Source organism: Caulobacter sp. GW821-FHT10C03, assembly GCF_059415485.1.
On the sequence record NZ_JBWKNI010000004.1, the window covers coordinates 166414 to 220929 of the forward strand.

Here is a 54516-nt window from a genome sequence, read left to right on the forward strand (position 1 = left end):
TCGTCGCTCTCGATCAGCCGCAGCTCAGCCTGGCCGCCGCCGAACAGGGCCTGGAAGAGGGTCTGGAAGTGGCCGTTGATCACGTCGAAGGCCGCCAGGAGACGTTCTCTGCCCTCGGCGTTCAGCTCCTCGATGCCGTCACGCAGCTTGGCCACCGCGCCCGACAGGTCGGCCCGCTCGATACGCATGGTCTCCAGCCGGCCGGCATATTCCTGGGCCTCTTCCTCGGCCCGCAGGTTCACCGCGCCGATGGCGTCGCGCTCGCGCTCCAGGGCGAACAGGTGGGCCTCGACGCCGGCGGCGTCCTTCGGCACGGCCACGGCCTCGCCGGCCAGATGCCGGCCCAGGGCCTCGGGCTCCATGCGGGCGCTCTCGCGGATGTTCGAGGCGATCTCGGCGAAGCGTTCGCGGGCCCCGTCCAAGCGGGCGACCAGCGCGGCTCGGCGCTCGCGGGCCTCGCCGGCGGCCTGGTCGGCGGCGCGAGCGGCGCGGTCGGCGGCGATGCGGGCGGTTTCCGCGGCCTCCAGGGCGTCGCTGGCCTTGGCCCGGCGCTGCTCGGCGGCGTCGAACTGATCGACCAGCACCAGCAGCTTGGCCTCCAGCTCGGCCGGGGCGGCGCGGGCGGCCTCCAGGGCGGCGGCGGCCTTGGCGCGATCGACTTCCAGGCCCTCGGCGCGCTTGGCGGCGGCGTCGCGGCGGCGGGTCCAGTCGCCGAGGTCGCGCTCCAGGCTCTCGACGCGGCGCTGGCGGCCCGAGCGTTCGCGGTTCTCAAGATCGAGGGCCGAGCGGGCGGCGGCGGCGGCTTCACGGGCGGCGGTCGCGGCCTGGCGGGCGGCCAGCAGCTGCGGGGCCAGGTCGCCGACGCTTTCAGCGGCCGCGTGTTCGGCGCGGACGCCGGCAAGCGCCTCGTCGGCCTCGGCGCGCTCGGCCTCGAAGCGGGCGATGGTGTCGTCCAGCGACTGAGCGCGGGCCTCGCGCTGGGCGGCCTCGCGCTCGAAGCGGGCCACGGTCTCGCGGGCCTGGTTCAGCAGGCGCTCGGCGTCGGGCGGACCCCGGCGCTTGTCGCGCAGGGCGTCTTCGGCGGCGCGCAGGCGGTCGGCGGCGGTCTTCAGGGCGGCGGCCCCGGCCTCGGCGCGCGGGGCGACGAGATCGATCTCGGCCTCGACCTCGGCCAGGCGCGTGCGCTGCTCCAGCCGCACGGCGGCGGGCTTGGGCGCGTCGGCCTTGGCGACGAAGCCGTCCCAGCGCCACAGGTCGCCTTCCTTGGAGACGAGCCGCGCCCCGACCGGCAGACCCTTGGCCAGGCGCTCGCCGTCGGCGCGCTCGACCAGGCCGACCATGGCCAGGCGCGCGGCCAGCTCGGCCGGGGCCTTGACCAGCGGCGCCAGCGGCTGGACGCCGTCGGGCCAGGCGGTCGCCGGCGTCTCCGCCCCGGCCCAGTGCGAAGGCGCGCGAGCGTCGAGGGCGGCTTCCAGATCATCGCCCAGGGCGGCGGCCAGGGCCGCGCCATAGCCTTTGTCGGGCGTCACCGCGTCGAGGGCGGGCGAGAAGCCGCTCTTGGCGCGCGGCGCGGTCAGTTGGGCCAGGCCCCGCGCTTCGGTGCGCAGGCGGCCCAGCTGGTCCTCGGCCTTGCGGGCCAGATCGCGAGCCGCGCCCTCGGCCTGGGCGGCCGTCATGCGTTCGGCTTCGGCGGCCTCCAGGGCGGCGCGGGCGGCGGCGAGCGCGGCCTCGGCGTTGGCGAAACGCTGGCGGGCCTCGGCGGCGGCGGGATCGACGGCCGGACCGACCGCGGCGCGTTCGGCCTTGGCCTGATCCAGGGCGCGGACGGTGCGGGCCAGCCGGCTCTCGGCCTCGGCCAGGCGCTGGGCGACGGCGCGGGCGCGGGCCTCTTCCGCGGCGGTCTGGGCGGCCAGGCGCTCGACGGCGCCGTCGGCTTCGGCGCGGGCGGCCTCGGCGGCCTTGGCCGCGGCTTCCAGTTCGGGACCGCGTTCGGGCGCGGCGGAAATCAGGGCGCGCACCTCGGCCAGTTCCGGCTCGATGCGGGCGAGACTGCGACCGGCGTCCTCGGCGGCCTGCTCCTCGCGGGCGCGGTCCTCGTCGATGCGGGCCAGATCGGCCGACAGGCGCTGGAACTCGGCGGCGGCGGCGGCGGCGTCGCGCTCGGCCCGGTCCTTCTGGATCGCCAGCTGGCCCAGCACGGCCTGGGCGATCGTCGCCTCCTCGCGCAGGGGCGGCATGGCGGTTTCGGCCTCGACGATCGCGCCCTGGCCGGCGGCGGCGGCGCGGGCGGTGTCCTCGACGTCGCGGATCGCCTGGGTGGCCTCGGCCTGGGTGCGCTCCAGCGCATCGCGGGCCTCGGTCCAGCGGGCGAACAGCACCGCGCCCTGCACGGCGCGGATCTCGGTCGACAGGCGGCGGTACTTCTCGGCCTGGCGCGCCTCGCGCTTGAGGCGGTTCAGCGCCGTCTCCAGCTCGCGGGCCACGTCTTCCAGGCGGGTAAGATTGGTCTCGGCCGCCCGCAGGCGCAGCTCGGCCTCGTGGCGGCGAGTGTGGAGGCCCGAAACCCCGGCCGCCTCTTCCAGGATGCGGCGGCGGTTCTGCGGCTTGGCCCCGATCAGCTCGCTGATCTGGCCCTGGCGCACCAGGGCCGGCGAGTTGGCGCCGGTCGAGGCGTCGGCGAACAGCAGCTGGACGTCACGGGCCCGCACCTCGCGCCCGTTGATGCGGTAGGTCGAGCCGGCCCCGCGGTCGATGCGGCGCACGACCTCCAGCACCGGATCGTCGTTGAACGCGGCCGGGGCGGTGCGGTCGGCGTTGTCGATGGTCAGGGTGACGTCGGCGTGGTTGCGCGGCGGCCGATTGCCCGATCCGGCGAAGATCACGTCGTCCATGCCGCCGGCCCGCATGGCCTTGGCGGAGTTGGCGCCCATCACCCAGCGCAGGGCTTCCAGCAGGTTGGACTTGCCGCAGCCGTTGGGCCCGACGATGCCCGTCAGGCCAGGCTCGATCCTGAACTCCGTCGGCTCGACGAAGGACTTGAAGCCGGAAAGGCGCAGACGCTGGAACTGCACGGCCGCGCCCGCCCGCTAGCCCTTCAGGGCCTTGTCGACGGCCTTGGCCAGGTCTTCCACCGTCAGCTCGCCGACGAATTCCTCGCCGTTGATGTAGAAGGTGGGCGTGGAGTTGATCCCGCGCTTGGCGGCCGCCTCGACGCGGGCGTTCAGCGCGGCGAGCGCGGGCTTGTCGTTGAGGGTCGCCTCCAGCTGCGCCTCGGTCAGGCCGAACCGCTTGGCCACGCCCAGCAGCCCGCCCCAGTAGTCGCCGGTCTGGAACATGTCGTGCTGGGCCGCGAAGATCGCCTCGACCGCCTCGAAATAGCGGGCCGGCGGCACGCGGTTGGCCAGCAGGAAGCCCGCGCCGGCCAGGTCGGCGGGCGGGGTCAGGAATTCGCGGAACACCAGCCGGGCCTTGCCCGTGTCGATGTAGCGCTTCTTGATCGCCGGCATGATCTCGAGCGCGGTATGGGCGCAGTGGCTGCAGCTCATCGAGGCGTACTCGACGATCTGCACCTTGGCCTTGACCGAGCCCATGACGTGGTCGCCGGGCAGGGGCGGCATCTGGGCGGCGCGCGCCAGGCCGGGCATGGCCGCGACGGCCATGCCTGAAACGATCAGCGCGCGCCGGTCCAGGGTCATGCTTACTTGCTCGCCGCGGCGATGGCGGCGTCCAGCTGGGCCAGCGGGGCCTCGCCGCCTTCTTCGTTCAGCTTCTTGCCGTTGATGACGAAGGTCGGGGTGCCCTTGATGTCGGTTTCCTTGGAGTAGCGCTCGATGCGGTCGTTGAGCGCCTTCAGGGCCTTCTCGTCGCTGACGCAGGCGTCGAACTTGGCTTCGTCCAGGCCGGCCGACTGGGCGATGCGCAGCAGCACGTCGCGGTACTGGCCGGTGGTGAACATCTCTTCCTGCGAGCGGTAGACCGAATCCAGGACCGAGAAATACTTGTCCTTGCCGGCGCAGCGGGCCAGCAGGAACGAGGCGGCGGCCACCTGCGGCGGAGCGGTCAGGAACTCGCGGTAGACGTAGTTCACCTTGCCGGTGTCGATGTACTTCTGCTTGAAGGCCGGGAAGACCTCCTCGTTCCAGCGGGCGCAGTGCACGCAGGAGGCCGAGGCGTACTCGATGACGGTGACCTTGGCGTTCGGGTTGCCCAGGCTCATGTCGTCGGCCGTGACGGCGCCGCCCGACTTGTTGCAGGCGGAAAGGCCGGCGACGCCGGCGACGAGGGCTGCGGCCAGCAGGATCCGGCGAAGGGGCGAGCGCATGGTCGGGTCTTCCTCGAACGTGAATAGTAGAGTTAAGCGCGATTCTTTATCGGCATGAAAATGGCGCGCTTGAGGCTTGGAGCGCATCAGCGTGAACGCGCGCAGGTTGTCAACTTTCGTTGCGCAGCACGCCTCGACCAAGCTTCAGCAGCGCCTCTTTCAGCGGCCCCTCGGGCTGGTCGACCAGGCTGTTGGCCAGGTCGCGCTCCTGGGCGGCGTCGAGCGGCGGGCGGCGGCGCGGACGCGGCGGAGCGCTGGCGGCGGCCCCGGCGACGCGCACCGGTCCCTGCACGATCCGCAGACGGGTGACCGCGCCCTTGCCCAGCAGCAGGTCGAGACGCTGGGTGATCTGCGGGGCCTGGTGCTGGATCAGCGAGGCCACGGGGCCGTCGACCCGCAGCTCCAGCGTGCCGCCCTCGCCGGTGCGGCTCTTGATGATGCGGACCGGCTCGGTGCGGCGGGCCAGGGTGTCGCCGACGATTTCCTTCCAGCGGGCCTGCAGCGCGCCCGGGCCCTGGCCGTACTTCTTGTCCAGTTCGCGGATCAGCGGGGCCAGGCTCTTGCCGGCCGGCGGCGGCACGCGCATCGGCGGCCGGGTGCGGCGGCGCGACAGGATCTTCAGCGCTTCGTCGGCCGTGGGCAGCGTGCGGCGGTACATGCGCGAAAGCCTAGCACGCCCCCTCTCCCCTCGCGCGCGCGGATTTGCGATAGGAGGCGACAATGACCGACGTCGCCGCGATCCGCTCCGCACTTCTGGCCTGGTACGACCGCGAGGCCCGCGTCCTGCCCTGGCGAACCGGCCCCGTCGCCGGGCGCATGGGGCTGCGCAGCGATCCCTACCGCGTCTGGCTGTCGGAGGTGATGCTGCAGCAGACCACCGTGCCGCACGCCACGCCCTATTTCCTGGTCTTCACCCAGCGCTGGCCCACGGTCGAGGCCCTGGCGGCCGAGGAGGACGGCGCGCTGATGGGGGCCTGGGCGGGACTGGGCTACTACGCCCGCGCCCGCAACCTGCTGGCCTGCGCCCGCGCGGTCGCCAATGACCACGGCGGCGTCTTTCCCGACACCGAAGAAGGCCTGCTGGCCTTGCCGGGGGTGGGCGCCTACACCGCCGCGGCCGTGGCGGCGATCGCCTTCGACCGCAAGGCCAATGTGGTCGATGGCAATGTCGAACGGGTGATGGCGCGCCTCTTCGCGGTCGAGGCCCCCGTGCCCGACGCCAAGCCCGAACTGAAGCGCCTGGCCGGCGAACTGGTCACCGACGAGCGTCCCGGCGACTGGGCCCAGGCCCTGATGGATCTGGGCGCAACGATCTGCAAGCCCAAGGCCCCGCTGTGCGACCGCTGCCCGGTCGAGACCTTCTGCGCGGCCAAGGCCGGCGGCGCGCCCGAGACCTATCCGCGCAAGACCAAGAAGGCCGACCGGCCCCGCCGCCACGGCGTGGCCTATGTGGTCAGCCGCCGGGGCGAGACGGCCCTGGTGCGGCGTCCGGACAAGGGCCTGCTGGGCGGGATGCTGGGCCTGCCGACCTCCGACTGGCGAGATCGTCCGTGGTCGGATGATGAGGCGATCCGCGTCGCGCCGATCCTGGCGCCGTGGCGTGATCTGGGCGCGGTGGAGCACGTCTTCACCCACTTCTCCCTGACCCTGCGGGTGCTGGTCACCGAGGCCGACGTCGCCGGCGACTTCGTCTGGACCCCGCACGAGGGGCTGTCGGCGCTGCCGAGCGTGTTCCTGAAGGCCGCGCGGGCGGGACTGGAACGGCTCGTTTAGATCCCTCTCCCCTTGCGGGAGAGGGTGGCCCGCGCAGCGGGTCGGGTGAGGGGTCTCTCAGACCTCGACGCTGCAGGCTGGGCGAGGCGGTTTTCTTTTGAGAGACCCCTCATCCGTCGGCCTTCGGCCGCCACCTTCTCCCGCAAGGGGAGAAGGATCATTTCTCAAATATTGACTTCATGTCCCATCATGCGAGCAATGCCCCATCACGGGCGCGCTCGACGCCCGGCTCTGGGAGACGCGGCATGGGCATCCACCTTCCGACCCGACGGACGGCGCTGGCGGCCGGCCTGGTCGCGCCGCTGATCCCGGGCCTGGCTCTCGCCAAGCCCTTCCCCCGCAAGCTCGTCCGCCCGACCGCGCCGTTCGACATGCCCGGCATCGGCGTGCCCGACTTCTCCAGCGCCCGGCGCTTTGCCATCACCGACTTCGGCGCCGACCAGGGCGACCAGAGCAGGACGAGCGCCGCCATCGCCACGGCGATCACGGCCGCCAACGCCGCCGGCGCGGGCGTGGTGGTGATCCCCGAGGGAACCTGGCCGACCGGCAAGGTGCACCTGAAGAGCAACGTCGCCCTGCACCTGGCCAAGGGCGCGACCCTGCTGTTCTCGGAAAAGCCCGCCGACTACCTGCCCGCCGTCCAGACCACCTGGGAGGGGCTGGAGTGCTGGAACTATTCGCCGCTGGTCTACGCCTTCGACTGCGAGAACGTGGCGATCACCGGCCCCGGCAGGCTGAAGGCCAGGCTCGACGTCTGGAAGGTCTGGTACGCGCGGCCCAAGCCGCACATGGACGCCCTGGTCGCGCTCTATCACAAGGCCGCCAGGGGCGAGCCGGTGAACGAGCGCCAGATGGCGGCCGGCGAGGCCAATCTCCGCCCGCAGTTCGTGCAGTTCATCCGCTGCCGCCACGTGCTGGTCGAGGACGTCAGCATCGAGGACAGCCCGTTCTGGGAGATCCACCCCTTCCTCTGCACCGACGTCGTCATCCGCCGGGTGAAGATCCGCGCCCACGGCCACAACAACGACGGCGTCGATCCGGAGATGAGCCGGAACGTGCTGATCGAGGACTGCGTCTTCGACCAGGGCGACGACGCGGTGTCGGTGAAGTCGGGCCGCGACCAGGACGCCTGGCGCCTGGGCGCGCCCACCCGCAACGTCGTCATGCGCGACTGCCAGATCAAGAACGGCCACCAGTTGCTGGCTGTCGGCAGCGAGCTTTCGGCCGGGATCGAGAACGTCTTCGTCGACAACTGCCACTTCACCGGCGATGGAAAGGGCGAGGACGGCTGGGCCGTGCCGATCGCCAACCTGATGTTCGTCAAGACCAACGAGCGGCGCGGCGGCTTCGTCCGCAACATCCACATGACCAATGTCAGCGCCACGAAGATCGCCGGCAGCGTGCTCGCGGTCGACACCGACGTCCTCTACCAGTGGCGCACCCTGGTCCCGACCTACGAGCGGCGGCTGACGGCGATCGAGGGCCTGCGGGTCAGCGACGTCCGGGTCGAGGAGGCCGGATCCGTCTGCCGCATCAAGGGCGAGAAGGACCTGCCCGTACGCGACGTGCGGCTGCGCAGGGTGGCGGTGGGCAAGGTGCTGGAAGAGCGCGTGAAAACCGAAAACGTCGAGGGTTTTTCCACCACCTGATCCTTCTCCCCTTGCGGGAGAAGGTGGCGGCCGAAGGCCGACGGATGAGGGGTCTCTCAAAAGCAAAACGCCGCGACAGCCGATCAGCTGTCGCGGCGTTTCTGTACGTGCAACCCCTCACCCGACCTCCCTCCGGGAGGCCACCCTCTCCCGCAAGGGGAGAGGGGCGCGGTCATCACATCCGCTCGGGCGCATCCACGCCCAGCAGGTCGAGCGCCAGCTCGAGCTGCTTGAGCGCCGTCTGGGCCAGCGTCAGGCGCGAGGCCCGCACGGCCGGATCGTCGGCGCCCAGGATCGGGCAGGCGGCGTAGAACTTCGAGAAGCCCTGGGCCAGCTTGTAGGCGTGCTCGGCCACGAAGTTGGGGGCCTTCTTGTCGTAGGCCTCCGACAGCGCGCCCTCGAAGGCGTCCAGCAGCAGGGTCAGGTCGCGTTCGGCCGGTTCGGCCACGATCACCGGACCCGCCTTGGCGGCCTGTTCGGCGGCCTTGCGCAGGATGCTCTTGATACGGACGGTCTGGTACAGCAGGTACGGACCGGTCTTGCCCTCGAAGCTGGTGAAGCGGTCGAGGTCGAAGACGTAGGAGGTGCCGCGGAAGTTCTGCAGGTCGGCGAACTTCAGGGCGGCGACGCCCACCTTGTGCGCGGTCTCCTCGAAGGCTTCCGGCGACAGTTCCGAGCCGAGGCCGGCTTCGCGCAGGCGCTCGCGGGCCTTTTCGCGGGCCATCTCGATCAGGTCGTGCAGCTTCAGCACGCCGCCGGCGCGGGTCTTGAACGGCTTGCCGTCGGCGCCGTTCATGGTGCCGAAGCCGATGTGCTCCAGCCCGCCCGGCTGGGCGTAGCCGGCCAGGTAGGCGGCGCGGAACACCTGCTCGAAGTGGTCGGCCTGACGCTGGTCCACGCAATAGAGGATCAGGTGCGGGTCGAACGACTGGCGGCGGTCGAGGATGGTCGCCAGGTCGGTCGTGCCGTACATGGCCGAGCCTTCCGACGAGACCACCAGCAGCGGATCGGGGCTTTCGACCTCGATCACCGAGCCGTCGGGCAGCTTCTTCTTCTTGGTCTCGCCGGGACGGGCCACGCGGACGATGCGGGCGCCCTGGTCTTCGACCAGCAGGCCCTTGTCCTCCAGCTGGCGCACCATCGGCGCGATCAGCGGGTCGGCGTCGCTCTCGCCCTTCCACAGGTCGAAGTCGACGCCCAGGGCGTGGAACTCGCGCTCCAGGGCCACGCGGCTGACCTCGACGAAGTGCTTCCACAGCAGACGGTAGCCGAAGCGGCCGTTCTGCAGGTCGGCCGTCGCCTTGCGGGCGCGGTCGCGATAGTCGGCGTCTTCCTTGGCGCGCGCGGCGGCGGCCGGATACAGGCGATCGAGGTCGGCCAGGGTCACCCGGCCGGCGAACTCGGCGCGCACCTTGGCCTCGTCGGCGGCGGTGAAGTCGCGCGGAGCGTCCGGCAGTTTCTCCATCAGGGCGGCGATGAAGGCGTCCTCGTCCGCCACCGCGGTGATGAGCAGGCCCATCTGGAAGCCCCAGTCGCCGAAGTGAGCGTCGCCCACCACCTGGTCGCCGCGGAAGCGGTACAGGCGCTTGATCGACTCGCCGATGATCGAGGCGCGCAGGTGGCCCACGTGCATCGGCTTGGCCACGTTGGGGCCGGCGTAGTCGACCAGCACCCGGCGCGGATCGGCCAGCAGGCTGGCGCCGGCGCGCGGATCGGCGGCGATCTGGTCGGCCCGCTCGGCCAGGGCCGAGGGGCTGACGCGCATGTTGATGAAGCCGACGCCGGCGATCTCGACCGAGGCCAGGCGCGGATCGGCCTTCAGCTGGTCGACCACCTGGACGGCGATCTCGCGGGGGTTACGCTTGGCGCTCTTGGCCGCCGCGAGGGCGCCGTTGCACTGGAAGTCGGCAAGGTCGGGCCGGTCGGACGCCGTGACGCGCCCGAAGTCGGGAGACAGTCCGGCGGCCTGGAAAGCGGCCGCGGCCGCCTCGCTCAAGGACCGCTTCAAATCGTTCATTGCTTAGGAGGAGTCCCTGCTTGCTGGGCCTGGGCGGTCTGGCCGGCGTTGACCCGGAAGCGCTTGCCGTCGCGGTTGAAGGCGGCCATTTCCGGGGTGACGTCGAAGCCGATCAGGACCTCGAAATTGCTGCCGCTCGTCTTGATGTCGGCGCGCGGGATGGTGATGGTCTGCAGATTCTCGGTGGCGTAGACGCGGTCGCCGCCGGCCGGGAAGGTGACGGGCAGGTCGAAATATTCCTTGGCCAGCACGTCCTTGTTGCGCTCGGTCACGGCCACCCAATAGCGGTAGGTCTTGCGCGCCTCGGTCGCTTCGGGACCACGGCCCAGGGCGAACAGAACCTCGACCTGCATCTTGATCGGCTCGTCGTTCTTGTAGGCGCAGCCCGAGGACACGCCCTGGATCTCGCCGGTGTAGCCGGCGGCGGCGCTGCTTTCCTTGCCGCCCTTGAACTCGACATAGCGGCTGGCGTCGTACAGCACCTTCACGAAGGGGCACGGGCCGGCGTTGCGCAGCTGGGCCAGCGGAGCCTTGGGCTGGTTCCACTCCTCGTCGCGCTTCTTCTTCTTGCCGCCGTCGTCGTCGCCGCCCTGACCACCGCCACCGGGGCCGCCCTGGCCGCCCATGCCTCCGCCCATCTGGGCGTGAGCGCTCATGGCGGTCATGGCGAACGACAGGGCCATCGTGGCGCTGAGGGCGACGGAAAGCGTGCGGCGCATGAAACGTCCGGTTCGAGAAGGATTGCCAGTTCGGGAGGTGCCCCAGCCGGCGTCATGCAGCCTGATAAAGGCATATGCGTGACCTCGCAACGTGCTCGCGTTTCACGCCTGACGTCAAACGTCCGCGTCGAGCATGCTCGCGTCACGCATGTCTGGCGCCGAAGGCCTCGAACGCTTAGGTTCCGCGCCATGAGCACCGCCGCGCCGACCCGTCCCAAGCTTCGCCTTTTCCTGGCCAGCCCGCGCGGCTTCTGCGCGGGGGTGGATCGCGCCATCCAGATCGTCGAGCGGGCGATCGAGAAGTTCGGCGCGCCGGTCTATGTGCGCCACGAGATCGTCCACAACCGCCACGTCGTAGACCGGCTGAAGGCGCTGGGCGCGATCTTCATCGAGGAACTGGACGAGGCCCCCGACGACCGCCCGGTGGTGTTCTCGGCCCACGGCGTGCCGAAATCCGTGCCGGCCGAGGCCAAGTCGCGGCAGATGATCTATCTCGACGCCACCTGCCCGCTGGTCTCCAAGGTCCATGTTGAGGCCCAGAAGCACTTCGACAACGGTCGCGAGATCGTGCTGATCGGCCACGCCGGCCACCCCGAGGTGGTCGGCACCATGGGCCAGCTGCCCGAGGGCACGGTGACCCTGATCGAGGACATCGACGACGCCTGCACCTGGCAGCCGCAGGACGCCTCGAACGTGGCCTTCCTGACCCAGACCACCCTGTCGGTCGATGACACCGCCGACATCGTCGCCATGCTCAAGCAGCGCTTCCCGACCATCGCCGCCCCGCACAAGGAAGACATCTGCTACGCCACCACCAACCGCCAGGACGCGGTGAAGATGCTGGCCGAGGCGTCTGACCTGATCCTGGTGGTCGGCTCGCGCAACTCGTCCAACTCGGTGCGCCTCAAGGAAGTGGGCCTGAAGGCCGGCTCCAAGGCCGCCTACCTGATCGACGACGCCTCGGGCCTGGAGTGGAGCTGGTTCGAGGGCGTGCAGAGCGTGGGCCTGACGGCCGGCGCCTCGGCCCCTGAAGACCTGGTGCAGGGCGTCATCGACGCCATCAGCGGCCACTTCGACCTGGAGATCGAGGAACTGGTCGAGGCCCGCGAGACCGTGACCTTCAAGCTGCCGCGACTGCTGACGACGGCTTAACGGCTTAAACGTCAGGGCGCGTCGACGACGCGCGGACGGAGCCAGTCGGTCAGCTCGGCAATGCCGATATCGCCGGCGGCGACCGCGAACATGATCGTTGTCGCATCGTCGGGCTCGGCCGCGAGCCAGAGACCGTTGTCCTCCAGGAACATGCCGAGCGCCATGAAGGCGGCGCGCTTGTTGCCGTCGATGAAGGGATGGTTCGAAGCGATGGCCACCGCGTAGGTGGCGGCGAGTTCGATCAGATCCGACAGGCTCTCATAAGCGTGACGATTGACCGGGCGCGCCAAGGCCGAATTCAGCAAGCCCTGATCCCGCACGCCGCTCGCGCCTCCCGTTTCGGAAAGCACCAAGTCATGCCAGCGGATGAGCAGCGCTTCGTCGATCCAGACAGGCTCGCTCATGGGCGCGATTACTTCGCCAGGGCCTCGAAGGTCGAACGATAACGTTCGAGGAAAGCCCGGCCACGCTCGAAGCGCTCGTTCGTCGATCGCGCCGCCAATGTGAACGGGCCGCCGGCTTCACCATCGATAACCAGCGTATCGCCCGCCTTGGCGCCGAGCAGGGCAAGCAGTTCCTCGGTCAGTTCGACCTTAACCGCCTCGCCTTGTTGCTCGATCTTGAGTTCGATCATGGAGCGCTCCTTGCCGGCAAAACCATAGCACGGGCCACCACTCGCCGACAGGAGCCGCTTGACCGCCAGCGCGCGGCGCCGCATCCCGCCGCCATGGCCGTCTATACCGACATCACCGACCAAGAGCTCGAAGCCTTCCTGGCCGAGTACGACCTGGGCGCCCCGCTGGCGTTCAAGGGCATCGCCGAGGGCGTGGAGAACTCCAACTTCCTGCTGGAAACGGAGACCGGCCGCTACATCCTGACGGTCTACGAGCGCCGCGCGCGGCCCGAGGACCTGCCCTATTTCCTCGACCTCCTGGGCTGGCTGGCCGACCGCGGCTATCCCTCGGCGCGTCCGGTCGCCGACAAGGCGGGCCGCAATCTCAAGACCCTGCGCGGCAAGCCGGCCGCCATCGTCGACTTCCTGCCGGGCCTGTCTGTGCGTAAGCCGACGCCCGCCCACTGCCGCGAAGCCGGCGAGGGCCTGGCCTGGCTGCACCTGGCCGGCGAGGGCTATGCCGGCCGCCGCGCCAACGACCTGGGCCAGCCGCACTGGGCGCCGCTGTTCTCCAAGCACCGCCAGGCCGCCGAGGACCTGAAGCCGGGCCTCTCGGCCGTCATCGACAAGGATCTGGCCGAGCTGGCCCTGGCCTGGCCGCGCAACCTGCCGACCGGCACGATCCACGCCGACTATTTCCCCGACAACGTCTTCTTCAAGACCGACGGCAAGTTCGCGGCGACCATCGACTTCTACTTCGCCTGCGACGACGCCTACGCCTACGACGTGGCCGTGACCCTGAACGCCTGGTGCTTCGAGGCCGATGGCAGCTTCAACGTCACCGCCGCCCGCGCCCTGATCGCCGGCTACGAGCGCCGCCGCCCCTTGAGCCCGGCCGAGCGCGACGCCCTGCCGATCCTGGCGCGCGGCGCGGCCATCCGCTTCTTCCTGACGCGCCTGGCCGACTGGAACGCCACGCCCGCCGGCGCCCTGGTGCGTCCGAAGGATCCGCTGGAATACGAGCGCAAGCTGGCGGTGCACCGCGAGGGCCTGTCGCTGTTCGGATCCTCGCAGTGACCCCGAAACTGATCATCTATACCGACGGCGCCTGCCGCGGGAATCCGGGCCCCGGCGGCTGGGGCGCGGTGCTGATGTACGGCGACAAGCGCAAGGAAATCTGCGGCGGCGACCTGGCGACCACCAACAACCGCATGGAGCTGATGGGCGCGATCATGGCGCTCGAGGCCCTCAATCGCCCGACCAAGGCCGAGTTGCACACCGACAGCCAGTACGTGATGAAGGGCGTCACCCAGTGGATCCATGGCTGGAAGGCCAAGGGCTGGAAGACCGCCGACAAGAGCCCGGTCAAGAACGTCGATCTGTGGCAGCGCCTCGACGCCGCCCGCCTGCGCCACGAGATCGACTGGCGCTGGGTCAAGGGCCATGCCGGCCACGAACACAACGAACGCGCCGACGAACTGGCCCGCCGGGGCATGGAAGAGACCCTGAAGAAGCGCTGACCCAAGGTCAGGCTTCGCGGAACGGCGTTCCACCGATAGCCTCCCTGAAAGAAGAACGCCTGGGGAGGCAACGCCATGAATACGATGATCGCGCCAGTGCTGGCGCTGGTGAGTTGGTCGCTGCTGATGTGGCTGTGGATGTACGCCCAGCGCCTGCCGGCCATGACCAAGGCCGGGATCAAGCCGCAGGACGCGCGGTTTCCGGGCTCGCTGACCGGCCTGCCCGACGCCGCCCGGCAGGCGGCCGACAACTACAACCACCTGATGGAACAGCCGACGATCTTCTACGCGGCGGCCCTGGCGATCGCCGTGGCCGGTCATGGCGATCCGGTCGCGGTGGGCCTGGCCTGGGCCTATGCGGGCCTGCGGGTGGTCCACAGCCTGATCCAGGCCAGCGTCAACATCGTGCTGGCGCGGTTCGCGGTGTTTTCGCTGAGCACGATCGTGCTGGGGGTGATGGTGGTGCGGGAGTGGATGAAGCTCATCGCCTGATCCCTCTCCCCTTGCGGGAGACGGTGGCCCGCGAAGCGGGTCGGGTGAGGGGTCTCTCAGACCTCGACGCTGCGTGAGCGGTCAGGCGGGGCGAGGCGGTTTTCTTTTGAGAGACCCCTCATCCGACGGCTTCGCCGCCACCTTCTCCCGCAAGGGGAGAAGGATCAGTCGTCCGACTCGCACCAGGTCTTGATCAGCTGATGCGCGATCGCCAGCGTCGGCGGGGCGAAGGCGTCTTCGATCTCGCCGCGGATCAGGGCTTTCGCCTCGTCCTTGTCGAACCAGCGGACGGCCTCCAGCTCGGTCTGGTCGGGGGCGGCCTGGTCGCTGTCGACCTCGGCGATCAGCCCCATCATCAGCGAGGCCGGGAACGGCCAGGGCTGGCTGGAGTGGTAGCGGACCTTGGTGGCGACGAGGCCCGCCTCTTCCTTCAGCTCGCGGGCGCAGGCCTCCTCGATGGTCTCGCCGGGCTCGATGAAACCGGCCAGGGCCGAGAACATGCCCTGCGGCCAGGCGGCCTGGCGGCCCAGCAGGCACTTGCCGCCGTGGACGGCCAGCATGATCGCCACCGGGTCGGTGCGCGGGAAGTGCTCGGCGTGGCAGGCCGGGCAGATGCGCTTCCAGCCGCCGTCGGCGATGTCGCTCTTCTGGCCGCAGTTGGCGCAGAACGGATGCTTGCGCCGCCACTCGAACATCGACTTGGCGGTGCCGAGGATACCGGCGTCGGGCGCCGGCAGGGTGGCGGCCGCGCCGCGCAGCTCCTCGAACCGGCCCAGGCCCTGCAGAGCGCCCTCCGCCGGATCGGCCGCGCCCTCCAGGTCGACGGCGAAGACCGCGATGTCCTTCCACAGACCCATGAACAGCAGGCGCTCGTCGGTGCCGGCCAACTCCTTGGCCATGTCGGCGCGCAGATAGGCGATCTGGACGCCGCCCGGCTCGTCATCAGCCCCCGGCGCGTCCTCGACCAGGACCTTGCCGTTCCAGACGGCGACGGCCAGGGACTGGGCGTCGTCGAGCTTCTCGGCGATCCAGCTGGCGTCGCCTCGACGCTCGCTGGCGCGGTCCAGCGGATTCCCGGCGAAGATGTTGACGATCTCGGATAGCGGCATGGGCGAATCTGTAGCCCAGCGACGCGGAGTCGTCACCGCCTGCCGTTAAGGCTTTTCGCCCACCGGAAACCCGCTGTCTTTCGGCTGCGACGCTCTGGCCTCTCGTTTTATCGCGTCGCGGACGCCGAAACCGGCGACCACTTTCGGCTGCGACGCTCTGCGCGCTTGCATATCGGTCGATGAGTCGCGATATACCCCCTCGGAGATCGGCGACGGACGATGGCCTCGCCAACCTGGTCAGGGCCGAGAGGCAGCAGCCACAACGAGATCACCTTCGGGTCGTCTGCCGGTCTCCACCTTATTCCCCGAAATCGTCAGCATCCACGCCAGCGAGCGCGCGCGAGCCTTTTGCCGCGCCGCCCGACGCTCTAGACTGCGCCCATGGCCGACCACGACCTCACGCCCGAATCCGCCCCGCCCTGGGACGAGCCCGCCTTTGACCGCGAAGAGGCGCCCGAACGCGACGAGAACACGGCCGACATCTTCGGCGAAGCGCCCGCTCCCGCCGCCGCCCCGCCGGCGGCCAGGCCCCTGCCCGAGCCCGAACCGGAAGAACCCGGCGCGGCCTACACCGTGCTGGCCCGAAAGTACCGCCCGCGCACCTTCGAGGACCTGATCGGCCAGGAGGCCATGGTCCGCACGCTGGCGAACGCGTTCAGCACCGGCCGCATCGCCCACGCTTTCATGCTCACTGGCGTCCGCGGGGTCGGCAAGACCACGACCGCCCGCCTGCTGGCCCGCGCGCTGAACTACGAGAGCGACACCGTCCACGGCCCCAGCGTCGACCTGACCACCGAGGGCCGGCACTGTCGCGCCATCATCGAGGGCCGGCACATGGACGTGCTGGAACTCGACGCCGCCTCGCGCACCAAGGTCGACGAGATGCGCGAACTGCTGGACGGGGTGCGCTACGCCCCGGTCGAGGCGCGCTACAAGGTCTATATCATCGACGAAGTGCACATGCTGTCGACGGCGGCGTTCAACGCCCTGCTGAAGACGCTGGAAGAGCCGCCGCCGCACGCCAAGTTCATCTTCGCCACCACCGAGATCCGAAAAGTTCCGGTGACGATCCTGTCGCGCACCCAGCGCTTCGACCTGCGCCGGATCGAGCCGGACGTGCTGGCCAAGCACTTCGACCGCATCTCGCAGAAGGAAGGGGCGCGGATCGACGCCGACGCCCTGGCCCTGATCGCCCGCGCCGCCGAAGGCTCGGCCCGCGACGGCCTGTCGCTGCTCGACCAGGCCATCGTCCAGACCGAGCGCGGCCAGACGGTCACCGCCGCCGTCGTGCGCGACATGCTGGGCCTGGCCGACCGCAGCCAGACCATCGCTCTCTTCGAACAGGTGATGAGCGGCAAGCCGGGCGAGGCCCTGACCACCTTCCGCCAGCTGTGGGGCTTCGGCGCCGATCCGGTGGTGGTGATGCTCGACCTGCTCGACCACTGCCACGCCTCGTCGGTCGCCAAGGCCCTGGGGCCGGACGCCCTGTCGATGCCCAAGGAACAGGCCGCGCGCCTGACCTCGGTCGGCGCCCAGACCAGCGCCGGGACCATGGCCCGCCTGTGGCAGATGCTGCTCAAGGCCCATGACGAGGTGCGCCGCGCGCCCGACGCCATGGCCGCCGCCGAGATGGCCATCATCCGCCTGTGCTACGCCGCCGACCTTCCGGGTCCGGAAGACGCGCTGAAGGCCCTGCGCGACGGCGGCAATCCGGGTGGTCCCAATGGCCCTGGGGGCGGCGGCGTCGCGGTGGGCGGTGGAGCCGCGCCGGGCGGCGCCGTCTCGGCCGCGCCGCGCGCCATGGCCGCCGTCGGCGCGGCGCCCGCCGCGCCCGTGCTGGCCTCGTTCGACGACGTGCTGAAGCTGATCGCCGAGAAGCGCGACATCGGTCTGCGGCTCGACGTCGAACAGTATGTTCGCCCGATCAGCTTCCGCCCCGGCGCCATCACCTTCGAAGCCGCCCCCGGCGCGCCCGGCAACCTAGCCGGCCGCCTGGTCCGCGCGCTGAAGGAATGGACCGGCCAGCCCTGGCTGATCGCCGCCGAGGGCGGCGGCGGGGCCGAGAGCCTGATGGAGCGCCAGAAGCGCGAGGAGCGCGAAGCCCTGGCGGCCATCAAGTCCGACCCGTTCGTGGCCTCGGTGCTCAGCGCCTTCCCGGGCACCGAGATCGTCGAGATCCGCAAGGTCCTCGCCCCCGAACCCGCGCCGATCGAGCCGGACGAAGTCGAGGACTAGCCATCTCCCTTCCCCCTCGATGGGGGAAGGGTCGGGGATGGGGGTGATGCGGCTTTTCAGGATGCGGCTCGGCCGCGCTCGAACCCGCCGGCGCTTCCACCCCCACCCCTGCCCCTCCCCCATCAAGGGGGAGGGAAAGAACCTTTCGAGGAGCAGACCATGAAAGACCTCAGCGGCCTGATGAAGCAGGCCCAGGCCATGCAGCAGAAACTGGCAGAAGCCCAGGCCCGCGTCGCCGAGATCAGCGTCGAGGGCACCTCGGGCGGCGGCATGGTCACCGTCACCCTGGCCGGCTCGGGCGAGCTGACCAAGGTGGTGCTCGACGAAAGCCTGGTCGAGCCGGGCGAGGGCGAGGTCATCGCCGACCTGATCGTCGCCGCCCACGCCGACGCCAAGAAGAAGCTCGACGCCAAGCAGGCCCAGCTGATGCAGGAGGCCGCCGGCCCGATGGCCGGCATGATGGGCGGCTTTCCGGGCATGAAGTTCTAAAGGCTGATGGCCGCCTCCGCCGGACCCGAGATCGAGCGCCTGATCGCCCTGCTGTCGAAGCTGCCGGGCCTTGGACCGCGCTCGGGCCGGCGGGCGGCCCTGGCCCTGCTGAAGAAGCGCGACACCCTGCTGGCGCCGCTGGCGGCCGCCATGGCCGAGGCGCAGGCGAAGGTGAAGACCTGCTCGACCTGCGGCTCGCTCGACACCACCAATCCCTGCGCCGTGTGCTCGGACGGAACCCGCGACGTGCGCCTGCTGTGCGTGGTCGAGGAGGTCGGCTCGGTGTGGGCCATGGAGCGCGGCGGCTCGTTCAAGGGCCGCTACCACGTGCTGGGCGGCCTGCTGTCGGCGCTGGACGGCGTCGGCCCCGAGACGCTGCGAGTGAGCGAACTGCTGGCTCGCGCCTCCAGCGGCGAGGTCGCCGAGGTGATCCTGGCCCTGCCGGCCACGGTCGACGGCCAAACCACCGCCCACTACCTCGCCGACCGCCTGGCTCAGACCAATGTGCCGGTGACCATGCTGGCGCGGGGCGTGCCGGTCGGCGGCGACCTCGACTGGCTCGACGATGGGACCATCGCCCAGGCGCTGCGGGCGAGACGGCCGGCGTAGTTTTCCCTCTCCCAGAGGGAGAGGTTTTTCAGGGAGGGAGAGGTTCGAACTACGGCGCGATCACCGCCTTGCCCACCACCCGCCGCTCCGCTAACAGGTCGAACGCCTCGCGCCAGCGCTCCAGCGGAACCTGCGCATGCACGTGCGGCCGGATCGTTCCGGCGTCGGCCATGGCCCAGACGGCGGCTTGATCCTCGGCGCCACGCTCGGGGAACTGGCGGCCGTATTCGCCGGCCCGCACGCCCATAACCGAGATCCCCTTGATCAGCGGAATATTGGCCGAGACGGTCGGGATCCGGCCCGAGGTGAAACCGATCACCAGCAGTCGCCCGTCGAAGGCCAGGCACCGCAGGCTCTCGTCGAAGACGTCGCCGCCCACGGGGTCGTAGACCACGTCCACCCCGCGCCCGCCGGTGATCTCCTTCACCCGATCGCGGAAGCCGCCTGTGACGTTGACGGTCGCGTCAGGGGCGTAGAGCCGCGCGATCTGCGCCAGCTTGTCGTCCGAGGCGGAGGCCGCGATCACCCGCGCGCCCATGGCCTTGGCCAGGTCCACCGCCGCCAGCCCCACGCCGCCGGCCGCGCCATGGACCAGCAGCCATTCGCCGGGCTGTAGGTTCGCCCGCCGCACCAGCGCCACCCGCGCCGTCAGATAGGCCGCGCCATAGGACGCCGCCTCGCCGAACGACAGCCGCGCGGGCTTGGGCTTCAGGGCCTTGGCGGGAACGACGATGAACTCCGCGAACGCCCCGGTGCGCGCCCCGCCGACCACCGCCGCGCCGATCTCCAGGCCCTCTACGCCCTCGCCCAGTCCAGCGACCTCGCCGGCGAAGTCGAGGCCGGGGGTGAACGGCAGGGACGGCTTCAGCTGGTATTCGCCGCGGGTCATCAGCAGGTCGGGGAAGTTGACGCTGGCGGCCTTGATGCGGACCAGGACCTCGCCGGGTCCGGCCGTCGGCGTCGGGACCTCGCGGACGGCGCAGCCGGCGAAGTCCGGCGCCAGAGCCTCGACGACGAGCGCCCTCACTCTACCTTCCCCCATCGAGGGGGAAGGGCTTCACTTCTCGATCTCCGCCCGCACCAGCGCCGCGATCTCGCGGCAGGCCGCATCGGCCGCCGGGACCGCGCCCGTGAAGGCCGTGAACCCGTGCGCCAGGCTGTCGTAGCAGCGGTAGACGGTCGGCACGCCTGCGGCGATCAGGCGCTTGGTATAGGCCTCGCCCTGGTCGACCAGGGGGTCGAAGCCGGCGGTGACGACGATGGCCGGGGCCAGGCCCGACAGGTCCTGCGTCTTGTCCGGCGACAGGCGCGGATCGGCCGGGTCGGCTTCCGGCCCCATGTAGTGGGCCATGAACCATTCCATGATCGGCCGGCTGAGCGGATAGGTGTCGGCGTAGAGGCTCATCGACGGCGTTTCGCTGGCCACATCCACGGCCGGATAGATCAGCAGTTGGAAGGCCGGCTGGGCCTCGCCCGTCCGCTTCATCTCCTGGGCCAGCACGGCCGAGAAGTTGCCGCCCATGCTGTCGCCGCCGATCGCCGCCTGGCCCGGCGCCGCGCCGAAGCGGGCGGCGTTGTCGCGGCCCCAGCGCCAGGCGGCCAGCACGTCGTCCAGGCCGGCCGGGAAGCGGTGATCCGGGGCCAGGCGATAGTCGACCGACAGCACGGCGGTCTTGGCCACGCGCGCCAGGATTCCGCAGAAGGCGTGGCAGGTCTCCAGGTCCCCGATCACCCCGCCGCCGAAGTGGGCGAAGACGATCAGCGGCGCGGCGCTGTCCTGCTCGGCAGGGCGATAGGCGCGCAGCGGGATCTGTCCGCCGGGACCGTCGATGTTGAGGCTCTCAGTGCGCACGCCGGGTTCGGGCGGACCAGACACCGCCGCCAGTCCCTTGGCGCTGGCGGCGCGGGCCTCTTCCGGGGCCAGGGTGGTCATCGACGGCAGGCCCTGGGCCGCATGGGCGAAGAACTGGAAGCGCGGATCGAGCGTGCGCCCGCCGCGATAGACCACGCCCCCGCCGCTCAGCGCCCGCAGGATCGGGGTCGGCAGCGACAGGATCGTCTTGAGGACCAGCTTCTGGACGTCGGCCATTCGGGGGCTCTTTTCTTCTGAAAGTCGGGAGAAAGGGTCGGCCGCTAGGGCCTGGGCAGGGCCGGCAGGCCACCGAGGATCAGGCCGACCGCGAAGGCTGTGGCGCCCTGCGTGTCCATCGGCCGGCGCTCCAGCATCTTGTCGCCGACCTCGCGGGCCACGGCGATGCAGGCGGCGGTCAGGTAGTCGAGATCGACGGGCGGGGCGTGCTCGCGCTCCAGCACCCGCTCGAAGGCCTCGCGCACCTCGCCGAAGACGGCGGTGACCTCGGGGGTCGAGCGCACCTGCGGATGGGTCTCGCCGGCCGGGCGGTTGACCCGCCAGGTCTCGTGCTCGGCGGCCAGGAAGTCGAAATAGGCCCGCATGGCCCCGCGCAGGAACGAGGCGAAGTCGGTCGCCTTCTCGAACTCCACGCGCAGCAGCGGCCGAAAGCGCCGCGCCCCGTCGTCGGCGAGGGCGTCGAACACCTCCTCCTTGGACTTGTAGTAGTTGTAGAAGGTGCCCGAGGCCAAACCGGTCAGGCGGATGATGTCGCGCACCGTGGCCCCGTCATAGCCCAACTCGCCGAACACCTGGCGGGCCGCGTCGAGAATGGCCTGGCGGTTGGCGGTCTTGGTGCGCTCGCGCTTGCCCGGGCGATTGTCCTCGCGCGGCGGCATGGCGGGGAAATAGGCGATGTTCGACATCGATGAGCGCGACTCCCAGCGGCGTCGATGACGCCCCGTCAGGATTTGATCCCCGTTCCGGGCGCGGAGCAAGAGGATCTGTCGATAAGACCCTCCCCCTGAGAGGGAGGATCTAGTTCCCCGACAAACCCGACGGCCGGACGAAGCTGGCCGAGCAGCGCACGTTGCAGCGCGACCACTCGCTGGGACAGCTGTCGTCGTCGGCGTTGGCGCGGCAGAAATAGTAGGTCTTGGCGCAGGCGGCCTTGCAGGCAGGGATGTCGCGCTCGGGCGGCTTGGGCGAGAACAGCGGCGGAAGCGGCGCGGGCGCGGGCGTCTCGGCGGCCGGCGAACCGGTCGAGCGCGCGCTCGTCTGGGCGCTCGTCTGCGCCCCGGCGGAAGAGGCCAGGGCGACGACCAGCAGCAGGGCGGAAAGGGCGCGACGCATGCCCGCGAGTCTAGGGATTGATCCGTCCGAAGGAAACCGCGCCGAGAAGCCGCACCAGCCCCTCGACGAACGCCGCCGCGCCCCTACATTGAGAGCCATGCTCAAGCACGCCGGACGCGCCCTTGCCGCCTTCACCCTGCTCTACGTTTCCTTCGTCGCGGCGGGCGGCGTGATGGCCGGAGTCGGATCCAAGCCGCCACGCGGCGCCCAGGTCGATATCGGCGAGGGCCGCACCCTGCGCCTGGTCTGCGAGGGCGAAGCCCGCACCGATCGCCCGACCGTGTGGCTGGAGGCCGGGGCCTTCGGCTTCGCCGCCGACTGGGGCGCCACCCAGGACGCCCTGGCCGCCGCCGGCTGGCGCGCCTGCGCCTATGACCGCGCCGGCATGGGCTATTCCCCGCCCGGTCCGGACCCGCGCGACGGCCTGGCCATCGTCACCGACTTCGAGAAGCTGGTCGCCGCCTCGGGCGAGAAGGGCCCGTTCATCCTGGTCGGCCACTCGATGGCCGGCCTGCGCCTGCGCGAATACGCCGGCCGCAATCCCAGCCAGGTGGCGGGCCTCGTCCTGGTCGACGCCGCCACGCCCGAGGCGGCGCAGCTCCCACTGGCCAAGCGCTTCCTCAGCTCGTTCGTGTTCGCCTCGCGGGCGGCGGCGCTGGGGGCCTCGGCGGGGCTCTACAAGCCGCTGGTCTATACCCCCCTGGGCGACAAGATCGGCCTGCCGCCCGACGCCAAGGCCGAGAAGCGCTGGGGCTTCGCCAACGGCCGCCATAACCGCACCTCGGCCGCCGAGGTCGAGCTGTGGGCCGAATCCTCGGCCCAGGCCGGCGCCGAGCCGCCCTTCTCGCCCGAATGGCCAGTGGCCGTGGTCACCGCCGGGGCGCGGGTCGGCGACCGTGTGCAATGGAAGGACATGCAGGCCGCCCCGGCCCACGCCTCGCAGCACGGCTATGTCGACCACGTGGCCGGCGCCAGCCACACCCGCCTGCTCGGCGGCGAATTCGCCGACCACATCGTGCGGGCGGTGGAGTTCGTGGCGGCGGAACGGGGCAAGCCGGCGCAGGCGCTGGTGGACGTGACGAAATGATCCTTCTCCCCTTGCGGGAGAAGGTGGCGGCCGAAGGCCGACGGATGAGGGGTCGCACCCACGAAAAACGCCGCGACGGCTGATCGGCTGTCGCGGCGTTTGATTTTTGAGAGACCCCTCACCCGACCCTGCTCCGCAGGGCCACCCTCTCCCGCAAGGGAGAGGGATCAGGAGCCCAGCTCTTCCGAGCGCTTCACGGCGGCCGCCAGCGCGCGCGGCAGCAGATCCCCGAAACCGCCCTCGCCCATCAGCACCGACAGGGCCGCGGCCGTGGTGCCGCCGGGCGAGGTGACCTGTTTGCGCAGTTCGGCCGGCTCTTCGCCGCCCTGGGCCAGCAGGGCCGAGGCGCCGGCGATGGTGGCGCGGGCGAGGCGGGCGCTGTCTTCGGGCGTCAGGCCCTGGCCGGCGCCGGCCGCTTCCAGGGCCTCGATGAAGGCGTAGAGATAGGCCGGGGCCGAACCCGAGACGGCGGTGGCCGCGTGCATCAGCTGTTCGTCGGCCAGTTCGACCGTCGCCGCGACGGGGGCGAACAGCGCCTTGGCGGCGTCCAGGGCTTCGGGCGTGTCGGCGTAGAGGCTGGCCGCGCCCTGGCCGATGGCCACGGCCGTGGTCGGCATCACCCGCGCCACGCGCCGGCCGCCGAAGACTTCGGAAATGTCGGCCGCCCGCACCCCGGCGGCGATCGAGACGATGATGGCGTCGGGGGCCAGATGGGGAACCACGTCCTTGACCGCCTCGCGCCAGATCTGCGGCTTGACCGCCAGCAGCACGACCTTGGCGGCGGCGAGCGCCTCCAGCGGCGGGTTCACGAGCGCGCCGGGAAAGCCCTCGGCGGTCGCCGCCGGGTCGCGGACGATCAGGTCGGCCGACGAGAACGCCCCCGTCCTGCGCCAGCCCTCGATCAGGGCGCCGCCCATGCGGCCCGCGCCGAGCAGAAGGATGGGGGTCATGGGCGAAGCTCCCGCGTCACAGTGTGCGCTGGGCGCTTAGCGCGGCTGGACGGCGGCGTCACCACCAGAATGATCCCTCTCCCCCTGCGGGAGAGGGTGGCCTCCGAAGGAGGTCGGGTGAGGGGTCGCGCAAACAGAAACGCCGCGACAGCGGTTCGGCTGTCGCGGCGTCAGAAGTCTGAGAGACCCCTCATCCGGCGCTTCGCGCCACCTTCTCCCGCAAGGGGAGAAGGGGATCAGGCCTGACCGACGGTCTCGAACATGCAGGCGGCCATGGCCTGGTCGGGGGTCTTGGCGCCGTGCAGCAGGAAGTCGAAGGCCGGATAGAAGCGGTCGGCGGCTTCCACCGCCGCGTCGATCATCGAGGCGGCCTGGGCCATGGTCGGGCGCTCGCCCGAGGGCAGGGCCAGGGCGTGACGGAAGACCACCTCGCCGTCATCGGTCCAGACCTCGAAGTGGCCCAGCCAGACGCGCTGGTTGATCATCGACAGCAGCTCGTAGGCCGCCGGGCGTTTGGTCTTGGAGGCGCGCAGGTCCAGCGACAGGCAGAGCTGCAGGCAATCAGCCTCGGGACGCCAGGCGAACCACAGCTCGTAATCCTTCCAGTCGCCGGTCAGGGCGAAGGCGAGATCGCCGTCTTCCGTCCGGTCGAAGGTCAGGTTTTCCGCCGCCAGCACGTGCTCGACCACCTCGAGGGGATCCAGCGCCAGCAGGACGTCGTCGTCGGGTTGGGTGTCCATCAGAACCTTTGGCCCCCAGGGGCGATGACGGGCGTGGGACCCGCCGGGTGTCGCCCACGAGAATGGAGTCTAAGCTGCTTCGCGCGTTTCGCCACAACAGCGTTCACGCTCCAAGCGAGCAAAAAGCGTGCTTATTCGCCCTTCCCGGAAGTTCCGTCCGCCTTCGGAGCGGTCTTCTTGGCAGCCTTGGGGGCGGCTTTCGGGGCGGGCGAGGCGGGTTCGGCGGCGGCCTTTTCGGCCTTCAGGGCGGCCACTTCGGCTTGCAGGGCCGCGACCTGGGCCTTCAGGACTTCGAGGTCGTCGCGACGCACCAGATCCAGTTCGGCCGCCCAGCGGTCAGCCTGCGAGCGGAAGGCGGTCTTGGCTTCGTCGCCCGCGGTCTGGGCGATGCCCATGGCGGCCTGGGTGAACTTGGCGAACTCGTCGAGGAAAGGGTTCTGGCTGTGCATCGTCGTTCCGGATGGGCGCAAATCGCCTGACGTCCTTTATATGGTGAGCGGGGGATGAAAGCGAACTGGTAACCCGCTATGCCTGCGACCAACTGTCCCGATCGGAGCCGCGCGGCGTGATCTTTCCGGAATTCGACCCCGTCCTGATCCACCTCGGCCCGCTGGCGATCCGCTGGTACGCCCTGGCCTACGTCGCCGGCATCCTGCTGGGCTGGCAGTACGCCGTGCGGCTGGTGAAGACCTCTCGGCTGTGGGGCGGCCGCACGCCCACCGCCACGCCCGAGCAGATCGACGACCTGGTGCTGTGGATCACGCTCGGCATCATCCTGGGCGGTCGCCTGGGCTACGTGCTGTTCTACAGCCCCTCGCTGATCTGGACCAAGCCGCTGGAGATCCTGCAGGTATGGAACGGCGGCATGAGCTTCCACGGCGGGTTCCTGGGCGTCTGCGCCGCGGTGATCCTGTTCGCCCGCCGCAACAAGATCGACCTGCTCAAGCTCGGCGACCTGGTGGCGCCGGTCGCGCCGCTGGGCCTGCTGTTCGGCCGCCTGGCCAACTTCGTGAACGGCGAGCTTTGGGGCCGGGTCACCGACGTTCCGTGGGGCGTGGTGTTCTGCAACGCTCGCATCCGCGCCCTCGAAGGCGGCGCCTGCGTGGCCGGCGACCTGCCGCGCCATCCCAGCCAGCTGTACGAGGCGGCGCTGGAAGGCCTGGTCCTGTTCGTGGTCCTGCGCCTGGCCACCCACCGCTTCGCCTTCCTGCAGCGCCGCGGCGGGCTCGTGGGCCTGTTCATGCTCTGCTACGGCCTGTTCCGCGCCAGCCTCGAGAACGTGCGCCAGCCCGACGCCTTCATGCCCAACTTCCCGCTGGGCCTGACCATGGGCATGCTGCTGTCGACCCCGATGCTGCTGATCGGCGCCTGGCTGGTCTGGCGGGCGCTGAAGGAGCCCGTCGTCCCGGTCGCTTCCCAGGAGCCGGCCGCGTCTTGATCCCCGCACGACCCGCGCTGCTCGACCGCCTGAAGGCCCAGATCGCCCAGGACGGGCCGATCAGCGTTCCCGAATACTTCACCCGCTGCCTGCACGACCCCCGCGACGGCTACTACGCCAACCGGCCCGCCTTGGGTCCTGAGGGCGACTTCGTCACCGCCCCCGGCGTCAGCCAGATGTTCGGCGAGCTGATCGGCCTGTGGCTGATGGAGACCTGGGACCGCCTGGGCCGCCCCGCGCCGTTCCGCCTCGTCGAGATGGGTCCCGGCGACGGCACGCTGATGAGCGACATCCTGCGCGCCGCCCGCCTGCTGCCGCCGTTCCTGCAGGCCGCCGACCTGTGGCTGGTCGAGGTATCGCCGGTGCTGCGCGCGGCGCAGGAGGCCAAGCTGGCCGGGGCGTCGGTGCGTTGGGCCGGGCGGCTGGAAGAGGTTCCGGCCGACACGCCGCTGCTGCTGGTCGCCAACGAGTTGCTGGACTGCCTGCCGGCGCGACAGTTCGTGAAGACCGCCGACGGTTGGGCCGAACGGGTCGTGGGGCTCGGCGAGGACGGGGAACTGGCGTTCGGGCTGCGCAAACTAAATCCTCCCCCCCTGGGGGAGGTGGCCCGAAGGGCCGGAGGGGGGGCGTTTTCAGCCGCCGCCGAGCCTGGGATTCTTCCCCCTCCGTCGACTTCGTCGACACCTCCCCCAGGGGGGGAGGATCTTGCCGTCGGCTCCATCCTCGAATCCTCGCCCGCCCAGGCCGCCCTGGGCTCGGAGATCGGCCACCGCCTGGCCCGCGACGGCGGCGCGGCGCTGCTGATCGACTACGGCCGCGCCACGCCCGAGCCGGGCGACACCCTGCAGGCCCTGCGCGCCCACAGGAAGGAAGGCCCGCTGGACAATCCCGGCCAGGCCGACCTGACCGTCTGGGCCGACTTCCCGTCGGTGCTGGACGCCGCCCGCGAGGCCGGGGCCGAGGCCCCGCCGGTGATCACCCAAGGCGAGTTCCTGCGCGCCCTGGGCATCGAGGCCCGCGCCCAGGCGCTGGCGGCCGCGCGGCCCGATCGCGCCGACATGATCGCAAGACAGCTTGATCGCCTGACCGGAGCGGCGCAGATGGGCGATCTCTTCAAGGTCGCGTGCCTGAGCGCGCCGGGGCTGGCCGCCCCGCTCTTCGAGGACGAGGCATGACGCAAGCTCACATCCCCACCGTCCAGTCATCGCTGCTGGCGACCGTGCCCGGCCTGCGCCACGCCTTCTTCACCCGCAACGGCGGCGTCTCGCAGGGCCTCTACGACAGCCTCAACGTCGGCCGCGGCAGCCAGGACGAGCCGGCCGACGTGATCGAGAACCGCGCCCGCGCCGCCGGCTGGTTCGGCGTCGACCGCGAAGACCTCAACACCTGCTTCCAGATCCACTCGACCATCGCCATCGTCGCCGACGGCTCGTGGGGCGACGCTCGGCCGCAGGGCGACGCCGTGGTCAGCAAGACGCCGGGCGTGGTCTGCGGCGCCCTGCACGCCGACTGCGCTCCGGTGCTGATCGTCGATCCCGAGGCCCGCATCGTGGCCGCCGCCCACGCCGGCTGGCGCGGGGCGCTGGACGGCGTCGTCCAGGCCGCCGTCGACTCCATGGTCGAGCTCGGCGCCCGCCCCGAACGCATGGTCGCCGCCGTCGGCCCCTGCATCGGCCCGGACTCCTACGAAGTGGGCCTGGAGTTCCTGCACCGGTTCGAGGCCGACTGCCCCGGCTCCAAGCGGTTCTTCAAGCCGGGCAAGGCCGACGACAAGCGGATGTTCGACCTGCCGTCCTTCGTGCTCGACCGCATCGAGACCGCCGGCATCGAGCAGCGCGAATGGATCGGCCGCGACACCTGCGCCGAGGGCGACCACTTCTTCTCCAACCGCCGCGCGGTGCTGAACGGCCAGAAGGATTACGGCCGGCTGCTGTCGGCGATCATGCTGGAAGGATGACCCTCTCCCCTTGCGGGAGAGGGTGGCCTCCCGGAGGGAGGTCGGGTGAGGGGTCGAAAGCCCTGTCCGCCGCGAAAACGGACCGACGGGGTGCGGCGTTCGATTTCTGAGAGACCCCTCATCCGTCGCCTTTCGGCGACACCTTCTCCCGCAAGGGGAGAAGGACGGGGCTGTGCGGCCTGAACGACACGAAATGGTCATGAAGCGCAACCAGCGGGCTTAAGCGGGTTGCCCCGGGGCGGATCGCTGCTAGAAGGCCCGGCAACGGCGTCCCCCCACCGAGAATCCAAAATGAAGCTGCTGTCCGGCAACTCCAACCGTCCGCTGGCCCAGGCCATCGCGGAGTACCTCGACATGCCGCTGACCCGCGCCCAGGTGCGCCGGTTCGCCGACCTCGAGGTGTTCGTCACGATCGACGAGAACGTCCGCGGCGAGGACGTCTTCGTGATCCAGTCGACCAGCTACCCGGCCAACGACAACCTGATGGAGCTGCTGATCTGCATCGACGCCCTGAAACGGGCTTCGGGCAAGCGGATCACTGCGGTGCTGCCCTACTTCGGCTACGCTCGTCAGGACCGCAAGACCGGCGGCCGCACCCCGATCTCGGCCAAGCTGGTCGCCAACCTGATCACCCGCTCGGGCGCCGACCGCGTGCTGACGATGGATCTGCACGCCGGCCAGATCCAGGGCTTCTTCGACATCCCGACCGACAACCTGCTGCCCTCGCGCCTGCTGGCCGACGACATCATCAAGAACTACCCGCTGGGCGACGACCTGATGGTCGTCTCGCCGGACGTCGGCGGCGTGGTGCGCGCCCGCGCCCTGGCCAAGCGCCTGGACGACGCCGACCTGGCCATCGTCGACAAGCGCCGCTCGGGTCCGGGCCAGTCGGAAGTGATGAACATCATCGGCGACGTCGCCGGCCGCCGCTGCATCCTGTTCGACGACATCGCCGACTCGGCCGGCACCCTGTGCAACGCCGCCGCCGCCCTGATCGCCAACGGCGCGACCTCGGTCAGCGCCTATGTGACCCACGGCGTGCTGTCGGGCGCGGCCGCCGACCGCGTGGCCAATTCGGTCCTGACCGAGCTGGTGGTCACCGACTCGATCGAGGCCTCGGACACCACCAAGGCCTGCCCGAAGATCCGCTACGTCTCGTGCGCCCCGCTGATCGGCGAGGCCATCCGCCGGATCGCCAACGAAGAGTCGGTGTCGAAGCTGTTCGACTGATCGGCATCCCGGTTCTCTCAAACCGTAAAACCCCCGCGAAAGCGGGGGCCCAGGCTTTTTCTGAAACCCTAGGCGCTCGACGATAAAACGCCTGGGTCCCCGCTTTTGCGGGGATTTTACGGGGGTGGGGCGGTCCGAGCAGTTAACCCCCAAACCTCTCCGCCACATCGGCGCCACATTTTCCGTCGGGAAAATATCCAACGGAATCCGCGCTCTCGCGGAAATCGCGACACAGCCCCGCTTGTCAAAGTCTGGTTAACGGACTGACTGTCACAATGTCGCCCGCCGGCGATGTTATGCCGGCTCCATCTACACGGGGATGTCGTCAGCATGCTTTCCAACCTGCGTCCGCGCGCCGCTCTGACGGCGGTCGCGATCGCCGCGGCCACCGTCCTGGCCAGCTGCAGCACCCCGCCGCCTCCCCCGCCGCCGCCCGTCGTCCAGGCCCCGCCGGCTCCGCCGCCGATCACCCTGTCGAACAAGGTGGTCGAGCGCGCCAGCGCCTTCCGCGGCTACATGCAGCGCGCCGGCTCCATCACGCCCGACTTCCAGAACGGCGACCAGATCCAGGCCTCGCTGAAGGTCGGCGTCGGCTACGAGCAGAAGCACTTCCTCAGCGGCGCCATGTCGTACGGCGCGGTGCTGGCCCTGCAGGACCCGACCTTCGTGGCCTCGGTGCGCGCCTTCGCCGCCGATCCGGCCCAGCGCCAGCAGGTCATCAACCAACTGATCGCCGACCCGGCCTACGCCGTCGGCTTCAAGGGCAGCGACACCGCCGCCGCCCGCATCATCGACACCCTCGGCGCCGACGGCCTCAAGGTCTACGACGCCGGCAAGAAGGTGAAGCAGGCCGCCTACGACGTGCAACGCGCGACCTGGTCGAAGGCCGCCGTGACCGATCGCGACGGCCGCCTGGCCTACGCCAAGTCGGCCTCGGCCACCCCGGCCCTGGCCGACACCGCCGACGTGGCCCAGCTGCAGCAGGCCTCGCTGGCCACCGTCAGCGCCCCGCCGCCGCCCGCCGCCCCGGCCGCCAGCCCAGCCGCCAGCATCGACGCGGCCCTGGCCTCGACCATCCCGTCCGGCCCGCGCTCGGCTCCGCCGCCCTATCGCCCGCTGGTCATCCGCAGCCTGGCGGTCGCCGCACTCGCGGCCTTGGGCGCCGCCGGCGACGAGAACCTGCCGACCATCGAGGCCATCATGGCCGAGCCCAACGCCGGCTCGTGCCTGAACATGGCCAAGCTGAACCTCTATCAGTGCCTGGCCGTGTCCAAGCCGCACTACGAGGACATCTTCTGCCTTGGCCAGCACATCATGATCGACACCGGCGCCTGCGTGATCAAGGCCTCGGGCGCGCCGATGCCGGTCGAGCCGCTGCCGCCCCCGCCGCCGGAAAAGCCGACCGCCAAGAAGAAGCCCGCCGCCAAGCCCGCGGCCGCCAAGAAGAAGAAGGCCTGATCCTTCAGACCTTTCGCCTAGAGCCTGCCAAGCAGGCTCTAGGTCCAAACATCAGAGCGCGCCCGGGCGGGTTAGCCGCCCACACCTAACCCTGGCGCGCTCACACAAGAGGGCCGCCGGATTGCACCGGCGGCCCTCTTCGTGTATTGGGCGCCCTCCTGAAAACGTCGACCGAGCGGGGCAATCTGGTCCTGTGCGGCGATTTCGCATTTCGAGGGCATTGGCCCTCAAGAGAGAACTGACATGGCCGAGATCATCCTGAACGTTGAAATCCGCGACCGCGCCGGCACCGGCGGCGCTCGTGAAACCCGCCGCGCCGGCCTGGTCCCGGGCGTGCTGTACGGCGGCGACAAGGATCCCGTGAACGTCGCGGTGAAGGTCAACGAATTCCGCAAGGCGCTCTACACCGGCAAGCTGCTCGGCCACCTGGTCACGCTGCAGCACGGCGAAGACAAGCAATCGGTCATCGCCAAGGCCGTGCAATTCCACCCGGTCACCGACGAGCCGGTCCACTTCGACCTGTACCGCGTCAGCGAGCACCAGCTGATCAAGATCGAAGTGCCGGTGCACTTCAAGAACCACGAAACCTCGGTCGGCCTGAAGAAGGGCGGCTCGCTGGAAGTCATCCGTCACACCGTCGAGCTGGCCTGCCCGGCCGACCAGATCCCGGAAGAGCTGATCATCGACCTGGCCGACCACGACATCGGCGACACCATCCGCATCTCGGAAGTGAAGCTGCCGGAAGGCGTGAAGCCGGCCGTGGACCGCGACTTCGTGATCGCGACCCTGAAGGCCTCGGCCTCGGCCCAGTCGGGCGCCGGCGACACCACCGTCGAAGGCTGATCCGGGCTCGGTCTTCCGACCGAACTGATCTAGGAAGCGGGCGGACCTTCGGGTCCGCCCGTTTTCGTTTGAATACGTGAGCACCGCGCGATGCTGATCCTCGCCGGCCTCGGCAATCCCGAGCCCAAGTACGAGAAGAACCGCCACAACGTCGGCTTCATGGCCGTCGACGCCCTGGCCCGCAAGTGGGGCACGGCGCCGTGGCGCGCGCGCTTCCAGGGGCTGGCCTGCGAGGGCCAGGTCGACACCCCGAACGGGCCGGTCAAGCTGCTGCTGCTCAAGCCCAAGACCTATTACAACGAGAGCGGCCGCGCCGTGGGCGAGGCCATGAAGTTCTTCAAGCTGAAGCCCGCAGACGTCATCGCCTTCCACGACGAGATCGACATGGCCCCGGGCCGCTTCCGGATGAAGGCCGGCGGCGGGGCTGCCGGCAACAACGGCATCCGCTCGATCACCAGCCAGATCGGCGACGCCTTCCGCCGCGGCCGCATCGGCGTGGGCCATCCCGGCGACAAGGACATGGTCATGCACTATGTGCTGGGCGACTTCCACAAGGTCGAGCACCAGTGGCTGGACCCGCTGCTGGACGCCCTCTGCGACGCCCTGCCCTTCGCCGCCGCCGGCGACGACGAACGCTACCAGGCCGAGGTGCTTCGCCTGGCCCCGTCGCCCAAGGCCGATCCAAAGAAGCCGCGCTCCTGAACCCTCTCTCTTTGAGAGAGGGAGGGGCCCATGGCGAAGCCATGGGAGGGTGAGAGGTTTCACTGCTTGCCGGGAAACCTCGGCGCGTTCCCCTGCGAGCAAGAAGAAAGGCCGCCCCTTTCGAGACGGCCTTCAAATCCCTGCCTTCCTCGCCCTCGTGGCGAGGATCCATGAATGCGCCAGGCGCGGCGACTTTCGAGAAAGCGCCGCCAACGTGGGGGCGCACCGTTCGAAGATCTCAACGGCGGAAACCTGGCCCCTAGGCACAAGGCCTAGAGAGGCGCGGTTGGCGGGTTCGCGCTTGGTTCGGACAGGGTGAAACCTCTCCCCCTCCCACGCCTGCGGCGCGGGCCCCTCCCTCTCTCCATGAGAGAGGGGTCCTTTCATCAGAACCGGTACTGCAGCCCCAGATTAAACTGCCGGCCCGTGTGGGTGTAGACGAAGGTGCTGTCGCGGTCGGAGTCGATGTACTGCCGATTGAAGCGGTCGAAGATGTTCAGCCCTTCCAGCGACAGCTTGAACTTGTCGTTGATCTGGTAGGACGCGGCCATGTCGAAGGTCAGGTTGGCGTCGTAGCCCTCGACGTCCTGGTAGGGGTTGTTGGCCGGCAGGGCGACGATCGACTTGTCGCGGTACGACGCCGACAGGCGGGCGCTGAACTTGTCGTCCTCGTAGTAGATCGTGGCGTTGTAGGCGTTCTTGGACAGGCCCACGAGATCGTTGGTGGTGACGCTGCCGTCGGCCAGGAAGTAGTCGATGGTCGAGTCGACATAGGTGTAGTTCACCAGCGCGCCGGTATGGCGCAGCAGGCCCGGCAGGAAGGTGAAGGCCTGCTGGTAGTTGATCTCGAAGCCCTTCAGCGGCCCGCCGGGCGTGTTCACCGGACGGGTGACCGTGAACAGGGTGTTGTCCGGGTCGAGCTGCGAAGTCCCCAGCAGGCTCAGCGGCAGGCCCGTCTGGCGGAAGCTCATCTGCTGCGACTGGTTCTGCACGTAGGTGTCGATGTCCTTGTAGAACAGACCCACGCTCAGCACGGACCCTTGCGAGAAGTACCATTCGCCGCCGATGTCGAAGGTGGTCGCGCGGATCGGGTCGAGGTCGGGGTTGCCCGAGGTGATCGACGGCGTGCCGGTCAGGTTCAGGCTGCCGCCGGGCGACAGGAAGGTCAGGTCGGGCCGCGACACGACCTTGGCGGCCGAGAAGCGCAGCACCAGGTCGTCGCGCAGGTCGAAGGCCACGTTCAGGGCCGGCAGCACGTCGAGATAGTCGTTCTCGGCGGTCACCCGGGTCGAGCCGATCTGGTAGCCGCGCGCCCACAGCTCGGTCTTGGCGATGCGGAAGCCGACGTCGCCGCGCACCGGCAGGCCGCCGATCTCGGTCTTCAGGTCGGCCTGCAGATAGCCGGAGGAGACCTTCTCCTCCACGCGCCGGATGCCGCCCGTGTTGGGGATCAGGGCGTACATGCCGGTCTTGCTGTAGAGGTTCTGGTCGGCGACGAACTTGTCGTAGTCGATGGTCGCCCAGCTGCTGGGGAACACGCCGCTCTTGATGCCGTGGCCGCCGAAGCCCTCGACCACCTTGGTCACGGCCTGCAACTGGGCCGTGGTCAGGTTGGGCACCAGGAAGTTGTTCGAGCGCTGGAAGGCCGAGGTGTCGAACGAGAACTCGTGGAAGTGGCCGCCGAACTTGATGGTCAGGTCGTCGTCGACCCGCCAGGCGAGGTTGGCCTCGGCGGTCTTGTAGATGTTGGTGGTGAAGATCTGCGACAGCCGCACCTCGGCGTTGCCGGTGCCGAAGGTGTAGAGGCTGGCGTCGGCGACGTTGAAGCCGTGGGTGATGGTCGGCTGGTCGCGATCCTCGCGGAAGTCGACGGTCATGCTCGTGTTGGGACGCTGGAACATGATCGTCGTGGTGACCGGCTGGTCGTAGTCCGACTTCGAATAGCCGATCAGGCCAGTGAGCGTGATGCTGTCGGTCAGCTCGTGCTTGCCGGTGAAGGTGTACTGCTGGAAGACGTTCTGGAATTCGTCGTGCTGGGTGTCGGAGCGCACGTCGACGCCGTCGAAGCGGCCATAGGCCACGTCGTAGACCGTCTTGCCGAAATTGATCCCGGCGGTGCTGCTGGTTCCGGCGTTGCGCAGGATCAGCTCGCGGATGGCCGTCTGCGGCTTGCCGTTCTGGCTGATGGCGCGGGCGAAGGAGAAGCCTTCCAGCCAATTTTCCTCGCGCACCACGTCGTACTTCGAATAGAGGGCGTTGAAGCCGAACGAGGTGCGGTCGTTAGGCTTCCATTGCAGGGCCAGGGTGGCGCCGGTGCGCTCCTGGTCGTGGTGGAAGCGGCCGTAGCGCGGCAGGCGCGGGAAGAAGACGGTGGTCTGGTTGCCAAGGTCGTAGAGGGTGTCGTTGGCCGCCGGGCGGGCCACGCCGGTGGCGCAGTTCAGGGCGTCGGCGCCGGTGGCCGGGTCGGTGGCCGGGTTCTGCGCCGTGCGGCCCACGGGCGTGCAGAAGCCGCCGTCGATCGTCGCCGGGTTCCAGCCGCCCGAGCCCCACTGGTCCTCGAGGAACTTGCGCTTGCTGAAGGCCAGAGAGGCCTGGGCGCCGAACTCGCCCCAGGCGGTGTCCCAGCGGTCGCCGGCCACGGCGGTGAACTTCTTGTCCATCTTCTCGGACAGGTCGTTGTAGCCCAGCGAGCCACCCAAAACGAGGGTGCGGCCCTTCTGGTCGAGCGGCTTGGCGATGTCGAGATCGACCGTGGCGCCCAGCGAGCCCTCGATCACCTCGGCCTGGGCCGACTTGCGCACGGTGATGCCGCTGAACAGCTCCGAGGCGAAGGTGTTGAAGTCGAAGCCCCGGCCCAGGTTCGCGCCCCGGTCGCTGGTGGTCGCGCCGCTGGTCGACTGGGCCTCCATGCCGTTGATGCGCACGCGGGTGAAGCTGGGCGGCAGGCCGCGCACGGTGATCGTGCGGCCCTCGCCCGCCACGCGGGTGATCGACACGCCCGGCACCCGCTGGATCGACTCGGCGAGGTTGGCGTCAGGGAAGTCGGCGATGTCCTCGGCCTTGATGGCGTCGACCACGCCCGAGGACTGACGCTTGACCGAGAGGGCGCTGCGCAGGCTCTCGCGGAAGCCGGTGACGATCACCTCCTCGACGGCGTTTTCGGTGGTCTCGCCGGCGGGCGGGGCGGCCGTCTGGGCCTGAGCGTTCACCGCTCCCAGGGCCGCGACCGCCAGGACGGCGATGGACACGCCCGCACGCAGGTTACGCAAGGATGATGACGACATAGGTCCCTCCTGACGGCGGCGCCGCTCGGCGGCCCGCCTTATGTTTCCAACCCAAAGCGCCGGTTTTCCCGGTCTGCTTATGTCAGCGGAGAGCAAATCCCATCTTTTGGGATACCGTCTCGCAATATAGGGAGAATACTGTGACAAGACTGAAGCACAAGTCCCCGCCTGCCGGTTAGTCCCCAGATTGCCCATCAAGCGGCCGCGCACCCCCGCGCGTCCTGGACGGCCATCCCACCGATTGACGCGGCGGCCCTCGCGCCACACATAGCCGGGACGTCCTGGAGCCCTTTCGATGATCCCGCTTTTCGGCCTGTCGCTGATCTTCTCGATCGCCCTCTGTGTTCACGTCGTGCGCTCGGGCCAGGCCATGTACTGGCTGTTCATCATCCTGATGTTCCAGCCGCTGGGCGGGATCGTCTATCTGCTGGCCATCGTCGCGCCGGAGTTCATGGGCGGGACCAAGGCCCAGCAGATGAAGGCCGCCGCCCGCCAGGCGCTGGACCCGCAGCGCGAATACCGCGAGGCCAGCCGCGACGCCGAGGACGCGCCGACCGTCACCAACCTCTCGCGCCTGGCCGCCGCCGCCACGAGCCTGGGCAAGCACGAGGAAGCCGAGCGGATCTACGCCCAGGCCCTGCAGGGCCACTATGCCGACGATCCGGCCCTGATGCTGGCCCGCGCCAACAGCCTGATCGAGCTTGGCCGCGCCGCCGAGGCCCTGCCGCTGCTGGAGGCCCTGGGCGAACAGGGCGTCAAGAGCCGCACCCCGCAGACCGCCCTGGCCCTGGGACGGGCCCAGGCGGCCCTGGGCCGCACCGAGGAGGCCGACGTCTCCCTGCGCTGGGCCGCCGCCCACCTGCCGGGCTTCGAGGGCATGGCGCGCTACGCCGTGTTCCTGGGCGAGACCGGCCGCAAGACCGAGGCCCGCGAAGCCCTGGCCGAACTCGACAAGCGCCTGTCCAAGACCCACCCGCGCTTCCGCAAGGAGGCCAAGGGCTGGCGCGAGATGGCGGCGGCCGCTTCTTCCTGACCCCTCTCCCCTTGCGGGAGAGGGTGGCCCGCGAAGCGGGTCGGGTGAGGGGTCGCACAGACAGAAACGCCGCGACGGCTGTTCAGCTGTCGCGGCGTTTTGCGTCTGAGAGACCCCTCATCCGTCATCCTTCGGATGACACCTTCTCCCGCAAGGGGAGAAGGATCAGCGGACCTTCTCGATCAGCGCCTTGGCCCCGTGGGGCGCGTTGACCTTGCCCTCGTGGATGATGAAGGCGAAGACGTCGCGCTTGTCGGCGACGGGCGCTGCGTCCTTGTCGATGCGCGACAGGTCGCCGGGGCGCTCGCCCCGCGACCAAGTCTTCAGGCGAGACGCCCAGTCATCCAGCTCCGGTTCCGGATAGGCCGTGGCCACCTCGTCGGAGCCCGTCTGCAGGCGGGCATAGACGAAGTCGGCCGTCTCGTCGGCGAACTCCGGATAGTCGAAGTGCTTGGCGTAGACGCCGGCCACGCCGTGCGCCCTCAGAAGCGCCGGGAAGGCCGGGGTCATGAAGGTGTCGTTGCGCACCTCCACGGCGTGGCGCAGGCGCACGCCGTCCTTCTCCTTGGGCAGCAAGCCTAGGAACGCCCCGAAGTCGGCCTCGTCGAACTTCTTGGTCGGCATGAACTGCCAGAGGATCGGCCCCAGCTTGTCGCCGAGCTCGGTCAGGCCCTGGTCGAGGAATTTACCGACCGACTCGCCCCCTTCGGCCAGCACCTTGCGGTTGGTGGTGAAGCGCGAGGCCTTCACCGCGAACACGAAGTCGTCGGGCGTCTCGTCGCGCCACTTGCGCCAGCTGTCGGGCTTGAAGCTGGAATAGTAGGTGCCGTTGATCTCGATCGCCGTCAGCTGGCGGCTGGCGTAGGCCAACTCGTCCTTCTGCTTCAGGTCGGAGGGATAGAAGTGGCCGCGCCAGGGCTCGAAGGTCCAGCCGCCGATGCCGATGCGGATGTCGCCGCCCATGCGCGTTCCCCTCTTGTTCCGGAGGCGAAACCTAGGCGAGCTTCCGGCCCTCGTCGAGAGGGCAAACAGGACTCCAGGCAAAACAAAACCCGCGCCGGTCGCCCGGCGCGGGTTTCGTCTGTTTTCGGGTGCGTGGAACGCGGAGGCGCGAAGATCCGCGCCTCGACGGCGCTCTTAACGCGTAGCCTTCTTCGGCATCGGCAGCAGGCCTTCGCGCTGAGCGCGCTTGCGGGCCAGCTTGCGAGCGCGACGGACAGCTTCGGCCTTTTGACGGGCGCGCTTTTCCGAGGGCTTTTCATAATGCACGTGACGCTTCATCTCGCGGAACGAGCCTTCGCGTTGCATCTTCTTCTTCAGGGCCTTGAGGGCCTGATCGACGTTGTTGTCGCGGACGAAAATCTGGACCAGGGGTGACTCTCCATTCGACGGCCCGACCAATTTCCCAAGTCCCTCTTGAGGGGCCGGGCGGGCGAATAAAAACCTTACGCCCTGAAAGGGGTGCTTCCGGGCGACGAGGGGCGGCAGATAGCAGAGGCGAGGGCGCGTGTCCATGCGCGACGAGCGCTAAACACCGGTGTAGACTCGGATTCATGAGCGACGCCGCGACCAAAGCCACGCAGGACTGGGCCGACAAGGCCGAACAGAAGGTGCTGGACGAGGCCCTGCGCCTGTCGCCGCGCCTTGGCTGGAACGCGGCCCTGACCCGCGCGGCCGCCGCCGCGGCCGGTTTGTCGCCCGGCGAGACCGATCTTCTGCTGCCCCAGGGCCCGCGGGACCTGGCCGCCCTGCTGGCCCGCCGGCACGACGCCCAGGCCATGGCGACGCTGGCCAAGCTCGATCCGGCGGCGCTGAAGATTCGCCAGAAGATTCGCGAGGGCGTCATCGCCCGCATCGACGCGGCCGCCCACGACAGCGAGGCCGTCCGACGCTGGGCCGCCTTCCTGGCCTTCCCGACCAATCTGCCGCTGGCGCTCACCTTGTTGTGGGAAAGCGCCGACCAGCTGTGGCGCTGGGCCGGCGACACGGCCACCGACGAGAACCACTATTCAAAGCGCGCCATCCTGTCGGGGATCCTGGTCTCGACCCTGGCGGTCGACCTGGCCTCGGGCCGCGACTCGGCGCTCAAGCACCTGGACGCCCGCATCGACGGCGTCATGGCCTTCGAGAAGTGGAAGGCCGGCGTGAAGGCGCCGAACCTGGCGGCGGAGTTCCTGACCGCCCTGGCCAAGATGCGCTACGCCAAAGGCTGATCCCTCTCCCCTTGCGGGAGAGGGTGGCCCGCGAAGCGGGTCGGGTGAGGGGTCGATAGCCCTGTCCGCCGCGACAGCGGAATGCCTGGGCGCCGCGTCTTGCTTTTGAGAGACCCCTCATCCGTCGGCTTCGCCGACACCTTCTCCCGCAAGGGGAGAAGGACCTAGCCGCCCAGCGCCCGCTCCACGGCCGCCAGCGCGTGCAGGGTCGTGGTGTCGAACACAGGGACGGGACTGTCGCCCTCCCCGACCAGCAGCATGATCTCGGTGCAGCCCAGGATGATCCCCTCCGCGCCGGCCGCGACCAGCCGGGCGATGACCTGGCGATAGGCCTGGCGGGCCTCCTCGCGCACCACGCCGGCCACCAGCTCCTCGTAGATCACCCGGTGGACCAGGGCGCGGTCCTGCGCCTCCGGGACCAGCACCTCCAGCCCGAAGCGCTCCTCCAGCCGTCCGCGATAGAAGGCGTGCTCCATGGTGAAGGCCGTGCCCAGCAGGCCGACCTTGCGCAGGCCCGCCGCCTGGATGGCCGCGCCGGTCGGGTCTGCGATGTGCAGCAGCGGCAGGTCGACGGCCGCCTGAAGCTCTCCGGCCAGGCGGTGCATGGTGTTGGTGCAGAGGACCAGAAAGTCGGCCCCTCCCCGCTCCAGCGCCTTGCCGGCCTCGACCAGCCGCTCGGCCAGCTCGCTCCAGCGGCCGGCGTGCTGCAGGGCCTCGATTTCGGAGAAGTCGAACGACCACAGCAGGCACTGGGCCGACGCCGTCGGCCCGCGCCGCGCCCGCACCGCCTCGTTGATCAGTCGATAGTAATGCGCCGAGCTTTCCCAGCTCATGCCGCCGATCAGGCCGATGGTGACCTGACCGCCCATCTCAGCCCTCCAGAGGCCGCAGGCGGTTCACATGGCCCATCTTGCGGCCCGGCCGAGCCTCGCCCTTGCCGTAGAGGTGGATGCGGGTCTCGGGCTCGGCGGCCAGCTTCTTCCAGGCGTCGACCTCGGGGCCGAGCAGGTTGGTCATCTCCACCCGGGCCAGCGGAGCGGTCGGGCCCAGGGGCCAGCCGGCGACGGCGCGGATGTGCTGCTCGAACTGGTCGACCTCGCAGCCGTCCTGGGTCCAGTGGCCGGTGTTGTGCACCCGCGGGGCGAACTCGTTGACCAGCAGCTTGCCGCCGGCCAGTTCGAACAGCTCCACCCCGATCACGCCCACATAGTCGAGGGCGGTGAGGATCTTGGCGGCGATGGATTCGGCCTGGTCGCGCTCGGCCGGGGTGACCTTGGCCGGGGCGATCGTGCGGCGCAGGACGCCGCTCTCGTGGTGATTGTCCGACAGCGGATAGCAGACGATCTCGCCGTTGCGGCCGCGCGCGGCGATCACCGACAGCTCGCGGCCGAAATCGGCCGGGGCCTCGAGAATGGCCGGCTGGCGGCCGATCTTCTCGAAGGCGGCGACGGCGTCGCCCGGACGCTGGATCCAGGCTTGGCCCTTGCCGTCATAGCCCTCGCGCCGGGTCTTCAGAAGGCTGGGCGCGCCGATCCTGGCGACGGCGGCCAGCAGGCTTTCCTCGTCGTCGACGGCGGCGAAGGCCACGGTCGGCACGCCGATCTCGGCCAGGAAGGTCTTTTCGACGACGCGATCCTGCGCGGCGGCCAGGGCAGCGGCGCCCGGCGCGACCTCGCAGCCCAGGGCCGTCAGCTCGGCGACGGTGTCGGCCGGCACGTTCTCGAACTCGTAGGTCACGACCTGGCAGGCCTCGGCCAGGCGCTTGAGCGACCAGCGGTCGTCATAGGCGCCGACGATCTGGCGGGCGGCGACGCGGCCGGCCGGGCTGTTCTCCTCGGGATCGAGGATCACGACGTCGAAGCCGAGCCGCGAGGCGGCCTGGGCCAGCATCCGGCCCAGTTGCCCGCCGCCGAGGATTCCGAGGGTGGAGCCGGGGGGCAGGGGAAGAGCCGGAGAGGCGGTCATGATCTTTAGTCCTCGACGCTTTCGGCGACGCTGTCGGTCTGGGCCGCGCGCTGGGCGTCCAGGCGGGCGGCGAGCGCGGGATCGGCCAGCGACAGGATCTGGGCCGCCAGCAGGCCGGCGTTCTTGGCGCCCGCCTCGCCGATGGCCAGGGTCGCCACGGGGATGCCGCCGGGCATCTGCACGATGGAAAGCAGGGAATCGAGGCCGCTGAGGGCCTTGGACTGCACCGGCACGCCCAGCACCGGCAGCGGCGTCATGGACGCCACCATGCCCGGCAGGTGCGCCGCGCCGCCGGCCCCGGCGATGATCACCTGGAAGCCGGCCGCCTTGGCGCCGGTGGCGAATTCGACGAGGCGCTGGGGCGTGCGGTGGGCCGAAACGACCTTGGCCTCGTAGCCGACGCCCAGCTCGTCGAGGGCGTCGGCCGCCTTCTTCATCGTCGGCCAGTCGGAGCGGCTGCCCATGACGATGGCGACAGGCGGCGCGGACGTGGTCATCGGCGTCTTCCTAGAACGACGAAGGCGCCAGGGCGGCCCCTTGAATCGCGCGCCTTATAGCGGGTCGCATCCCCAGGCCAAAGCCCGTTCTCGGACGTTTTTCATGTCGCTTCCGCAGGTTGCGCGGAGTTTGACGCGCCCGGGGCGCGCCCGGATCGCCCCGCCCCTCGCCTGCGGCGTATTGGCGCCGGCCCCGGCCCGCCATTGTCATGGTTAACGAGAAAACGCAGATTTCCATTCAGCTTGACCGAAAGTGATTCGCTGCACCTCCGATGAAGATCTCAGGCGCCCGCACCGAAACCTTCTCCGCGATCCGCCGCCGGGCGCTCGCCGACGCCGCCGGCGTGTCCTCGGCGCCGCGCGGCAGCGTGGCCGTCGACAAGGCCGGCTTTCTCGGTCTGGAGCCCGCCGACCTGACGCCCCAGGTGCAGGCCGCCCTGCAGACCCTGATGACCGAGATCGACGATCTTCGCTCGGAAGTCTCGCGCCTGAAGTATCGCCTGACCGAGGCCGAGACCCTGGCCGACATGGACGTGCTGGCTCCGGTGCTGAACCGCCGCGCCTTCCTGCGCGAGGTGCGCCGCGTCTCGTCCTTCGCCCAGCGCTACGGCTCGCCGGCCAGCCTGGTGTTCTTCGACCTCGACAACTTCAAGGCCGTCAACGACCGCTTCGGCCACGCCGCCGGCGACTCGGCGCTGAAGGCCGTGGCCGAGCGCCTGCTGGCCAATGTCCGCGAGAGCGACATCGTCGGCCGCATGGGCGGCGACGAGTTCGCCGTGCTTCTGGTCCAGGCCGACAAGGCCACCGCCGAGATGAAGGGCGAGAGCCTGGCCGGTGCGATCCGCAACACGCCCGTCCAGTTCGGCGAGTGGAGCGCCCCGCTGCACGTCTCGTTCGGCGTGCGCGAGATCGAGACCAACGCCGAGCCGGAGACGGCTCTCGCCGAAGCCGACGCGGCCATGTTCCTCAAGAAGCGCCTGCGCGCGGCGAGCTGACGCCCGTTCCTTGAGCACTGGAGGGGCGCGACAATCCGCCTCGCCCTGAAAACCACCGGAAAACTTCAGCATTAACCGTTGTTAAACGGCGCCCGGGCTCTTGTGGCAGGCGAGCGGAGACGTCCGCGCAAGCCTTCCAATTCCCGGGGATTTCCTGATGACCGACCAAGCCGAACCGGCCCTGGAGCTGATCTCCTTCTGCATCGGCGAGCAGGAGTTCTGCATCGACGTCAAGACCGTCCGCGAGATCCGCGGCTGGACCCCGGCGACCCCGATCCCGCATGCGCCGGGCTTCCTCAAGGGCGTCATCAACCTGCGCGGCGCGATCATGCCGGTCATCGACCTGCGCAACCGCCTGGGCCTGGGCGTCACCGTCCCGGAAACCCGCCACGTCATCGTCGTCGTCGAGTGCCACGACCGCCTGGCCGGCATCCTGGTCGACGCCGTGTCGGAAACCTTCACCATCACCCGCGACCACCTGCAGCCGGCCCCGGACATGGGCGCCGACGAACTGCGCTTCGTGCAGGCCATCCTGTCGGTCGACACCCGCCTGATCACCTATCTGCGCATGGACGACGTCTTCCCGCCGCAGGTCAGCCAGGCGGCGTAAAGCCCTTCTCCCCTTGCGGGAGAAGGTGTCAGCGAAGCTGACGGATGAGGGGTCGCACCCACGAAAAACGCCGCGGCAGCTGCACAGCTGCCGCGGCGTTTCGCGTTTGAGAAACCCCTCACCCGACCCCACTCCGTGGGGCTGCCCTCTCCCGCAAGGGGAGAGGGGTCAGGAGATGGCCGCCTGGGCCTTGAGCTTCACCACCATGTCCGACGACAGGTAGCCGTCGGCCGGCAGCTGGCGGCTCTGCTGCCAGGCGCGCAGGGCCTTGCGGGTGCCGGCGCCGATGACGCCGTCGGCCGGGCCGGGATCGAAGCCCAGGCGCGCCAGGGCGATCTGGGCGGCCATGCGGTCGGCCAGCGACAGCGGCTGCTCCACCGGCCAGGGCGCGACCAGCGGTCCGCCGCCGCCGAAGCGGTCGGCCAGCAGGCCGATGCCCAGGGCGTAGGAGGTGGAGTTGTTATACTTGCGGATCGCGAAGTGGTTGGGCAGGGCCAGGAAGGCCGGACCGGCCGCGCCGGCGGGCAGGATCAGCCCGGCGGGCGATGCGGCGTCAGCGGCCGTCCAGGGCAGGCCGTCGGCCCGCTTCACGCCCTTGGCTTCCCACCACGACGGAACCTCGCGCGGACCCTCGGCCAGGCTGTAGTCGAAGCCGGCCGGCAGGATCACTTCCTTGGCCCAGCCCACGCCCGGCTTCCAGCCGCCCTTGGCCAGCAGATTGGCGGCCGAGGCCAGGCTGTCGGCGTCGCTGCCCCAGATGTCGCGGCGGCCGTCGCCGTCGAAGTCGACGGCGGTGGAGAGATAGCTGGACGGCAGGAACTGGGTCTGGCCCATCGCGCCCGCCCACGAGCCCTTCAGCTGGTCGCGGCGATCCTCGCCCGAGGCGATGATCTTCAGCACCGCGATCAGCTCGCCCTCGGCCCAGGCGCGGCGGCGGCCGTCGGCGGCGAGGCTGGCCATCGAGCGGACGACGTCGAAGTCGCCCTGGATCTTGCCGAACGCCGATTCCATGGCCCAGACGGCCAGCAGGATGTCGCGCGGCACGCCGTAGCGGCTCTCGACGGTGGGCAGGAAGGGCAGGGCGTCGCGCTTGGCGCGGCCCACGGCCACGCGATCGTCGCTGATCACGCCCTTGATGTAGTCGCCGACCGGCTTGGAGAATTCCGGCTGGCGGCCGTCCAGCGAGATGACGCGTGGGTTGGGCGTCAGGCCGTCCAGCTCGCGATCGACCACCGCCTGCGGCACGCCGGCGGCGACGGCGCGGGGCTTGAAGTCGGCCAGCCAGGCGTTGAAGGCGGCGACCTGGCCGCCGGTCTCGACCGCCGTGACGGCGCTCGGCTGGGTCGGGGCGGCGGGCGTGGAGACCTTCGGCGGCGGGGCGACCGGGGTCGACGGCGCCAGCGGCGCGTTGACGGTCGTGTCGGCGCAACCGGCCAGCAGCAGAACGAGGAATACGCGTTTATCCATGCGGGCAGGCTACCGGGGTTCGTGCGAAAGCTTCAATCACAAGGACGCCAGGAGGCGGTGAGTTCCCTTTCGGGCATGGTCAAGCTGACTCCCGCCGTGCCAGGCTGGCCCCATGAGGATCGTCGTCCCCACCCTGCTTTCGTGCGCCGTCCTGCTCGCCGCGGGCTCCGCGCTCGCGGGCGACCGGCTGGTTGTCGAGGGCCGCGCCTACGGCCCGTCGCAGCGCCTCACCGGCGTCTATTTCAGCAACTGGGAAAACAGCACCCTGACCGCCTGCCCGGCCAAAGGAGCGCCCTGCAATCCTCCCGGGGCCGCCGAGCCGGAATGGCTGGAGTGCGCGCCCGACGCCTGCGCCGAACTCGAACGGCGGATCAAGGCGCTGGGTGGCGACCTGCGGGAGGGCGTGAGGGTGGTGGTGGCCTTCGAGGGCCGCCGCGCCGTCCAGCGCAAGCCCAAGGCCTACTTGCACGACACCGAAAGCCGGCTCTATGCCGAGCGCATCTTGAGCGTCGCGCCGCTGCGCCGCTGACCGCCCATCCAGGAGATCATCGCCGTGCATTTGCTGAAGGGCCGGATCAACCGCGCCACCTATTGGATCATCGTCGGCGTGGCCATCGCCGCGGCCCTGATCTCGGGCGTGGTGTTCAAGCGGCCGATGCCGGCCGCCCAGGTGGTGCTGCTGATCGCCGCCGTGCCGCGCCTGCACGACCTGGGACGCAGCGGCTGGTGGGCCGGCGGCTTCTTCATCGCCGAGACGGCCCTGATCTTCGGCGGCGGCTTCGTCCTGTCGCCCCAGCCCTATCAGAGCGCCCTGGGCGTGGCCGTGCTGCTGCTGGCGGGCCTGTTGATCGCGCTGGGCGCCCTGCCCGGCAAGGCCGCCGACAACCGCTTCGGCCCGCCCCCGCCCAAGGGCCTGTCGTTCAAGCCGGCCCTGGCGGGACCCAAGACGGAGGCCTGAGCGCCACAGCGCGCAAACGCCGCGCGGGAAAGGCCCCAGGTCGATTGACTCTCGCCCAGGTCTTGCCTATACGCACGCCCTCCGAAACATCCGGATGTTCCGGCGAGTCTCTTGGCGCGCCCGAACCTCTCCGCTGAAAACAGAGACGGTCATGAAGGTTCGCAGCTCGCTGAAGTCGCTGAAGGGTCGCCACCGCGACTGCAAGTTGGTGCGCCGCAAGGGCATCATCTACATCATCAACAAGACCGACCCGCGCTTCAAGGCCAAGCAGGGCTGATGACCCTGCCCGCGTCTCCCAGGGCCATGCTCTGGGACGTCGGCAATGTCATCGTGCGCTGGAACCCGCGCACGCTCTACGCGAAGATCTTCAAGGAACCGGCCGATCTCGACCGGTTCCTTTCGCATGTCGGGACCCTGGACTGGCACAGCGAAACCGACCGGGGCCTGACCTTCGGCGAGAACATCGCCTTGCGCGCGGCTCGGTTCCCCGAGCACGCCGAGCATCTGGCCGCCTGGTGGGATCGCTGGGACGAGATGTTCTCCGGCGCGATACCCGAGACCGAGTCCCTGATCGAGGACCTGGCCGCCGCCGGCGTGCCTCAATTCGCCCTGACCAACATGTCGAGCGAATCCTGGCCCGGCGTGCAGGCCATGAGCCCGGTCTTCCGCCACTTCCGCGACGCCGTCGTCTCGGCCGAGGAACGCACCATCAAGCCCGAGCGCCGGATCTACGAGATCGCGCTGGAGCGCACGGGCCTGTCGCCCACGGATCTTCTTTTCGTGGACGACAGCGCGGCCAATATCGAGGCGGCGCGGGCGATGGGCTTCCATGTCCACCACTTCACCGACCCGGCCGCCCTGCGTCCGGCGATTCAAGCCCACGGCCTGCTCTGAATCGGCTTTCCCTCGGGCGCGTCCCGAACTAGTTTCCGCGCCTCCAGTTTCCAGCCCTTTTCGCGAGAGATCTCCATGGCCGACGACGCCATCCCGCACGCCGACGTTCTGAACTCCACCGCCCAGGGCCAGCTGAAGTCGATCATCGAGCGCGTCGAGCGCCTCGAGGTCGAGAAGGCCGAGATCATGGAGCAGATCAAGGAAGTCTACCTCGAAGCCAAGGGCAACGGCTTCGACGTCAAGGTGCTCAAGAAGGTGGTCCGCCTGCGCAAGACCGACCGCGCCAAGCGCCAGGAAGAGGACGCCATCCTCGACCTCTACCTCTCGGCCATCGGCGAGATCTGATTTTGAAAAGGCCCTCTCCCCGGAGAGGGCCTTTTTGCTAGGCTGGCCTCATGCGCGCCAAGCCGCCCGATCCTCGCACCCAGGCCAAGAAGGCCGCGCTGAACGCGCTGAAGAAGGCCAAGCGGATGGCCGACAAGGGCGGGATCGAACTCTCCGACTGGGAGGGCGAGTTCCTGGGCTCGGTCGCCCGACGCATCGAGACCTACGGCCGGGCGTTCGGCGACCCCGAAAAGGGCGGCGCCGGCCAGGCGCTGTCGGTCAACCAGACCATCAAGCTCAAAGAGATCACCGCCAAGGCCAAGGGCGAGCGCAAGCCGATGCAGCGCGGCAAGGGCTTTTCCCGCCGCGGTCGCCAGCCCGAGCCCGAAGCGGCGGAAGAGGCCGAGGACTGAACCTCGCCCCAGATTGCCGAACGTCGTTCGTCGCAATAGCCTCGCCGCCGGGAACGGGGAGGAACCGTCCAATGACCACCGACAGCCGCGCCGCCGGCGCGCGTCCGCTCGTGCTCGTCGTCGCCGTGGCGACGCTGGTCGCCGGCACGCTCGACATCACCGACGCCTTCACCTTCTGGGCCGTGACCAAGGGCGTGCCGCCCGAGCGGATCCTGCAGTCGATCGCCAGCGGCCTGCTGGGCAAGGCGGCGTTCCAAGGGGGAACGGCGACGGCGGCGCTGGGCCTCGTCCTGCACTATTTCATCATGTCGGTGATGGCCGGGCTCTACGTCGCCGCCGCGCGCCGGCTGCCGGTGCTGGTCCGCCGGCCGCTGCTGATGGGCCTGGCCTACGGGGCGGCGACCTATGTCGTGATGAACTATGTGGTGCTGCCGCTCAGCGCCGTGGCCCCGCCGGCCGCCTTCGCCTGGCCGCGCTTCATCAACAACCTCGGCGCCCACCTGGCGCTGGTAGGGATCCCGATCGCGCTCGTGGCGCGGTGGGGCGCGGGCGAGGCCGCGAGGGAAGCCGCCTAGGAGGCTTCCTTGACGTCCACGTCGATGCCCTGCTCGCGCACCTTGCGATAGAGGGTCGAGCGGCCGATGCCGAGGCGGCGGGCCACCTCGCTCATGTGGCCGGCATAGACTTCGATGGCGTGCTGGATGAGGTCGCGCTCGATCTCCTCCAGGGTCCGCAGGTGACCGTGGCCGTCGAGGATGCGCACCGGCGCCTCGCCGATCGGGCCGTCGACGAAGACGGCGGCGGCCTGGATCATCTCCGGCAGGGCCTCGGTGGGCGAGGCCTCCAGCGGCGGGGCCATGACGCCCGAGATGGCCGGGAAGTCGTAGGGCTGGAGGTAGGGCGCGTCGGCCAGGACGATGGCGCGATAGACCGCGTTCTCCAGCTGGCGCACGTTGCCGGGCCAGTCGAAGGCGCAGAGGATCTGCAGGGTCTCGGGCGAGGCCCCGACCACGCGCTTGCCTTCCTCGACATTGAAGCGACGCACGAAGGCCTCGACCAGGGCCGGGATGTCCTCGCGGCGTTCGCGCAAGCTGGGCGCCTCCACCGGGAAGACGTTCAGGCGGTAATAGAGGTCCTCGCGGAACAGCCCCTGCTTCACCGCGGCCGACAGGTCGCGGTTGGTGGCCGAGACGATGCGGACGTCGACCTTGACCGAGCGCTTGGAGCCGATCGGGTCGATCTCGCCCTCTTGCAGGGCGCGCAGCAGCTTGACCTGGACGTCGAGCGGCAGCTCGCCGACCTCGTCGAGGAACAGGGTGCCGCCGTCGGCTTCCTTGAACTTGCCCGAGTGCTTGTCGGAGGCGCCGGTGAAGGAGCCCTTCTCGTGGCCGAACAGGATCGACTCGACGAGGTTTTCCGGAATGGCGCCGCAGTTGACGGCCACGAACGGCTTGCCGGCGCGATCCGACGAGCCGTGCACGGCGCGGGCGATCAGCTCCTTGCCGACGCCGCTCTCGCCGGTGATCAGCACCGGGATCGAGCTCTTGGCGGCCCGCTCGCCGATGCGCTTGACCATGGTCATGGCCGGCGAGGCGCCGATCAGGTCGGCGAAGGTGGTGCGGCCCGAGACGCGCTTGTTGAGGCGGTCGACCTCGCCCTTGAGGTCGCCCATCGACAGGGCGTTGCGGATCGACACGGTGATCCGCTCAGGCGAAGCCGGCTTGATGAAGAAGTCGGTGGCGCCGGCCTGCATGGCCTTCACCACGGTGTCGACGCCGCCGCTGGCGGTCAGCACGATCACCGGCTGGGCGTAGCCCCGCGCGCGCATCTCCTTCAGCGCCTCCTGGCCCGGCAGGCCGGGCATGACGAGGTCGAGCAGGATCACGTCGGCCGGCGCCCCGGCCGCCAGATGAGCCATGGCCGCGTCGCCGCTTTCGGCGTGGGAGACGGCGAATCCTTCGCGCTCCAGCACCGCCTGGATCAGTCGACGTTGGGTCGGATCGTCGTCGACGACGAGCACCGTCTTGGTCATTGAAGGCCATCCACCAGAACCGGCCGCGCCCGACATGGAGCGAGGCTCTTGTTGGTTCAGAGTGGTACAGCACGGGGGTAAACACCGGCTTTCGGAGAGGTGTCGCAGACCTTAACAGCGAGCCTTAACAACGGTTTACGCTATTTGACCAAACCGGCTCCTCGCCCGTTGCACGGGGCGGGAGAAAAGCGCTTCATCTCTCCATGGTCGACGACGAAACCCTGCGCGCCCTGGCGATCGCCCTGCCGGAGGTGGTGGAAGCCTCCAACGGCGGGCAGGTCGCCTACGAAGTGGCCGGCAAGGGCCTGGCCTGGGGCTATCTGGCCCGGCCCGCGCCCAAGGCCAGGCGCGTGCTGGTGCCCGGCGTCATCGCCGTGCGCTGCCTGATCGAGACCAAGCAGATGCTGATCGAGGCCGCCCCGGAGCGGTTCTTCGACGACTCCCACTATCTTGGCTATCCGGCGGTGCTGGTGCGGCTGGCGGCGATCGACGCGGACGAACTGGCGGGCCTGCTGCGCACGGCCTGGACGCTCGTGGCGCCGAAGGCGTTGGTGAAGCGGCATTCCTGATCCTTCTCCCCTTGCGGGAGAAGGTGTCGGCGGTAGCCGACGGATGAGGGGTCTCTCAGACCTGAACCGCCTCGCTGGCTGACACGTTTCCGCAGCTGCCTCGCCCTTCAACCCCTCACCCGACCTCCCTCCGGGAGGCCACCCTCTCCCGCAAGGGGAGAGGGATTTCCACCCTTCCCGATTGCTTCATCCCCGCCAGACGCCATATCCCTTCCTGCCATGAACGCGCCCTTCAAGCCTGACGCCCTTCCCGAGTGGAACCTCGCCGACCTCTATGCCGGCCGCGAGGATCCGAGGATCGAGACCGACCTGGTCGCCGCCAAGGCCGCCAATGACGAACTGGCCTCGCTGGAGGGCATGTTCCTCGAAGCGCGGGGCGAGCCGGCGCGGCTGGGCAAGCTGCTGGATCGTGGGATCCGCCTCTATGAGGAGGCGACGAACGGCCTGTGGGGCGTGGGCGCCTATGCGGGCCTGGCCGCCTCGACCGCCCGCGACGACCCGGCCTGGGCCAAGTTCGAGGCCGATCTTCGCGCCCGCTCCTCGCAGATCGCCGCCGACAGCCTGTTCTTCTCGCTGGAGCTGAACCAGCTGGAGGACGCCGAGCTCGACGCGGCCCTCAAGGCGCATGAACCGGCCCGCCGCTGGACGCCGTGGCTGCGCCGCCTGCGTCTGTCGCGCCCGCACGAGCTGTCGGCCGAGCTGGAGCGCTACATCGTCGATCGCGGTCCGGCCGTCGCCAACTGGGTGCGGCTCTATGACGAGACCCTGGCCAAACTCAGCGCCAAGGTCGGCAAGGAGCAGCTGACCCTGCCCGAGGCGCTGAACCGGCTGTCGGATCCCGACGTGCGCCGCCGCAAGGCCGCCGCCGACGGCCTGGCCCACGCCCTGCACGAGCGCGCCTCAACCCAGGCCCTGGTGATGAACACCCTGGCCTTCGAAAAGCAGGTCGAGGACCGCTGGCGGCGTTATGATGACCCGGCCCACTCGCGCCATCTGGCCAACGAGGTCGACGCCGATGCGGTCGACGCCCTGGAAGCCGCCGTGGTCGAGGCCTATCCGCGCCTGTCGCACCGCTATTATGCGCTGAAGGCCAAGGCCATGGGCCGCAAGTCGCTCGATTACTGGGACCGCAACGCCCCGCTCGACGCCGCCCAGCCGCGCACCTACCCCTGGAACGAAGCCAGGGACGTGGTGCTGGAAAGCTTCCAGGCCCTCGCCCCGAAGTTCGCCGACACCGCGCAGACCTTCTTCACCCAGCCGTGGATCGACGCCCGTCCCCGGGCCGGCAAGCAGTCGGGCGCCTATTCTCACCCGGTGACCGCCGACCGCCACCCGTACGTCTTCATGAACTACATGGGCGAGCGGCGCGACGTGCTGACCCTGGCCCACGAGCTGGGCCACGCCGTGCACCAGACCCTGTGCGCGCCGCTGGGCACCCTGCTGGCCGACACGCCTCTGACCCTGGCCGAGACCGCCTCGATCTTCGGCGAGGGCCTGGTGTTCGACCGCCTGCTGGCCGAGGCCACTCCGGCCGACCGCAAGGGGCTCCTTGCAGGGAAAATCGAGGACGGGCTCAACACCGTCGTCCGCCAGATCGCCTTCCACCGCTTCGAGCGCAGGTTCCACGCCGCCCGCCAGGAGGGCGAGCTGTCGCCCGACCAGATCGGCGGCCTGTGGCTGGAGACCATGGCCGAGAGCCTGGGTCCGGCCGTCGTGCTGAACGAGGGCTACGAGCACTACTGGGCCTATGTCAGCCACTTCGTGCACGCGCCGTTCTACGTCTACGCCTACGCGTTCGGCGACCTGCTGGTGCGCGGCCTGATGGAGAAGCGCCGCGAGGATCCGGCGACCTTCGCGCCTCTGTACGAGGACCTGCTGGCCGCCGGCGGCACCCGCACCTATGTCGAGGCCCTGAAGCCGTTCGGTCTCAACCCGCGCGACAAGGCCTTCTGGGCGGCGGGCTGCCGGCAGCTGGAACGGCTGGTGGACGAGTTCGAGGCGTTGGTGTGAGGACGATGCTCGCGACCCTTCTCCCCTTGCGGGAGAAGGTGGCCGCCGCAGGCGGTCGGATGAGGGGTCGCGCCGCCGGCGCCGCTGCGTGCGAACCGACAGGCCTATCGACCCCTCATCCGCCGCTTCGCGACACCTTCTCCCGCAAGGGGAGAAGGAGAGATCATGTCTGACCCGGAACGCGACCGCCTGTCCGGCCGCCTGGCCCGCTTCGCCAAGGTCGGCGCGGGGCTCTCCGGCGCGGCCGTCAGCTACGGCGCCAACAGCCTGTTCGCCGGCGACGACGCCAGCGCCCGCAACGCCAAGGCGCTGAAGGCGGCGCTGGGCGGGCTGAAGGGCCCGCTGATGAAGGCGGCGCAGATGTTCGCCACGGTGCCGGACCTGCTGCCGCCGGAGTTCGCCAAGGAGCTGGCCGAGCTGCAGACCAACGCCCCGGCCATGGGCTGGCCGTTCGTCCGTCGGCGGATGGCCGCCGAACTGGGCGCCGACTGGGCGAGCAGGTTCACCAGCTTCGAGCACGAGGCCGCCGCGGCCGCCTCGCTGGGCCAGGTGCACCGCGCCACGGCGCCGGACGGCCGCAGGCTGGCGGTGAAGCTGCAATACCCCGACATGCAGAGCGCCGTCGAAAGCGACCTTGGCCAGCTGCGCGCGCTGATCGCCCTGCTCAAGCGGATGGACGGCTCGATCGACCCGACCGAGATGATCGAGGAGATCGGCGACCGCCTGCGCGAGGAGCTCGACTACGAGCGCGAGGCCCGGATGATGACCGTCTATGCCAGCTTCTTCGCTGGCCGCGACGACATCAGGACGCCCGAGCCGGTGCCGGCGCTGTCGACCAAGCGCCTGCTAAGCATGACCTGGCTCGACGGCCAGGGGCTGATGGCCTTCAAGACCGCGCCGCAGGAAACCCGCGACCGCATCGCCGCCCTGCTGTTCGAGGCCTGGTGGGGCCCGATGACCCATATCGGCGTCATCCACGGCGACCCGCACCTGGGCAACTACACCTTCGGCGGCGGCGAGGACGGGGCCGCGCACCTCAACCTGCTCGACTTCGGCTGCATCCGGGTGTTCCCGCCGCGCTTCGTGGCCGGTGTGGTGCGGCTCTACCGCGCCCTCTCCGAAGACGACCGCGCCGGCCAGATGGAGGCCTATCGCAGCTGGGGCTTCGCCAACCTGACCGACGAGCTGGTCGACGTGCTGAACGTCTGGGCCAGGTTCATCTACGGCCCGCTGCTGGACGACCGCGTGCGCACCGTGGCCGACGACGTGCCGCCCGGCGAGTACGGCCGCCGCGAGGCCTTCAAGGTGCGCCAGGCGCTGAAGTCGGTGGGCGGCGTCGTCATCCCCCGCGAGTTCGTGTTCATGGACCGCGCCGCCATCGGCCTGGGCGCGGCCTTCCTGCACCTGGGCGCCCGCCACAACTGGCGCGCCCTGTTCGAGGCCTCGCTGGAGGGGTTCTCGGAGGACGGGCTGGCGGAGCGGCAGAAGGCGGTGCTGGGGGCGGCTGGTCTTTCTCCTCCCCCGTAAAACGGGGGAGGTGGCGCGGCGCCATCGGCGACGTGACGGAGGGGGCGACCGCCGCCGCCGCGCCCAGTCTCGCCCCCTCCACCACTTCGTGGTCCCCCTCCCCCGCTTCGCGAGGGAGGAGTAAGGAGTTCGCATGACCACCCGCACCATCGCCCGCCTGCACGCGGCCTATCGCGACGACATCGGCGACCTTTCGACCCGTCGCCCCCTGCCCGGCCCGGCCATCGACCAGCTGGACCCGTTCCTGTTCCTCAACCACCACGGTCCGCAGACCTACCGCCCCGGCAATCGCGGCCTGCCGTTCGGGCCGCATCCGCATCGCGGCTTCGAGACCGTGACCTTCATCCTCGAAGGCCAGCTGTCGCACCTGGACAGCGGCGGCCACGAGAGCGTCATCGACGCCGGCGGCGTGCAGTGGATGACGGCCGGCAGCGGCCTGGTGCACGCCGAGCTGTCGCCGGAGAGCTTCAAGCGCAGCGGCGGACCGCTGGAGATCCTGCAGCTGTGGGTCAACCTGCCCAGCCGCCTGAAGATGACCAAGCCGCACTATGTCGGCCTGCAGGCGCCGGACATCCCCAAGATCCAAAAGGACGGCGCGACCATCGAGCTGATCTCGGGCGAGATCGACGGCGTGATCGGCCCGATCGAGTCCCTGACCGGCGTGGCCATGAGCGTCGTGCGGCTGGAGGCCGGCGCAGACCTATCGCTGCCGATCCCGGCCGGGCGGGCGGTGTTCCTCTACGTGGTGCGCGGGTCGATCGCGATCGGCGAGCGAACCGCAGGCGCGGCCAACCTCGTCGAACTGACCGACGGCGAAGGCCTGGACCTGTCGTCCGTGGACGGCGCGGTGCTGCTGCTCGGCCACGCCGACCCGATCCGCGAACCGGTCGTCTCGCACGGGCCGTTCGTGATGACGACGCGCGAGGAGATCATCCAGGCGATCCAGGATTACCAGGCCGGCAAGTTCGGCGAGGTTCGGGCGTAGGTAAGACCCCCTCAGTCGCTCCGCGACAGCTCCCCCAGAGGGGGAGCATCTTCCTGGCGCGACGTCGCTAGATCCTCCCCCTCTGGGGGAGGTGGCCCGGAGGGCCGGAGGGGGACCGTTCAGCCGTCCTCAAAGGAAACTTGCTCACCGGTTCAAACGGCCGTTAGACTTCCCCCATGTCCGACGACCTGACCGAGGCCCAGAGCGCCGCCATCCCGCCCGGCTACGCCCAGCTGAACTGGACGCGGGGGTTCGGCCGACAGATCGGGCCGCTGTACGAGCGCGCCGACGGGCCCGGCGAGGCCACGCTGGGCTTCCGGGTCGAGGAGCACCACACCAACGGCCTGGGCAACTGCCACGGCGGCATGCTGATGAGCTTCGCCGACATGGCCTGGGGCCGGATCATCTCGCTGCAGAAGTCCTACAGCTGGGTCA

57 protein-coding genes and 1 other RNA gene (2 of these 58 cut by a window edge) are annotated in these 54516 nt (G+C 69.8%); 34 read left to right on the forward strand and 24 right to left on the reverse strand.

All coding sequences use genetic code 11. The annotated features are described in order from the left end of the window. The 4 genes from smc to AC07NG_RS06700 all read right to left on the reverse strand — a co-directional run. On the reverse strand, positions 1 to 3071 hold the 5' portion of the coding sequence (gene smc / locus AC07NG_RS06685) for a chromosome segregation protein SMC (protein ID WP_494592832.1). The gene continues 376 nt to the left of window position 1, outside the view; only the first 3071 of its 3447 coding nucleotides appear in the window; it begins with the start codon at positions 3069 to 3071; the stop codon falls past the left edge of the window. 15 nt (positions 3072 to 3086) lie between these two features. After that, positions 3087 to 3695, reverse strand: a complete 609-nt coding sequence (locus AC07NG_RS06690) for a DsbA family protein (RefSeq protein WP_492855801.1) — start codon at positions 3693 to 3695, stop codon at positions 3087 to 3089. A 2-nt stretch (positions 3696 to 3697) separates the two neighbouring features. Beyond that, the gene (locus tag AC07NG_RS06695) at positions 3698 to 4321 is read right to left on the reverse strand and encodes a DsbA family protein (protein WP_110120050.1); all 624 of its coding nucleotides are present in this window, start codon (positions 4319 to 4321) and stop codon (positions 3698 to 3700) included. A gap of 109 nt (positions 4322 to 4430) precedes the next feature. Beyond that, entirely contained in the window at positions 4431 to 4979 is a 549-nt protein-coding gene (locus tag AC07NG_RS06700; RefSeq protein WP_487292073.1) for a DUF721 domain-containing protein, read from the reverse strand. Between the two features lie 62 nt (positions 4980 to 5041). On the opposite strand from AC07NG_RS06700, the gene mutY reads away from it, so the two are divergent. Both mutY and AC07NG_RS06710 read left to right on the forward strand, forming a co-directional pair. Then, entirely contained in the window at positions 5042 to 6094 is a 1053-nt protein-coding gene (gene mutY / locus AC07NG_RS06705) for an A/G-specific adenine glycosylase (RefSeq protein WP_492855803.1), read from the forward strand. A 245-nt stretch (positions 6095 to 6339) separates the two neighbouring features. Continuing rightward, positions 6340 to 7743, forward strand: a complete 1404-nt coding sequence (locus AC07NG_RS06710; protein WP_494592836.1) for a glycoside hydrolase family 28 protein — start codon at positions 6340 to 6342, stop codon at positions 7741 to 7743. A gap of 175 nt (positions 7744 to 7918) precedes the next feature. Here AC07NG_RS06710 and argS read toward each other — a convergent pair whose 3' ends face one another. Together argS and AC07NG_RS06720 are read right to left on the reverse strand one after the other, a co-directional pair. Then, positions 7919 to 9760 (reverse strand): arginine--tRNA ligase, encoded by a 1842-nt coding sequence (gene argS, locus AC07NG_RS06715; RefSeq protein ID WP_110120055.1) that lies wholly within the window; start codon positions 9758 to 9760, stop codon positions 7919 to 7921. Beyond that, complete coding sequence (locus tag AC07NG_RS06720; RefSeq protein ID WP_494592838.1) at positions 9757 to 10479, reverse strand: Tat pathway signal sequence domain protein; 723 nt, start codon at positions 10477 to 10479, stop codon at positions 9757 to 9759. The genes argS and AC07NG_RS06720 overlap by 4 nt, the downstream gene beginning before the upstream one ends. A 189-nt stretch (positions 10480 to 10668) precedes the next feature. On the opposite strand from AC07NG_RS06720, the gene ispH reads away from it, so the two are divergent. Beyond that, positions 10669 to 11631 carry a 4-hydroxy-3-methylbut-2-enyl diphosphate reductase gene (gene ispH / locus AC07NG_RS06725; protein ID WP_494592840.1) on the forward strand — a complete coding sequence of 321 codons (963 nt, stop codon included), beginning with the start codon at positions 10669 to 10671 and terminating at the stop codon, positions 11629 to 11631. An 11-nt stretch (positions 11632 to 11642) separates the two neighbouring features. Here the strand turns inward: ispH and AC07NG_RS06730 are convergent, their stop codons facing one another. Further along, on the reverse strand, positions 11643 to 12035 hold the full coding sequence (locus AC07NG_RS06730) for a type II toxin-antitoxin system death-on-curing family toxin (protein ID WP_492855805.1): 393 nt from the start codon (positions 12033 to 12035) through the stop codon (positions 11643 to 11645). An 8-nt stretch (positions 12036 to 12043) separates the two neighbouring features. Next, entirely contained in the window at positions 12044 to 12265 is a 222-nt protein-coding gene (locus AC07NG_RS06735) for an AbrB/MazE/SpoVT family DNA-binding domain-containing protein (protein ID WP_492855806.1), read from the reverse strand. 93 nt (positions 12266 to 12358) lie between these two features. On the opposite strand from AC07NG_RS06735, the gene thrB reads away from it, so the two are divergent. The 3 genes from thrB (at position 12359) to AC07NG_RS06750 (ending at position 14256) form a co-directional block, all read left to right on the forward strand. Next, positions 12359 to 13321, forward strand: coding sequence for a homoserine kinase (gene thrB, locus AC07NG_RS06740; RefSeq protein WP_487292067.1), 963 nt, complete (start codon positions 12359 to 12361; stop codon positions 13319 to 13321). Then, positions 13318 to 13764 carry a ribonuclease HI gene (gene rnhA, locus AC07NG_RS06745; RefSeq protein WP_110120061.1) on the forward strand — a complete coding sequence of 149 codons (447 nt, stop codon included), beginning with the start codon at positions 13318 to 13320 and terminating at the stop codon, positions 13762 to 13764. The genes thrB and rnhA overlap by 4 nt, the downstream gene beginning before the upstream one ends. 75 nt (positions 13765 to 13839) lie before the next feature. Continuing rightward, a complete protein-coding gene (locus tag AC07NG_RS06750) occupies positions 13840 to 14256 on the forward strand; it encodes an MAPEG family protein (protein ID WP_494592844.1) in 417 nt (138 codons plus the stop codon). Positions 14257 to 14420: 164 nt separating this feature from the next. Here the strand turns inward: AC07NG_RS06750 and nudC are convergent, their stop codons facing one another. Beyond that, positions 14421 to 15365, reverse strand: coding sequence for an NAD(+) diphosphatase (nudC, locus tag AC07NG_RS06755; RefSeq protein WP_494592846.1), 945 nt, complete (start codon positions 15363 to 15365; stop codon positions 14421 to 14423). A 203-nt stretch (positions 15366 to 15568) separates the two neighbouring features. Between nudC and ffs the strand changes: the two genes are divergently transcribed. From ffs to recR, 4 genes are all read left to right on the forward strand, one after another. Continuing rightward, positions 15569 to 15661: signal recognition particle sRNA small type (ffs, locus tag AC07NG_RS06760), an RNA gene on the forward strand. A gap of 85 nt (positions 15662 to 15746) precedes the next feature. Beyond that, complete coding sequence (locus AC07NG_RS06765; RefSeq protein ID WP_494592848.1) at positions 15747 to 17600, forward strand: DNA polymerase III subunit gamma/tau; 1854 nt, start codon at positions 15747 to 15749, stop codon at positions 17598 to 17600. Positions 17601 to 17759: 159 nt separating this feature from the next. Next, positions 17760 to 18089, forward strand: coding sequence for a YbaB/EbfC family nucleoid-associated protein (locus tag AC07NG_RS06770; protein ID WP_492855811.1), 330 nt, complete (start codon positions 17760 to 17762; stop codon positions 18087 to 18089). 6 nt (positions 18090 to 18095) lie between these two features. After that, on the forward strand, positions 18096 to 18698 hold the full coding sequence (recR, locus tag AC07NG_RS06775; protein ID WP_494592850.1) for a recombination mediator RecR: 603 nt from the start codon (positions 18096 to 18098) through the stop codon (positions 18696 to 18698). A 49-nt stretch (positions 18699 to 18747) separates the two neighbouring features. On the opposite strand, the gene AC07NG_RS06780 is transcribed toward recR, so the two are convergent. From AC07NG_RS06780 to AC07NG_RS06795, 4 genes are all read right to left on the reverse strand, one after another. Then, a complete protein-coding gene (locus AC07NG_RS06780) occupies positions 18748 to 19725 on the reverse strand; it encodes an NADPH:quinone oxidoreductase family protein (RefSeq protein ID WP_494592852.1) in 978 nt (325 codons plus the stop codon). 30 nt (positions 19726 to 19755) lie between these two features. After that, a complete protein-coding gene (locus tag AC07NG_RS06785) occupies positions 19756 to 20787 on the reverse strand; it encodes an alpha/beta hydrolase (RefSeq protein ID WP_494592854.1) in 1032 nt (343 codons plus the stop codon). Positions 20788 to 20831: 44 nt separating this feature from the next. After that, positions 20832 to 21473 (reverse strand): TetR/AcrR family transcriptional regulator, encoded by a 642-nt coding sequence (locus tag AC07NG_RS06790; RefSeq protein WP_492855815.1) that lies wholly within the window; start codon positions 21471 to 21473, stop codon positions 20832 to 20834. 112 nt (positions 21474 to 21585) lie between these two features. Continuing rightward, on the reverse strand, positions 21586 to 21900 hold the full coding sequence (locus AC07NG_RS06795) for a hypothetical protein (protein WP_494592856.1): 315 nt from the start codon (positions 21898 to 21900) through the stop codon (positions 21586 to 21588). Positions 21901 to 21997: 97 nt separating this feature from the next. Here AC07NG_RS06795 and AC07NG_RS06800 point away from each other — a divergent pair, with 97 nt between their 5' ends. Next, positions 21998 to 22987, forward strand: coding sequence for an alpha/beta hydrolase (locus AC07NG_RS06800; RefSeq protein WP_494592858.1), 990 nt, complete (start codon positions 21998 to 22000; stop codon positions 22985 to 22987). Positions 22988 to 23154: 167 nt separating this feature from the next. On the opposite strand, the gene proC is transcribed toward AC07NG_RS06800, so the two are convergent. From proC to AC07NG_RS06815, 3 genes are all read right to left on the reverse strand, one after another. Further along, positions 23155 to 23937 carry a pyrroline-5-carboxylate reductase gene (proC, locus tag AC07NG_RS06805; RefSeq protein ID WP_494592860.1) on the reverse strand — a complete coding sequence of 261 codons (783 nt, stop codon included), beginning with the start codon at positions 23935 to 23937 and terminating at the stop codon, positions 23155 to 23157. 236 nt (positions 23938 to 24173) lie between these two features. Next, on the reverse strand, positions 24174 to 24677 hold the full coding sequence (locus tag AC07NG_RS06810) for a type III secretion system chaperone family protein (RefSeq protein WP_110120074.1): 504 nt from the start codon (positions 24675 to 24677) through the stop codon (positions 24174 to 24176). Positions 24678 to 24808: 131 nt separating this feature from the next. Next, positions 24809 to 25126, reverse strand: a complete 318-nt coding sequence (locus tag AC07NG_RS06815; protein ID WP_494592863.1) for an accessory factor UbiK family protein — start codon at positions 25124 to 25126, stop codon at positions 24809 to 24811. Between the two features lie 116 nt (positions 25127 to 25242). Here AC07NG_RS06815 and lgt point away from each other — a divergent pair, with 116 nt between their 5' ends. The 7 genes from lgt (at position 25243) to pth (ending at position 32305) form a co-directional block, all read left to right on the forward strand. Next, a complete protein-coding gene (gene lgt, locus AC07NG_RS06820) occupies positions 25243 to 26115 on the forward strand; it encodes a prolipoprotein diacylglyceryl transferase (RefSeq protein WP_494592865.1) in 873 nt (290 codons plus the stop codon). Next, entirely contained in the window at positions 26112 to 27290 is a 1179-nt protein-coding gene (locus AC07NG_RS06825; protein WP_494592867.1) for a class I SAM-dependent methyltransferase, read from the forward strand. Before lgt ends, AC07NG_RS06825 begins: the two co-directional genes overlap by 4 nt. Next, positions 27287 to 28072: a peptidoglycan editing factor PgeF gene (gene pgeF, locus AC07NG_RS06830; RefSeq protein ID WP_494592870.1), complete on the forward strand. Its 786-nt coding sequence runs from the start codon at positions 27287 to 27289 to the stop codon at positions 28070 to 28072. The genes AC07NG_RS06825 and pgeF overlap by 4 nt, the downstream gene beginning before the upstream one ends. 291 nt (positions 28073 to 28363) lie before the next feature. Then, on the forward strand, positions 28364 to 29302 hold the full coding sequence (locus AC07NG_RS06835) for a ribose-phosphate pyrophosphokinase (RefSeq protein WP_487292053.1): 939 nt from the start codon (positions 28364 to 28366) through the stop codon (positions 29300 to 29302). A gap of 330 nt (positions 29303 to 29632) precedes the next feature. Next, positions 29633 to 30760: a hypothetical protein gene (locus tag AC07NG_RS06840; protein WP_494592872.1), complete on the forward strand. Its 1128-nt coding sequence runs from the start codon at positions 29633 to 29635 to the stop codon at positions 30758 to 30760. A gap of 243 nt (positions 30761 to 31003) precedes the next feature. Further along, a complete protein-coding gene (locus AC07NG_RS06845; protein WP_487292051.1) occupies positions 31004 to 31603 on the forward strand; it encodes a 50S ribosomal protein L25/general stress protein Ctc in 600 nt (199 codons plus the stop codon). A gap of 90 nt (positions 31604 to 31693) precedes the next feature. Further along, on the forward strand, positions 31694 to 32305 hold the full coding sequence (pth, locus tag AC07NG_RS06850) for an aminoacyl-tRNA hydrolase (RefSeq protein ID WP_494592874.1): 612 nt from the start codon (positions 31694 to 31696) through the stop codon (positions 32303 to 32305). Positions 32306 to 32691: 386 nt separating this feature from the next. Here pth and AC07NG_RS06855 read toward each other — a convergent pair whose 3' ends face one another. Then, complete coding sequence (locus tag AC07NG_RS06855) at positions 32692 to 35589, reverse strand: TonB-dependent receptor (RefSeq protein WP_494592876.1); 2898 nt, start codon at positions 35587 to 35589, stop codon at positions 32692 to 32694. A 295-nt stretch (positions 35590 to 35884) separates the two neighbouring features. Here AC07NG_RS06855 and AC07NG_RS06860 point away from each other — a divergent pair, with 295 nt between their 5' ends. Continuing rightward, on the forward strand, positions 35885 to 36622 hold the full coding sequence (locus AC07NG_RS06860) for a tetratricopeptide repeat protein (protein ID WP_492855825.1): 738 nt from the start codon (positions 35885 to 35887) through the stop codon (positions 36620 to 36622). A gap of 165 nt (positions 36623 to 36787) precedes the next feature. On the opposite strand, the gene AC07NG_RS06865 is transcribed toward AC07NG_RS06860, so the two are convergent. Together AC07NG_RS06865 and rpsU are read right to left on the reverse strand one after the other, a co-directional pair. Next, positions 36788 to 37585 (reverse strand): DUF72 domain-containing protein, encoded by a 798-nt coding sequence (locus AC07NG_RS06865; RefSeq protein WP_494592878.1) that lies wholly within the window; start codon positions 37583 to 37585, stop codon positions 36788 to 36790. Between the two features lie 174 nt (positions 37586 to 37759). Next, the gene (gene rpsU, locus AC07NG_RS06870) at positions 37760 to 37993 is read right to left on the reverse strand and encodes a 30S ribosomal protein S21 (RefSeq protein ID WP_487292076.1); all 234 of its coding nucleotides are present in this window, start codon (positions 37991 to 37993) and stop codon (positions 37760 to 37762) included. A gap of 182 nt (positions 37994 to 38175) precedes the next feature. Between rpsU and AC07NG_RS06875 the strand changes: the two genes are divergently transcribed. Further along, positions 38176 to 38835 carry a COQ9 family protein gene (locus AC07NG_RS06875; protein ID WP_494592880.1) on the forward strand — a complete coding sequence of 220 codons (660 nt, stop codon included), beginning with the start codon at positions 38176 to 38178 and terminating at the stop codon, positions 38833 to 38835. A gap of 164 nt (positions 38836 to 38999) precedes the next feature. Here the strand turns inward: AC07NG_RS06875 and AC07NG_RS06880 are convergent, their stop codons facing one another. The 3 genes from AC07NG_RS06880 to purE are packed head-to-tail and all read right to left on the reverse strand — an operon-like array spanning position 39000 to position 41297. After that, the gene (locus tag AC07NG_RS06880) at positions 39000 to 39704 is read right to left on the reverse strand and encodes an aspartate/glutamate racemase family protein (RefSeq protein ID WP_494592882.1); all 705 of its coding nucleotides are present in this window, start codon (positions 39702 to 39704) and stop codon (positions 39000 to 39002) included. A 1-nt stretch (position 39705) separates the two neighbouring features. Next, positions 39706 to 40800 (reverse strand): 5-(carboxyamino)imidazole ribonucleotide synthase, encoded by a 1095-nt coding sequence (locus AC07NG_RS06885; protein WP_492855829.1) that lies wholly within the window; start codon positions 40798 to 40800, stop codon positions 39706 to 39708. Between the two features lie 5 nt (positions 40801 to 40805). Continuing rightward, complete coding sequence (gene purE, locus AC07NG_RS06890; RefSeq protein ID WP_492855830.1) at positions 40806 to 41297, reverse strand: 5-(carboxyamino)imidazole ribonucleotide mutase; 492 nt, start codon at positions 41295 to 41297, stop codon at positions 40806 to 40808. A 272-nt stretch (positions 41298 to 41569) separates the two neighbouring features. Here purE and AC07NG_RS06895 point away from each other — a divergent pair, with 272 nt between their 5' ends. After that, positions 41570 to 42292: a GGDEF domain-containing protein gene (locus AC07NG_RS06895; RefSeq protein WP_110119418.1), complete on the forward strand. Its 723-nt coding sequence runs from the start codon at positions 41570 to 41572 to the stop codon at positions 42290 to 42292. A gap of 154 nt (positions 42293 to 42446) precedes the next feature. Further along, positions 42447 to 42902, forward strand: coding sequence for a chemotaxis protein CheW (locus AC07NG_RS06900; RefSeq protein ID WP_199228406.1), 456 nt, complete (start codon positions 42447 to 42449; stop codon positions 42900 to 42902). Between the two features lie 168 nt (positions 42903 to 43070). On the opposite strand, the gene AC07NG_RS06905 is transcribed toward AC07NG_RS06900, so the two are convergent. Further along, positions 43071 to 44369 carry a lytic murein transglycosylase gene (locus AC07NG_RS06905; RefSeq protein ID WP_492855831.1) on the reverse strand — a complete coding sequence of 433 codons (1299 nt, stop codon included), beginning with the start codon at positions 44367 to 44369 and terminating at the stop codon, positions 43071 to 43073. A gap of 112 nt (positions 44370 to 44481) precedes the next feature. On the opposite strand from AC07NG_RS06905, the gene AC07NG_RS06910 reads away from it, so the two are divergent. The 7 genes from AC07NG_RS06910 to AC07NG_RS06940 all read left to right on the forward strand — a co-directional run bounded on the left by AC07NG_RS06910 (position 44482) and on the right by AC07NG_RS06940 (position 47533). Continuing rightward, entirely contained in the window at positions 44482 to 44898 is a 417-nt protein-coding gene (locus AC07NG_RS06910; RefSeq protein ID WP_494592885.1) for a hypothetical protein, read from the forward strand. Positions 44899 to 44922: 24 nt separating this feature from the next. Further along, the gene (locus AC07NG_RS06915; protein WP_494592887.1) at positions 44923 to 45327 is read left to right on the forward strand and encodes a DUF805 domain-containing protein; all 405 of its coding nucleotides are present in this window, start codon (positions 44923 to 44925) and stop codon (positions 45325 to 45327) included. A 151-nt stretch (positions 45328 to 45478) separates the two neighbouring features. Continuing rightward, positions 45479 to 45604 carry a type B 50S ribosomal protein L36 gene (gene ykgO / locus AC07NG_RS06920; protein WP_110119424.1) on the forward strand — a complete coding sequence of 42 codons (126 nt, stop codon included), beginning with the start codon at positions 45479 to 45481 and terminating at the stop codon, positions 45602 to 45604. Further along, entirely contained in the window at positions 45604 to 46221 is a 618-nt protein-coding gene (locus AC07NG_RS06925) for an HAD family hydrolase (protein WP_494592889.1), read from the forward strand. Before ykgO ends, AC07NG_RS06925 begins: the two co-directional genes overlap by 1 nt. Before the next feature lie 75 nt (positions 46222 to 46296). Continuing rightward, positions 46297 to 46566: a nucleoid-associated protein GapR gene (gene gapR, locus AC07NG_RS06930; protein WP_058348015.1), complete on the forward strand. Its 270-nt coding sequence runs from the start codon at positions 46297 to 46299 to the stop codon at positions 46564 to 46566. Between the two features lie 50 nt (positions 46567 to 46616). Continuing rightward, positions 46617 to 46958, forward strand: coding sequence for a hypothetical protein (locus tag AC07NG_RS06935; protein ID WP_494592892.1), 342 nt, complete (start codon positions 46617 to 46619; stop codon positions 46956 to 46958). 71 nt (positions 46959 to 47029) lie between these two features. After that, a complete protein-coding gene (locus AC07NG_RS06940; RefSeq protein ID WP_494592893.1) occupies positions 47030 to 47533 on the forward strand; it encodes a hypothetical protein in 504 nt (167 codons plus the stop codon). On the opposite strand, the gene AC07NG_RS06945 is transcribed toward AC07NG_RS06940, so the two are convergent. After that, entirely contained in the window at positions 47530 to 48990 is a 1461-nt protein-coding gene (locus tag AC07NG_RS06945) for a sigma-54-dependent transcriptional regulator (protein WP_494592895.1), read from the reverse strand. The genes AC07NG_RS06940 and AC07NG_RS06945 overlap by 4 nt on opposite strands. Positions 48991 to 49193: 203 nt before the next feature. On the opposite strand from AC07NG_RS06945, the gene AC07NG_RS06950 reads away from it, so the two are divergent. The 5 genes from AC07NG_RS06950 to AC07NG_RS06970 all read left to right on the forward strand — a co-directional run. Further along, the gene (locus tag AC07NG_RS06950) at positions 49194 to 49559 is read left to right on the forward strand and encodes an MmcQ/YjbR family DNA-binding protein (RefSeq protein ID WP_494592897.1); all 366 of its coding nucleotides are present in this window, start codon (positions 49194 to 49196) and stop codon (positions 49557 to 49559) included. Between the two features lie 219 nt (positions 49560 to 49778). Next, positions 49779 to 51569 (forward strand): M3 family oligoendopeptidase, encoded by a 1791-nt coding sequence (locus AC07NG_RS06955; RefSeq protein ID WP_494592899.1) that lies wholly within the window; start codon positions 49779 to 49781, stop codon positions 51567 to 51569. A gap of 165 nt (positions 51570 to 51734) precedes the next feature. After that, positions 51735 to 53096: an ABC1 kinase family protein gene (locus AC07NG_RS06960; RefSeq protein WP_494592901.1), complete on the forward strand. Its 1362-nt coding sequence runs from the start codon at positions 51735 to 51737 to the stop codon at positions 53094 to 53096. Between the two features lie 133 nt (positions 53097 to 53229). Next, a complete protein-coding gene (locus AC07NG_RS06965) occupies positions 53230 to 54081 on the forward strand; it encodes a pirin family protein (protein WP_494592903.1) in 852 nt (283 codons plus the stop codon). A gap of 176 nt (positions 54082 to 54257) precedes the next feature. Then, positions 54258 to 54516: the 5' portion of a PaaI family thioesterase gene (locus AC07NG_RS06970; RefSeq protein ID WP_110121365.1), read on the forward strand. The gene runs 215 nt beyond the window's last position; only the first 259 of its 474 coding nucleotides appear in the window; its start codon is at positions 54258 to 54260; its stop codon lies beyond the right edge, outside the window.

Coding starts and splice junctions, on each gene's coding strand:
- AC07NG_RS06750 (WP_494592844.1), top strand. CDS start 13,840: ATGAATACGATGATCGCGCCAGTGCTGGCGCTGGTGAGTTGGTCGCTG.
- AC07NG_RS06905 (WP_492855831.1), bottom strand. CDS start 44,369: ATGGATAAACGCGTATTCCTCGTTCTGCTGCTGGCCGGTTGCGCCGAC.
- AC07NG_RS06955 (WP_494592899.1), top strand. CDS start 49,779: ATGAACGCGCCCTTCAAGCCTGACGCCCTTCCCGAGTGGAACCTCGCC.
- AC07NG_RS06720 (WP_494592838.1), bottom strand. CDS start 10,479: ATGCGCCGCACGCTTTCCGTCGCCCTCAGCGCCACGATGGCCCTGTCG.
- proC (WP_494592860.1), bottom strand. CDS start 23,937: ATGACCCCCATCCTTCTGCTCGGCGCGGGCCGCATGGGCGGCGCCCTG.
- recR (WP_494592850.1), top strand. CDS start 18,096: ATGGCCGCCTCCGCCGGACCCGAGATCGAGCGCCTGATCGCCCTGCTG.
- AC07NG_RS06845 (WP_487292051.1), top strand. CDS start 31,004: ATGGCCGAGATCATCCTGAACGTTGAAATCCGCGACCGCGCCGGCACC.
- AC07NG_RS06835 (WP_487292053.1), top strand. CDS start 28,364: ATGAAGCTGCTGTCCGGCAACTCCAACCGTCCGCTGGCCCAGGCCATC.
- AC07NG_RS06770 (WP_492855811.1), top strand. CDS start 17,760: ATGAAAGACCTCAGCGGCCTGATGAAGCAGGCCCAGGCCATGCAGCAG.
- AC07NG_RS06815 (WP_494592863.1), bottom strand. CDS start 25,126: ATGCACAGCCAGAACCCTTTCCTCGACGAGTTCGCCAAGTTCACCCAG.
- AC07NG_RS06710 (WP_494592836.1), top strand. CDS start 6,340: ATGGGCATCCACCTTCCGACCCGACGGACGGCGCTGGCGGCCGGCCTG.
- AC07NG_RS06855 (WP_494592876.1), bottom strand. CDS start 35,589: ATGTCGTCATCATCCTTGCGTAACCTGCGTGCGGGCGTGTCCATCGCC.
- AC07NG_RS06690 (WP_492855801.1), bottom strand. CDS start 3,695: ATGACCCTGGACCGGCGCGCGCTGATCGTTTCAGGCATGGCCGTCGCG.
- AC07NG_RS06950 (WP_494592897.1), top strand. CDS start 49,194: ATGGTCGACGACGAAACCCTGCGCGCCCTGGCGATCGCCCTGCCGGAG.
- pth (WP_494592874.1), top strand. CDS start 31,694: ATGCTGATCCTCGCCGGCCTCGGCAATCCCGAGCCCAAGTACGAGAAG.
- purE (WP_492855830.1), bottom strand. CDS start 41,297: ATGACCACGTCCGCGCCGCCTGTCGCCATCGTCATGGGCAGCCGCTCC.
- nudC (WP_494592846.1), bottom strand. CDS start 15,365: ATGCCGCTATCCGAGATCGTCAACATCTTCGCCGGGAATCCGCTGGAC.
- AC07NG_RS06935 (WP_494592892.1), top strand. CDS start 46,617: ATGCGCGCCAAGCCGCCCGATCCTCGCACCCAGGCCAAGAAGGCCGCG.
- AC07NG_RS06840 (WP_494592872.1), top strand. CDS start 29,633: ATGCTTTCCAACCTGCGTCCGCGCGCCGCTCTGACGGCGGTCGCGATC.
- AC07NG_RS06880 (WP_494592882.1), bottom strand. CDS start 39,704: ATGGGCGGTCAGGTCACCATCGGCCTGATCGGCGGCATGAGCTGGGAA.
- ykgO (WP_110119424.1), top strand. CDS start 45,479: ATGAAGGTTCGCAGCTCGCTGAAGTCGCTGAAGGGTCGCCACCGCGAC.
- AC07NG_RS06695 (WP_110120050.1), bottom strand. CDS start 4,321: ATGCGCTCGCCCCTTCGCCGGATCCTGCTGGCCGCAGCCCTCGTCGCC.
- AC07NG_RS06765 (WP_494592848.1), top strand. CDS start 15,747: ATGGCCGACCACGACCTCACGCCCGAATCCGCCCCGCCCTGGGACGAG.
- AC07NG_RS06700 (WP_487292073.1), bottom strand. CDS start 4,979: ATGTACCGCCGCACGCTGCCCACGGCCGACGAAGCGCTGAAGATCCTG.
- AC07NG_RS06910 (WP_494592885.1), top strand. CDS start 44,482: ATGAGGATCGTCGTCCCCACCCTGCTTTCGTGCGCCGTCCTGCTCGCC.
- mutY (WP_492855803.1), top strand. CDS start 5,042: ATGACCGACGTCGCCGCGATCCGCTCCGCACTTCTGGCCTGGTACGAC.
- AC07NG_RS06800 (WP_494592858.1), top strand. CDS start 21,998: ATGCTCAAGCACGCCGGACGCGCCCTTGCCGCCTTCACCCTGCTCTAC.
- AC07NG_RS06810 (WP_110120074.1), bottom strand. CDS start 24,677: ATGGACACCCAACCCGACGACGACGTCCTGCTGGCGCTGGATCCCCTC.
- AC07NG_RS06790 (WP_492855815.1), bottom strand. CDS start 21,473: ATGTCGAACATCGCCTATTTCCCCGCCATGCCGCCGCGCGAGGACAAT.
- AC07NG_RS06945 (WP_494592895.1), bottom strand. CDS start 48,990: ATGACCAAGACGGTGCTCGTCGTCGACGACGATCCGACCCAACGTCGA.
- argS (WP_110120055.1), bottom strand. CDS start 9,760: ATGAACGATTTGAAGCGGTCCTTGAGCGAGGCGGCCGCGGCCGCTTTC.
- AC07NG_RS06895 (WP_110119418.1), top strand. CDS start 41,570: ATGAAGATCTCAGGCGCCCGCACCGAAACCTTCTCCGCGATCCGCCGC.
- AC07NG_RS06940 (WP_494592893.1), top strand. CDS start 47,030: ATGACCACCGACAGCCGCGCCGCCGGCGCGCGTCCGCTCGTGCTCGTC.
- AC07NG_RS06730 (WP_492855805.1), bottom strand. CDS start 12,035: ATGAGCGAGCCTGTCTGGATCGACGAAGCGCTGCTCATCCGCTGGCAT.
- AC07NG_RS06925 (WP_494592889.1), top strand. CDS start 45,604: ATGACCCTGCCCGCGTCTCCCAGGGCCATGCTCTGGGACGTCGGCAAT.
- ispH (WP_494592840.1), top strand. CDS start 10,669: ATGAGCACCGCCGCGCCGACCCGTCCCAAGCTTCGCCTTTTCCTGGCC.
- AC07NG_RS06885 (WP_492855829.1), bottom strand. CDS start 40,800: ATGACCGCCTCTCCGGCTCTTCCCCTGCCCCCCGGCTCCACCCTCGGA.
- AC07NG_RS06965 (WP_494592903.1), top strand. CDS start 53,230: ATGACCACCCGCACCATCGCCCGCCTGCACGCGGCCTATCGCGACGAC.
- AC07NG_RS06795 (WP_494592856.1), bottom strand. CDS start 21,900: ATGCGTCGCGCCCTTTCCGCCCTGCTGCTGGTCGTCGCCCTGGCCTCT.
- AC07NG_RS06865 (WP_494592878.1), bottom strand. CDS start 37,585: ATGGGCGGCGACATCCGCATCGGCATCGGCGGCTGGACCTTCGAGCCC.
- AC07NG_RS06785 (WP_494592854.1), bottom strand. CDS start 20,787: ATGGCCGACGTCCAGAAGCTGGTCCTCAAGACGATCCTGTCGCTGCCG.
- AC07NG_RS06860 (WP_492855825.1), top strand. CDS start 35,885: ATGATCCCGCTTTTCGGCCTGTCGCTGATCTTCTCGATCGCCCTCTGT.
- pgeF (WP_494592870.1), top strand. CDS start 27,287: ATGACGCAAGCTCACATCCCCACCGTCCAGTCATCGCTGCTGGCGACC.
- AC07NG_RS06960 (WP_494592901.1), top strand. CDS start 51,735: ATGTCTGACCCGGAACGCGACCGCCTGTCCGGCCGCCTGGCCCGCTTC.
- thrB (WP_487292067.1), top strand. CDS start 12,359: ATGGCCGTCTATACCGACATCACCGACCAAGAGCTCGAAGCCTTCCTG.
- AC07NG_RS06875 (WP_494592880.1), top strand. CDS start 38,176: ATGAGCGACGCCGCGACCAAAGCCACGCAGGACTGGGCCGACAAGGCC.
- AC07NG_RS06735 (WP_492855806.1), bottom strand. CDS start 12,265: ATGATCGAACTCAAGATCGAGCAACAAGGCGAGGCGGTTAAGGTCGAA.
- gapR (WP_058348015.1), top strand. CDS start 46,297: ATGGCCGACGACGCCATCCCGCACGCCGACGTTCTGAACTCCACCGCC.